Below are 54,393 nucleotides of genomic sequence, written 5' to 3'. Positions count from 1 at the left end.
CGTATCCGCATGTTGTCATTGACAGCATTGTTGGCGGTGTCTACTTTGGGGACATGGCTACTACGACCAAGCCGGCCCGGCCGGCCAAGTGGAACGCGAGCCGACTGCCCGACCTCGCCGGGCGGACGGCCGTCGTCACCGGCGCGAACAGCGGCATCGGGCGGGTCGCGGCGCGGGAGCTGGCGCGGGCGGGGGCGCATGTCGTCTACGCCGTGCGAGACGAGGAGCGCGGGCGGGCCGCGGCGGCGGAGGCGCGCGGCAGTACGGAGGTGCGGCGGCTGGACCTCGCCGATCTGGCCTCGGTGCGGGAGTTCGCGAAGCGGTGGGAGGGGCGCCCGCTGGACCTGCTGATCAACAACGCGGGCGTGATGATGCTGCCCCCGCGGCGGACGCGGGACGGCTTCGAGATGCAGTTCGGCACCAACCATCTGGGCCACTTCGCGCTGACCAACCTGCTGCTGCCGTATGTCACCGACCGGGTGGTGACGGTCTCCTCCGGGATGCATCGCGGGGGCTACGGCGTGATCCGCTTCGACGACCTCAACCTGACGTCGGACTACACGCCGGTGCGGGCGTATGCCCAGTCGAAGCTGGCCAACCTGCTCTTCACCCTGGAACTCCAGCGCCGCCTGGCCGCCGCCGGCTCCCCCGTCCGGGCGCTCGCGGCGCACCCCGGCTACGCGGCGACGAACCTCCAGAGCCATGCCGCCAGCCGGGTGAGCCGGGTGGCCATGGCGCTCGGCAACCGCTTCTTCGCACAGGACGACACGGCGGGCGCGCTGCCGACGCTGTACGCCGCGGTGGAGGACCTGCCCGGCGGGAGCTACGCCGGCCCCGACGGGTTCGCGGAGCTGCGGGGCGCGCCGACGCTGGTGGGGCGGTCGGCGGCGGCGAGCGATCCGGTGGCGGCACGGCGGCTGTGGGAGGCGTCGGAGGAGATGACGGGGGTGGGGTTTCCGGGGGCGCGGGTGGCGGTGAACCCGGGTTCGGGCGAGTGACCGCCCACCCGGCCCCGTTGCCTCTCAGACCCTGGTCCGGTACTCGCAGTCCAGGGCGATCTGGTCGCCGAAGTTGGCGATGACGCTGTCGGCGCCTCCGTCGCAGGCCGCCGCGTCGTTGCCCGCCACGCCGTCCCGCAGGTCGATCCGGTCGTTGCCGCCGTTGGTCCACACGGTGTCGCCGCCCGTTCCGGCGTGGACGAACGTTTCGATGCGGACGTTGAGGAAGGCCGTGTCCTCCCCGTCGCCCAGCGACACCCTGAGCTCGGTGACCGTGGCGGCAGGCCCGCAGTCGACGCGGGTGCGGTCGGTGAAGGGCACGTACCTGCATTCCGCGGTTGCCGTGATGCGGCGAGCGTCCTCGAGGATCAGTCGGCCGCTCCCGTTCACGCTGGCCCTGACGCGGTTCGCGAACCCGGCGCGGGCGGTGAGCGAGACGACGCTGCCCTCGCGGACCGCGATGGAGCCCTCCGTCTGGGCGCTGGCGGGCGTGGCGAACACGGGCACGGCGAGAGCCGCGGCCAGAGCCGGAGCGGCTATGCGGGCGAGAGGGCCGGTCACGTTCTTCATGCTGTTTTCTCTCCTGGCGTGAGAGCGAGAAGAGGACACCGGGGTGGCGGCCTCGGCGCAAGTCAACAGTGGGTGACGGGATATGCGCATTCTGTTGCGATCGTTCGGGTGTCGCGCAAGTGTGCGAATGTGGTGTCACTCTTTCCGCGTGCTCTCCGCGAAGTGGTCGAACTCGCCTGCCTGTACGCCGCGTACGAAGGCGTTCCACTCGTGGCGGGTGGTGGTCACCACGGTGTCCGGTGCGCTGGTCTCGCGGATGTACACCGGGGTGTCGGGGTCGGCCCCCCTCGTTGAAGGTGATCTCGATGCCGGGGCCCGGGCGCCGGGGGTTTCCTGCTTCATCGAGGTCTCCACCGGCGGCTTCCCTCTGTACGGCACCGCCCCGCGCACGTGAGGGCGCCGGACGGATCGTCATACCCCCGTGGAGCTGCCTCCGCCTCTACACTGACGTCGGCGTACTCCCTGGCGGTGAGGGGCGGTTGACGGTGCGTAAGGCGTGGATCGTTGGGACTGCTGTCGTCGGTGGTTCGCTCGCCTTCGTGATGCTGCTCGTCGTCGGCGTGTACGTCGTCGCCGGGAACCTCGTCAACGGAGTGCGCGGGGGCAGCAAGACGCTCGCCAAGGGGTCGGTGCCTGCCGCGTATCAGCCGCTGGTGCAGGAGTGGGGGAATCTGTGCCCCGCCATCAATCCGGCGCTGCTCGCCGCCCAGTTGTACCAGGAGAGCGGCTTCAACCCGAACGCCAAGAGCCCGGCCGCCGCGCAGGGGATAGCGCAGTTCATCCCGGGGACGTGGGCGACCCACGGGATCGACGGCGACGGGGACGGTGACCGGGACGTCTGGGACCCGAAGGACGCGATTCCGTCGGCCGCGTCGTATGACTGCACCCTCGCCAAGTACGTCAAGGACGTGCCCGGGGACCCCACGAAGAACATGCTCGCCGCCTACAACGCGGGGGCGTACGCGGTGATCAAGTACAAGGGTGTGCCGCCGTACAAGGAGACCCAGAACTACGTCAGGACGATCACGACGCTGGAGGAGAGCTTCGCCGCTCCGCAGACCCGGCTCGATCCGTCCAAGCAGGCCGCCGGCGCGATCCACTACGCACAGAAGAAGCTCGGCACCCCCTATTTGTGGGGTGGGAACGGTACGCCGGAGCAGGGTGGGCGGTTCGACTGTTCGGGGTTGACCAAGGCCGCGTACGCGAGTGTGGGGATCGAGTTGCCGCGGGTGGCGAACGATCAGTACAACGCGGGGCCGCATCCCTCCAGGGAGGAGTTGCTGCCCGGTGATCTGGTGTTCTTCTCGCCCGATCCCAACAACTCGCGGGCCATCGACCACGTGGGGATCTATGTGGGCGGTGGGTACATGATCGACGCTCCGTACACGGGTGCCGTCATCCGGTTCGATCCGATCGACACCCGCAAGTACTTCGGGGCCACCCGCGTCACCGAGGATGGCGCGAAAGCGCTGCCCTCGGCCGTCCCCGGTGGCGCGAACGCAGTGTGAAGTGCACCCCTGAGCTGCGACGACGTATCTCTCTTCGATAACGTCTGCGTGATCATTCAGTGGAATGTGGAACGTAGAGACCGGGACCGTGCGTTCCTGTTGACGTAGCCGATTGACCTGGCCCATCGACCTAGCCGATCGATCTACGGACCACGGGGGTGGCAGACGGCGCATGACAAGGGTGCGCCGGTGAGATGACGACGAAGGGGCCGCTGCACCATGGCTGGACTCGCGCAATCCGGGTCGAACCCCGACGTCGAGCTGCTCTACGACATCAATGGCCTGGCCAAGGACGCACCGCACTGGTTCGACCGGGTCATGGAGTACGTCGGTGAGTACGGACTGCTGCTCGCCATGGTGCTGCTCATCCTGTGGTGCTGGTGGTCCGGGCGGCGGCGGGCCGGTTCCGCGGAGGAGGCCGCCTCCTCCGTCGCCGCGCTCGTGTGGGCACCGCTCGCGGCCGGCGTCGCCGTGCTCGTGAACGTGCCGATACGCGGGTTCGTGGAACGGCCCCGGCCCTTCCTGGAGCACGAGGGGCTGGACGTGCTCGTCACCGGGAAGACCGACTTCTCGTTCGTCAGCGACCACGCCACCATCACCATGGCCATGGCCGTCGGGCTCTTCGTCGCCAACCGGAAGTTCGGTCTCGTCGGGCTCGGGCTCGCGCTGCTCGAAGGGTTCTGCCGGGTCTACATGGGCGTGCACTACCCGACGGACGTCGTGGGCGGCTTCGCGCTCGGTACGGCGGTCGCGCTGCTGCTCTCGCCCGTCGCCATGGCGCTGCTCACGCCGGTGGCCAAGGCGATGGAGCGGTCGCCGCGGGTGGGCTGGCTCATCCGGAAGCGGTCATCGGTGGAGAGCCGGGACGCCGTGATCCCGGGGGCCCGTCAGGAGGCCGCCGGGCAGAAGAGCGAGGAGCGGGATCTCGCCGCCTGAGCCGGCCTCCCCGAAGGACAGTGCTCACAGCGCCTGCGGGTACGTGAACACCCTCCCCGGGTCGTACGCCCGCTTCAGCTTCGTCAGGCGCGGCGCCGCGTCGCCGTAGTACGCCGTGCGCCAGTCCTTCAGAGTCGGGTCCGTGTAGTTCTGGTACGCCGCGCCCGAGGCATACGGGCGCATCGCCCGATGGGCGGAATCCAGCCAGGCCTGGGCGCCGCTGCCGGGCGTGCCCGCGCGCCAGGAGGCGATGTACTGGGCCAGCATCCGCGAGCGGCGGTGCACGAAGGCCGTCGCCGTGGGGGAGACGCTGTTGATCGCGCCGCCCAGCGCGGTGAGCGCGATGCTGCCCGCGCCGCCACGGACGCCCTTGATCTGCGTGAGCAGGGTCTGGATGCCCGCCGCGGTCAGCGAGCGGTCGAAGAAGTCGGAGCGGGCGGTGTAGGTCTCGCGGCCCAGGGCGCCCTGCGGGGAGCGGCCGGGCGTGGTGCCGGGCAGGTGGCACTGGGCGTCCGTGGTGAAGGAGGCGCAGCCGGCGTAGATCTCCATCGCCTCCTCGTAGGAGCGGCGGCGGAGGGAGACGGAGGAGGCCGGGGCGCCGACCCGGTCGGCCAGGCGGTCCACCGCGTTCTGGAGTTCGCCGTACGTGCCGAGGGAGAAGGCCGCGACCGAGATGGTGGGGGTGCCTCCCGCCGCGTTGGCCAGGTGGAGGGACGACCAGATCTCGTCCGGCTGCGCCGGTCCCCACTCCTGCCAGGCCTTCACCACCGCGGCGGCCTTCGACCAGGGCCAGGACAGGTACGCCGTCACCGCTTGCGGGGCCGGGTGGGTGCGGAAGCGCAGCTCGGTGACGACGCCGAAGTTTCCGTTGCCCGCGCCGCGCAGCGCCCAGAAGAGGTCCTTGTGCTCGCGGGCGTTCGCGGTGATCTGCTTGCCGTCGGCCGTGACCAGGGTGGCCTGGGTGAGGCTGTCGCAGGTCAGGCCGTACGCCCGGGAGACCACGCCGTGCCCGCCGCCGAGTACGAGACCGGAGACGCCGACCGTCGGGCAGGAGCCGGCCGGGATCGTCGCGCCCTTCGCGGCCAGCGCCCGGTACACGTCGATGAGCTTGGCGCCGGCGCCGACCACCGCGGAGCCGCCGCTCGCCCGCACCCGGTTCAGCTTGGACACGTCGATGATCAGGCGGCCGTTGCCGGAGGACCAGCCCGCGTAGGAGTGGCCGCCGTTGCGTATGGCGACGCGCAGGGCGTGGGCGCGGGCGTAGGCGAGGGTGGTGGCGATGTCGTCGGCGTGGGCGACGTAGGCGACGGCGGCGGGCTTCAGGGAGTCGAAACGGGTGTTGTAGAGCTGGCGGGCGGTGGACCAGGCGGCGTCGCCGGGGCGGACCAGGGTGCCGTCGAGGTCGCGGGCGAGGGCTCCCCAGGCGGCGGACGCCCTGGTGGCGCCGGAGGTCGTGGCCGTCCGGGTCGCGGTCGTGGTGCCCGTCGCCTCCGCGCGCCCCGTGCCGCCGCTGCACGCCGCCGCCGACACCGCCGCCGCGAGCGCGGCCGTACCGCCGCCGATGAACGTACGCCGTTCCATGTGCTGCCTGCCTCCGCCCGACCGGTGCTGTCGTGGAACGAGACGGGGGCTGTGGGCTGCGGGTTCCACTACCCGAACGGGTACTCCCGCTGTTCACCACCTGTGGTGTACCTTCCACGCAAATACCCCATTTGTTCGTTCCGGGGGTCTGTGGTGGCGATGCCTGTGCCGTAACGGGGCCGAGGCCGGGACCTCCGTGTGTTCTCCCTGTAAGCATTCCGTGACCTAACCGCACCGTCCGCAGGGGTTCACCCCCCGTTCACTTACGGCCATAGGCGGCTTCACCTGTTCTGCCTAATTTCGGCCTTGCTGACGACGAGCGCGCCGCTTGACGCGTGTCCGTCTCGCTCAGACTTCGCACGCCGCCGATCAGGACGGCGGCTCCTGGAAGGAACTCCCGAAAGTGAAGCTTCAGCGCATGAACCGGCGGGCCCTCACCCTCGGTGCTCTCGCCGTCTCCGGCGCCCTGGCCCTCACGGCGTGCGGCTCCGACGACACCGGCGGGAACGGTGGCGACCCGACGGGCGGCACCCAGGCGGCCGGGTCGATCAAGTGTGACGACGCCCAGGGTCAGCTGCTCGCGGACGGCTCTTCGGCGCAGAAGAACGCGATCGACGCCTGGGTGAAGCAGTTCACCTCGCAGTGCAACGGCGTGCAGATCAACTACAAGGGCGGCGGCTCCGGCGCCGGTGTCACCGCGTTCACGCAGGGCACGGTCGCCTTCGCCGGTTCCGACTCCGCGCTGGACTCCGAGGAGATCGAGGCCTCCAAGAAGGTCTGCTCCGGCGGCCAGGGCATCGACCTGCCGATGGTCGGCGGCCCGATCGCCGTCGGTTACAACGTCCCGGGTGTCGACAACCTGGTCCTCGACGCGCCGACCATCGCCAAGATCTTCGACAGCAAGATCACCAACTGGAACGACGCGGCGATCAAGAAGCTGAACCCCGACGCGAAGCTTCCCGACCTGAAGATCCAGGCGTTCCACCGCTCGGACGAGTCCGGCACCACGGACAACTTCACCAAGTACCTGATCGCCGCCACCCCGGAGAACTGGAAGTACGAGGGCGGCAAGGCCTGGCAGGCCAAGGGCGGCCAGTCCGCCTCGGGCTCCTCCGGTGTCGCCCAGCAGGTCAAGCAGACCGCCGGCGCCATCAGCTACATGGAGCTGTCGTACGCCAAGGACGGCATCCAGGCCGCCGCCATCGACACGGGCGCCGGCGAGCCGGTCGCGGCCACCGTCGAGAACGCCACCAAGGCCATCGCCGACGCCAAGGTCGTGGGCACCGGCAAGGACCTCGCCCTGGAGCTGAACTACGCCACCAAGGCCGAGGGCGCCTACCCGATCACCCTCGTCACGTACGAGATCGTCTGCGACAAGGGCAACAAGCAGGACACCCTGCCCGCCACCAAGGCGTTCCTGCGCTACATCGCCAGCGAGGACGGCCAGAACGTCCTCGCCGAGAACGACTACGCGCCGATGCCCGCGGACATCATCGCCAAGGTCCGCACGACCATCGAAGAGCTGAGCTGACCCAAGTGCGGCCTGGTCCCGCCCGGGACCGGGCCGCACCGTCCGGTGCACCGCCGCCCGGAGCCGCGCCCCGCGCACGGCTCCATGGAGCCGCCCACAACCGCGGCTCCGCAGACCGGAGACCCCGATGGACATAACGACGACACCCACCGACGCACCTCCCCCCACCCCACAGCCGACCCTCCCCGAGCAGAAGCGTGCGACCCGGGGCGCCACCCGGCCCGGAGACCGCATCTTCCTCGGCCTGTCCCGCGGCTCGGGCATCCTGCTGCTGGTGATCATGGCCGCCATCGCGGTCTTCCTCACCTGGCGGGCCGCCCTCGCCATCAGCGAGGACGAGGGCAACTTCCTCACCACCTTCGAGTGGAACACCAGCGCCCAGCCGCCGGTCTTCGGTATCGCGGTCCTGGCCTACGGCACGATCGTCTCTTCGATCATCGCCATGGTCATCGCGGTCCCGATCGCCGTCGCCATCGCGCTGTTCCTCACCCATTACGCCCCGCGCCGGCTGAGCGGTCCGATCGCCTATGTGATCGACCTGCTCGCCGCCGTCCCGTCCATCGTGTACGGCCTCTGGGGGGCCCTGATCCTCGTGCCGCACATGGACGGCCTGTTCGGCTGGCTGAACGACTACTTCGGCTGGACCGGCGTCTTCGACTGGGAGGGCGGCGCCCCCCGCTCGATGCTCACCGTCGGCATCCTGCTCGCGATCATGATCCTGCCGATCATCACCAACGTGAGCCGCGAGGTCTTCAAGCAGGTCCCGCAGATGCACGAGGAGGCGGCCCTGGCCCTCGGCGCCACGCGCTGGGAGGTCATCCGCATGGCGGTGCTGCCGTTCGGCCGCTCCGGCGTGATCTCCGCCTCGATGCTCGGCCTCGGCCGCGCGCTCGGCGAGACCATGGCCGTCGCCACCGTCCTGTCGCCGGACTTCCTGATCCACGCCAGCCTGCTCAACCCGGGTGGCGGAACCTTCGCCCAGAACATCGCCAGCAAGTTCGGCGAGGCGACCGAGTTCGGCCGTGACGCGCTCATCGCCTCCGGTCTGGTCCTGTTCGTCATCACGCTGCTGGTCAACGGCGCGGCCCGCGCGATCATCGCCCGCCGCAAGGAGTACTCGGGGGCCAACGCATGAGCACCACGACCGCCGTCCAGCGCCCGAGCTCGCTTCAGGGCGCCCGTCTGCCGAAGTGGTCCCCCTGGGTGATCGCCGTGGGCTCCCTCGCGGTGTCCATCGGAGGCAGCGTCGCCGTCGGGATCGAGAGCCGCATCCAGTGGGGCCTGATCGCCGCGATCCTCTTCGTCCTCGGTACGTACGTCATCGCCGCGCGCGTCGAGGGCAGCCGCCAGGCCAAGGACCGGGTCGCGACCTCGCTCGTCTGGGTCGCCTTCCTGCTCGCCGTGGTGCCGCTGGTCTCCCTGGTGTGGACGACCCTCTCGCGCGGCGTGAAGGTCCTCGACGGGTACTTCCTGTCCCACTCCATGGGTCTCGTCGCCGACTCCGAGCCGGGCGGCGGCATCTACCACGCCATCATCGGCACCCTGGAGCAGGTCGGCCTCGCCACCCTGATCGCCGCGCCGATCGGCGTGCTGACCGCGATCTACCTGGTGGAGTACGGGCGCGGTCACCTCGCCCGCGCCGTCACCTTCTTCGTCGACGTGATGACCGGTATCCCGTCGATCGTCGCCGGTCTGTTCATCCTCAGCCTGCTGCTGATCTTCGACATGGGCTTCTCCGGCTTCGCCGGCGCGCTCGCCCTGGCGATCCTGATGATGCCGGTGGTCGTCCGCTCCACCGAGGAGATGCTGAAGCTCGTCCCGAACGAGCTGCGGGAAGCCTCCCTGGCGCTCGGTGTCCCGAAGTGGCGCACCATTCTGAAGGTGGTCCTGCCGACCGCGATCGGCGGCATCACCACGGGTGTCATGCTGGCGGTCGCCCGTATCGCCGGTGAGACGGCGCCCGTGCTGCTGCTGGTGTTCGGTAACCCGTTCATCAACAACAACCCCTTCGACGGCCCGCAGGCGTCGCTGCCGCTGTACATCTACCAGCAGTACTCGCAGAGCGCGGGCTCGCCCGCGGCCTACGACCGTGCCTGGGCGGCATCGCTGACGCTGATCGCCTTCGTGATGATCCTGAACCTGGTGGCCCGCGGCATCGCCCGCTGGAAGGCCCCGAAGACCGGTCGCTAAGGCGACAATTTCCGGCTCCGCCGGGCGGGGCCCAACGGCGACCGATCGAAAATCTGGAAGTGAAGTAATCATGGCCAAGCGAATCGACGTAAGCGGACTGACCGCCTACTACGGCTCCCACAAGGCGATCGAGGACATCTCGATGACCGTCGAGCCCCGCTCGGTGACGGCCTTCATCGGCCCCTCCGGCTGCGGCAAGTCGACGTTCCTGCGCACGCTGAACCGTATGCACGAGGTCACGCCCGGCGGGCGGGTCGAGGGCAAGGTGCTGCTCGACGACGAGGACCTGTACGGCACCGGGGTCGACCCCGTGTCCGTGCGCCGCGAGGTCGGCATGGTGTTCCAGCGGCCGAACCCCTTCCCGACGATGTCGATCTACGACAACGTCGCGGCCGGCCTGCGCCTCAACGGCAACTACAAGAAGAGCGAGCTGAACGACATCGTCGAGAAGTCGCTGCGCGGGGCGAACCTCTGGAACGAGGTGAAGGACCGCCTGAACAAGCCGGGCTCCGGCCTCTCCGGTGGTCAGCAGCAGCGGCTGTGCATCGCGCGGGCGATCGCCGTGGAGCCGAACGTCCTCCTCATGGACGAGCCCTGCTCCGCCCTGGACCCGATCTCCACGCTGGCGATCGAGGACCTGATCGGTGAGCTGAAGGAGCAGTTCACGATCGTCATCGTGACGCACAACATGCAGCAGGCGGCGCGTGTGTCCGACCGTACGGCGTTCTTCAACCTCGCCGCCGTCGGGCAGCCCGGTCGGCTGATCGAGATCGACGACACGGAGCGGATCTTCTCCAACCCGTCGGTCCAGGCGACGGAGGACTACATCTCCGGCCGCTTCGGCTGATCCATCGACTCCTCGCGGTGCTGCATGGCGGTGCCACCGCGAGGTCGCAAAAGGGCCCGCCCCTGGCTCCCGGGGGCGGGCCCATTGCGTTTGCTCTTGTACGGCGCTGAGGTACGGCTTCTGGCGCGCCGCGCCCGCTACAGGAACGCCAGGTGGATGATGCCGAACACCGTTGCCGCCACCGCCGCCGCGGCCGGCATCGTGATGAACCAGCCCAGGACGATGTTCTTCGCCACGCCCCAGCGGACGGCGTTCACGCGCTTCGTCGCGCCGACGCCCATGATGGCGGAGGTGATGACGTGGGTGGTCGAGATGGGGGCCTTGAAGAGGAAGGCCGTGGTGAACATGATCGACGCGCCGGTGGTCTCCGCGGCGAAGCCCTGGGGCGGGTCGAGTTCGATGATCTTGCGGCCCAGCGTGCGCATGATGCGCCAGCCGCCGGCGTAGGTGCCGAGGGAGAGCATGACCGCGCAGGCGATCTTGACCCAGATCGGGATCGGGTCGCCGTAGTCCTCGACGTCGGCGATGACCAGGGCCATCACCACGATGCCCATGGTCTTCTGGGCGTCCTGGAGGCCGTGGCCGAGGGCCATGCCGGCCGCGGAGACGGTCTGGGCGATGCGGAAGCCGCGCTTGGCCTTGTGCGGGTTGGCGCGGCGGAAGATCCACATGATCGCCGTCATGACCAGGTAGCCGGCGAGCAGGCCGACGATCGGGGAGACGAACATGGGGATGACGATCTTCTCGAGGACGCCGTGCCAGTAGACCTGGGTGCCGCCGGCCAGCGCCGCGCCGACCATGCCGCCGAACAGCGCGTGCGAGGAGGAGGACGGCAGACCGAAGTACCAGGTGATGAGGTTCCAGGTGATCGCGCCGGTGAGCGCGGCGAAGAGGATGCCCATCCCCGTCGAGCCCTCTGGTGTCTCGATCAGGCCCTCGCTGACCGTCTTCGCGACGCCGCTGCCGAGGAAGGCACCGGCGAGGTTCATGACCGCGGCCATGGCCAGGGCGGCGCGCGGGGTGAGCGCGCGGGTCGACACGGAGGTGGCGATCGCGTTCGCCGAGTCGTGGAAGCCGTTGGTGTAGGTGAAGAAGAGTGCGACCAGGATGGTCACGACCAGGGCGAAGGTGTCCATGGACGCGTCAGGACTCCTTGACGGCGATGGTCTCCACCGTGTTCGCCACGTGCTCGAATGCGTCGGCGGCCTCTTCGAGGACGTCGACGATCTGCTTGAGCTTCAGTACCTCGATGGCGTCGTACTTGCCGTTGAAGAGGTGGGCGAGCAGCTTGCGGTGGATCTGGTCGGCCTGGTTCTCGAGCCGGTTGACCTCGATCCAGTACTCGGTGAGGTTCTCCATCGTGCGCAGGTGGGGCATGGCCTCGGCGGTCAGCTCCGCCGCCCGCGCCAGCACCTCGATCTGCTGCTCCACGCCCTTGGGCAGCTCGTCGATGTTGTAGAGGACGACCAGGTCGACGGCCTCCTCCATGAAGTCCATGATGTCGTCGAGGGACGAGGCGAGGGAGTAGATGTCCTCGCGGTCGAAGGGCGTGATGAAGGAGGAGTTCAGCTGGTGGAAGATCGCGTGCGTGGCGTCGTCACCCGCGTGTTCCGCTGCCCGCATACGCTCCGCGATCTCGGCCCGGGCGGAAGCGTCCGCCCCGAGCAGTTCCATCAGGAGTTTCGAGCCCGTGACGATGTTGTCCGCGGATGCGGCGAACATGTCGTAGAAGCTCGTCTCCCTGGGGGTCAGACGAAAGCGCACGTGGGGTCCTCGGGATGCATCGGTTTCGGTCAGGCTGATGCTAGGCGCATCATCCGGCCACGGCTAATGGGCCGTCCCCCAGTGTCGCCCATCAGGCACAGTTATCGGCACGGGGGCGGCACACGGGGTTGGTCCGGCCTGCCGGCAAGGGGCCCATACCCGGTGAAGTCCGGTACGATATACCCAGTAGGGGTATGTGGATGGAGGACGCTATGACGACCACCGAGGCCGGCGCCGGTCTGCCCGCCGAGGCCCTCGCGGAGACTCCGGCGGAGGCTCCCGCGGAGGCCGTGGTGACCGATCATGATCGGGGGATCCACGGGTACCACCACCAGAAGGACGAGCACCTGAAGCGGCTGCGCCGCATCGAGGGCCAGATCCGCGGCCTGCAGCGGATGGTCGACGAGGACGTCTACTGCATCGACATACTCACGCAGGTCTCGGCCTCCACCAAGGCCCTGCAGTCCTTCGCCCTCCAGCTCCTGGAGGAGCACCTGCGGCACTGCGTCGCCGACGCGGCGCTCAAGGGCGGGGACGAGATCAACGCCAAGGTGGAAGAGGCCACCAAGGCGATCGGGCGGATGCTGCGCACCTGAGGGGACTACTCCTCGGAGGTGGGGGCGCGTTCCTCGGCCACTCGCAGGACCTGGTCGATGCTCTCCAGGCTGAGCCGGTCCTCGGCGGCCGAGGCCGCGATGATCAGCTCTCCGCACAGCTCGATCTCGGCGAGGGCCACGTGGTCCTGAACCGCCGTACCGCCGACCGGAGCCACGCGCATCACCTCTTCTCTGCCGTCACCGCTTCCTAGAGTAGGGAGCGGTCCGCGCACCGCGCATGGCACGGACGGGCTAGTTCCAGCCGGTCACTTCCGCCGGGTGCGGGCCCCTCACTCCTCCGCGATCCGGCCCGCGTAGATGTCCTCCGCGGGCGGCAGACGTACGTCGGCCCGGGTGCCGAAGGCGTACAGCAACGTCGTGGAGGCCACCGCCACGGGGGCCTTCCGGCTGCCGTTGACGAAGCTGAAGCGGTGCCGGACCTTGCGGATGCGGCCCTCGTCGTCCAGGAAGACGTCGAACGGAACCTCGGCCGTGGCGAACCCTTTCGCCGCCGCCGCGAGCGACGCTTTTCCGCCGGGGGAGGCCTTCTTCGCGGCCTCGGCGAGGTTCGCCGTGCCGCGGTAGTGGCTGACCGGCGTCCCCGCGATCTCCGTACGGCCGACATACGTCGCCGTCCGCGCCCCGCGCAGCACCTCCGCCGCGGCGAACGGGTCGGTGGCGCCGCCCGTGACCAGATTCCCGTCGGAGAGCGTGGCGGTGTCCACCCGGACCCATTTGTCGGCCGGGACGCCCGCGCCGCGGTTCTTCATGAAGAGGGCGCCCGGCGCGAGGAGTTCGGTGATCGGGCGCCGCCGGGCCTCGCCCGCCGGGTCCTGCGGCAGCATCACCTTCAGCCGGCCGAGGCCGCGCGTGTAGTCGTAGACCCCCTCGCCGCGGATGGTGACGCGGGTGCCGCCGGTGGCCATCTCCATCGATGTCAGGGCCTTCGAGGTGCGTGCGGCGACCAGTGCGTCGGCGGCCTTGTGGAGGGTGGGGACCGGGTCGGTGAGGGCGCGGGCGTCGTCGGCGGCCGCACCGCTGCTCCCGCATCCGGTGGTGCCGAGACAGACCCAGGCCATCAGCCCCGCCGCGACGACCGTCCCGCCCGTCCTGCCGTGCTGCCGCTCCGCCATCGCCTGCCTACCCCCAGCCGTCCGTCAGCCGTCACGGGCCCCCTGTCGTCCGGTTAACGACGGGTAGGTTGGGCCGTCACGCCGCCGGGGCGGGCACGGGGGGCGGCGTGGGGTTTCTTACGGAGTGTTCACCTTGCCTGGGTACTGTGGCGGCGTGACCGAGCAGGACCGGTTCGCCCCTGGCCGAAATCATGCGGAACACCGGGTCATCACGGTGGAACAGGGGCCGTTTTGTGTGGCGCGCTGCAGCTGCGGCTGGCGCGGGCCCGCCCGCCGCGCGCGCAGTCAGGCGCGGACGGACGGGGCCGGGCACGCGGCCGAGGCGTGAGCGCGCGAGCGACTTCCCGTGTGTCTATGCGTGGCGCAGGGCGGCCAGCAGTTCGTCGACCAGTTCCCTGTCGCGTGGCTGGGTGAGGTGGTCGCGGGCCGCGGCCGGGGAGAGCCACAGGATCCGGTCGACCTCGGGGGTCGGGGTGAAGGCACCTGCGCCGGCCTCGGCCGCCCAGTAACGGACCTCCTTGGGGCGGCCGTTGGCCAGATAGTGCAGGGTCGGCAGCTCGGCGCCCAGCGTCGCCGTGTGGCCGGTCTCCTCCTCGACCTCGCGCAGGGCGCCGGCCAGGGGGTCCTCGCCGCGCTTGAGCTTGCCCTTGGGGTGCGACCAGTCGTCGTACTTCGGGCGGTGCACGAGGCAGAGTTCCAGCCGCCCGTCGGCCGGCGAGCGGCGCCACAGGACGCAGCCGGCGGCCCGGACGGGGGCGGTGTCCTTCGCCCGGTCGTCGGTCACGGGGTGCCCACCGTCTGCTTCTGCCAGGACTGCTGGAACGCGAACCGGGCCGCCTCCACCTCGTGCCGCTGGTCGGCGTGGAGCACGCCGAGGGCGTAGGCCGTGGCCGGGGCGATCCGCGGGGTGCGGGCCGCCGCTGCCGCCGCTGCCGCCGCCTCCGAGGCGTCGCGGTGCCGGTTGAGGGCCTGACCGGCGGTCAGCAGGCGGACGTCCACCGGAGAGTTCTCGCCGTGCAGGACCTCACAGGCGTAGCGGTGCAGGCGCAGCAGGAGGCGTACCTGGTGCCAGGGGGCGTCCTGCGGGTGCGGGGCCGGGTCCGGGGAGAGGCCGTGGATCAGGGCCTCCGCGTTGTACGGGCTGCCCGCGGTGACCAGGGGGAGGGCGGTGACGGCGTCCGTGAGCCGCTCCTCCGCAGCGGCGGCGAGGGGGCGCAGGTCGGCGGCGGCCGCGGTGGTCGTGAGCGGGACCTCGCTGGCCAGTAAGGCGACCTTGTCCGCCACCGCGTGGAAGCGGGAGGAGCCCAGGGCCTGGAGGGCGGTGGAGTGGGCTCGGGTGCGGGCGAGGGTGAGCTGGCGGTCGAGGAGGGCGCCGGCCTTTGCGGCGCCCACCGTGAGGTTGCCGGCACGACTGCCCGCAGCCACGTCGGTTGCGGCGGCACCGCCCGCACGTACCTCGGACGCCTGGGTCGGGAACGCCGCCGAGCCCGACAACCGGTGCAGGGCGTTGAGCAGGCGTTCCAAGCGGGACGCGTACGCGTGTTCCAGGGCCAGCGTGCCGGAGAGCCAGGCCAGTTCGGGACGCATGCCCTCGGACCAGTCGGTGTCCAGCAGCGGGCGGAAGGTGTGCAGGCTGCCGCTGATGCGGCGGGCCGAGCGGCGCAGGGCCCGGGCCGCGTCGAGGGAGTCCCCGGTGCCGGTCTCCCGGTGCTGGCGCAGGGCCCGGAGGAACTCCGTGGCCTGGGCGCGGAGGTAGCCGGCGAGGGCGTCCCCCGTCAGTGGCCCGGCGGCCACGGGGTTCGTCGGTTCAAGGTGTTGCTGTGCCACGCCGGCGCCTCCGGGCGTCTATGAGCATCTCCTGGACGTTCCGCAGGGGTCCGCCGTCCCCGTCCGTCGCGTGCCGGGTCCATTCGCCGTCCGGGCCCAGGTGCCACGAGGCGGTGGAGTCGGACATGCCGGTCTCCAGCAGCCGGTTGAGCGCGGCGCGGTGGGCGGGGTCGACGACCCGGACGAGGGCTTCTATCCGGCGGTCGAGGTTGCGGTGCATCATGTCCGCGCTGCCGATCCACACCTCGGGCTCGCCGCCGTTGCCGAAGGCGAAGATCCGGGAGTGTTCGAGGAACCGGCCGAGGACCGAGCGGACCCGGATGTTCTCCGACAGGCCCGTGACACCCGGCCGCACCGCGCAGATGCCGCGCACCCAGATGTCGATGGGCACGCCCGCCTGGGACGCCCGGTACAGGGCGTCGATGACGGCCTCGTCGACCATCGAGTTGACCTTGACGCGGACATAGGCGGGACGTCCGGCGCGGTGGTGCTGGATCTCCTTGTTGATCCGCGAGACCAGGCCGTCGCGCAGGGACTTGGGGGCCACGAGGAGACGGCGGTAGGTCTCCCGGCGGGAGTACCCCGACAGGCGGTTGAACAGGTCCGAGAGGTCCGCGCCGACCTGCGGGTCGGCGGTCAGCAGGCCGAGGTCCTCGTACAGCCGCGCCGTCTTCGGGTGGTAGTTGCCCGTCCCGACGTGGCTGTAGCGCCGGAGCGTGTCGCCTTCCTGACGGACCACCAGGGACAGCTTGCAGTGGGTCTTCAGGCCGACCAGGCCGTACACGACATGGCAGCCGGCCTCCTCCAGCTTCTTCGCCCACTTGATGTTGGCGTGCTCGTCGAAGCGGGCCTTGATCTCGACCAGGACGAGGACCTGCTTGCCGGCCTCGGCGGCGTCTATGAGCGCGTTGACGATCGGGGAGTCGCCGGAGGTCCGGTACAGGGTCTGCTTGATCGCGAGGACGTCCGGGTCCTCGGCCGCCTGCTCGATGAAGGCCTGCACGGACGTGGAGAACGAGTCGTACGGGTGGTGCAGCAGCACGTCTCGCTGGCGCAGGGCGGCGAAGATGTCGGGCGGCGAGGCCGACTCGACCTCCGCCAGGTCGCGGTGGGTGCCGGCGACGAACTTCGGGTACTTCAGCTCGGGCCGGTCGAGGCCGTGGATGCGGAAGAGGCCGGTGAGGTCCAGGGGGCCGGGCAGCGGGTAGACCTCGGCCTCGCTGATCTTCAGCTCGCGGACGAGGAGGTCCAGCACCTCGCGGTCGATGGACTCCTCGACCTCCAGGCGCACCGGAGGCCCGAAGCGGCGCCGCATGAGTTCCTTCTCCAGGGCCTGGAGCAGGTTCTCGGCGTCGTCCTCCTCGACCTCGAGGTCCTCGTTGCGGGTGAGCCGGAAGGCGTGGTGCTCCAGCACCTCCATGCCCGGGAACAGCTCCTCCAGGTGGGCGGCGATGACGTCCTCGATGGGGACGTACCGGCCCGGGGAGGCCTCCAGGAAGCGGGACAGCAGCGGCGGCACCTTCACGCGGGCGAAGTGCTTGTGGCCGCTGACCGGGTTGCGTACGACGACGGCCAGGTTCAGGGACAGGCCGGAGATGTACGGGAAGGGGTGCGCGGGGTCCACGGCGAGCGGGGTGAGCACCGGGAAGATCTGGTGCCGGAAGAGGGTGAACAGGCGGGCCTGTTCCTTCTCGGTCAGCTCGCTCCAGCGGACCAGATGGATGCCCTCCTCCGCGAGGGCGGGGGCGACGTCCTCGTGGTAGCAGGCGGCGTGCCGGGCCATGAGCTCGCGGGAGCGGGCCCAGATCATCTCCAGCACCTCGCGGGGCTGGAGCCCGGAGGCGGAGCGGGTGGCCACGCCGGTGGCGATACGGCGCTTCAGACCGGCGACCCGGACCATGAAGAACTCGTCCAGGTTGCTGGCGAAGATCGCCAGGAAGTTCGCTCGTTCGAGCAGGGGGGTGTTCGGGTCCTCGGCGAGTTCCAGGACGCGCTCGTTGAACGCGAGCCAGCTGCGCTCCCGGTCGAGGAAACGGCCCTGGGGCAGCTGGGCACCGTCCGCGGCGTGCGCTTCCTCGTACGCGTCGAGGTCGGCGTCGATGTCGGGTTCCAGGTCGGAGACCGCGGCCGCCACGGTGTGCGGGCGGTGCGCGGCGATGGAGCCCACGGAGGGCTGGGGGTGCTGGACCTGCGGGGCGGCCGGTGCCTGGGCGTTCTGCTGGCTCATGACCCCATTGTTCCGCGCCACGAGAGAGAGGGGCGCGTCGGAGCGCGCGGGCGGGAGCACGGCGCTGACGCCGGCGGTCCCGTTCCCGGAGCTTCCCTCGGGCGGGGGCGAAGGCTCTGGCACGGCGGGCTTCATTCGGCGAGCGTCGCAAGGTCGTCTGAATCGATGGTTACGGCGACATGACGTGTGGGATAGCGGGCGGCGGCTCGCGGGGGTGCCGGTCGGGGCGTGCGGACGTCGCGAGCGTCCCGGGGCGGAGTGGGCGCACCGTCCCTCCCCCCGTGGAGGGACGGTACGCGGCTCAGCGGGCGCGGCGGCGCAGCAGCAGGAAGCAGGCGGCGGTCACGGCGGCGGTGAGGGCGAGCAGGATGCCGGTCTCCACCAGCTGGAGGGGCCGGAAGTGGGACTGGGGGTGGTAGGTGGCCGAGACCACGCGGTCGCCGTGGATGACGAAGTCCACGCCGAAGGAGGAGCGGGGCAGCTCGAAGGTGTCGCCGTCCGCATGGCGGGTCACCGTCGGCCACAGGTGCGCGCGGTAGTGCTCCAGGACGTTGTAGAGGACCAGCCAGGCCCCGAAGGACAGGCCGGCGGCGGGCAGCGCCCGGCCGGTGAGCAGCCCGGCGAGGGCGCCGAGGGCGAGGCCGGCCAGCGGGTAGGCGACGGCGGTGGGGCCGGTGGTGACGAACACGTCCGGCAGGTACCAGTCGCCGACCAGGTTGGGGTTGCCGTCGCCGCGCGCCCACAGCAGCAGCGCAACGACCGCGGCCGTACCGGCGGTCAGCAGGACGGCGGGCACGGCCAGCTTGGCGGTCAGCCAGCGCACCGGCGTCACGGACTGGGTCCAGGCCAGCCGGGCGGTGCCGTTCTCCAGCTCGCGCCCGATCAGCGCGCCGGCCGCCCAGGCGGTCACCGGGAAGACCAGCCAGGCGAGACTGCCGGTGACCAGGCTGATGCCGTCCATGTACCGGTCGTCGGCGGTCATCGCGTGGACCTCGTCGCAGTGCGGCAGCCGGTCGGTCGCCGGTATCGCACACGGGCTGATGGCGCGGCGGGCCTCGTCCCCCATGACGTACATCGCGACCAGCGCCGCCGCGGCGGCGGCGAGCGCGGCCAGCGACAGCAGCAGCGCGGTGCGGTGCAGCCGCAGCACGGCCCAGGTCAGGCCGCGCGGACGCCGGGGTCCACGGGGGGCGGGGACGGCGGTGGCGGTGAGGGTGGTCATACGGCGGCTCCCGTACGGCGGCGCAGCAGCCGGAACGCGGCGAGGACCGCGAGGGCGGCGAGGGCGAGGACGATGCCGGTCTCCACGAGCTGGAGCGGCCAGAAGTGGCTTGCGGGGTGGTAGTCCTCGTAGTGGGCGACGACCTTGTGGCGGGCGCCGCAGAGGCTGTCCTCCAGGCAGGCGGGGTTGGGGATGCGGGCGCCGGTCGAGGTGATGACGCCCTGCTCGACGGGCATGCCGATCGCCCCGGGGTAGCCCTCGCTGTTGGTCACGGTCTCCGCGGGCCACAGGCGCGGCCGTAGCGAGGAGAACGCCACCAGCAGGGTGATCTCGGCCGCCGCGGCGACGGCGAGCGCGGGCAGCGCGCGCCGCACCAGCAGGCCGGCGAGAGCGCCGACGGCGAGGCCCAGCAGGGCGTGCACGGTGACCAGGGGGCCGTTGGCGAGGTACACGGTGGTCTCGTGCCACTCGTGCCAGCCCGCCCGCAGCTCCCCGTCCGACGCCCACACCAGCCGGTGCAGCGCGGTCAGGGCGAGGGTGCCCGAGGCGATCAGGACGGCCGGCACGGCGAGCTTGGCGGCCAGCCAGCGGGCCGGGGAGACGGACTGCGTCCAGGCCAGCTGGGCGGTGCCGTTCTCCAGTTCGCGGCCGATCAGCGCGCCGCCCGCCCAGGCGGCGATGAGCAGCGAGGCAAGGCTGAGCAGTCCGGCACCGGCGGAGAGGCCGAGGTCGTAGCTCTGGTAGGCGGGGCCCGCGTAGTCGCAGGACAGGCTGGGGGTGCCGGTCTCGCCGCAGTCCATCCGGTGGTACTCGGCCCAGGCGGCGTCCGCCCCCGGCCCGTACGCCCACAGCAGCGCGCCGGCGGCGACGGCGAGCAGCAGCAGCCAGCCCCACAGCGCCGAGCGGTGCAGTCGCAGCACCAGCCAGGTCAGGCCGCGCGGGCCCCGGGACACCGGTGTGCTCGGCGTGGCGGTGGCCGTCGCGGTGGTCATACGGCGGCCTCCGCGGCGGTGGCCAGGTGCAGCACCGGGGCCTCGGGGGCGCGCAGGTGGGCCAGGACCAGCTCCTCCAGGGAGGGCTCGGCGCTCTGCCAGGCGTCGGAGACCGGGCCCTCGGGGCGGATCAGCGCGGTGAGCTGGCGTCCGGTCGTACGGGACTCGACGACGGTGTGCGGGGTGAGGTCGCCGCCCGTCGGTCCGGTGACCAGGGTGTGCGCGGCGAGCAGGTCGTCGAGCGGGCCGGAGAGCCGGATCCGGCCGCCGCCGACGAGCAGCAGGAAGTCGCAGGAGCCCTCCAGCTCGGCGACGACGTGCGAGGACATGACAACCGTGGTGCCGTGCTCGGCGGCGTCCGCCATCAGCGTGCCCATCAGCTGGTGCCGGGCCAGCGGGTCCAGGTCGGCCATTGGCTCGTCGAGCAGCAGGACCTCGGGGCGCTTACCGAGGGCGAGGGCGAGCGCGACACGGGTGCGCTGGCCGCCGGAGAGCGAGCGGATGCGGGCGCCGGGGTCCAGCTCGCCCTCGGCGACGATCCGGGCGGCGACGGCCGGGTCGAAGCGGCCGGGGTTCAGCTCCGCGCCGAGGCGCAGGGTGTCGGCGACGGTGAGCTGGGGGTGCAGGGGCTTGTCCTGGGCGACGTAGGCGATCCGCTCGCGGACCTCGGCCGGGCGGGCGCCCAGCACCCGGATGGTTCCCTCGGTGGGGGCCAGCAGTCCGGCGGCCAGGGCCAGCAGGGTCGACTTGCCGGCGCCGTTCGGGCCGACGACGGCGCACACGCGCCCGGCGGGCAGCCGGAAGGAGCAGGCGTCCAGCGCCCGCCGCCGTCCGCGCCGGCCGAAGCTCCTGGCCAGCGCGGCCGCCTCGATGGCGGTGTCGGTCATTCCTGGTCCCCCTTGAAGTGCTTGTCCAGTACGGAAGTGAAGAGCGCGGCCACGTCGTCCCGTTCGAGCCCGGCGGCGCGGGCTCGCCCGGCCCACTGCTCCAGCTCGGTGCGCAGGGGCGAGTCGGCGGGTGCGGCGCCCAGGGAGCGCCGGACGAAGGTGCCGAGGCCGCGGCGGGCCTCGACCAGGCCTTCGCGTTCCAGCTCGCGGTAGGCCTTGAGGACGGTGTTGGGGTTGATGGCGGTGGCCTCGACGACCTCACGCGCCGTGGGCAGCTTGTCGCCCGGCTCCAGCAGACCCAGGCGCAGGGCCTGTTTGGTCTGCTGGACGATCTGGAGATAGGTGGCGACTCCGCTGCGCCGGTCGATGCGGTACTCGACCATCCCGTTTCACCACCCTTTCACTAATTGAGTGGTGAAAGGTTGGTGGAAGGTGATCGGGAAGTCAAGCGGGGAGGAGCGCCGTTGCCCCATGCATGAGAGACGCGCGCGTGGTCGCCGTAGACGTGGGTTCCGTGCGGACCGGGGCCTTCGCCTGGGCCGCGGTCGATGTGCCGGGTGAGGCACTCGCCGGGCACGGGGCCGATCCGGTGACGGCGGTCGAGTCGGTCGTGGAGGCGCTGTCGGCCGGTCGGCCTGCGGTGCTCGCGTGGGAGGCGCCGATGTCGGTGCCCGTGCCGGCGAGCGACGGGTGGGAGCACCTGGGCCGGGGCCGTACCGGGGAGGGGAACCGCGCTTGGTCGGCGCGGGCGGGGGGCGCGGCGATGGGGACGGGTCTCGTGCAGGCCGGGTGGATGCTCGCCGAGGTGGGCCGCGGGGTGCCCGGGGCGGCCGTCACGACGCAGGTGCGGCGCTGGGCCGAGCGGTCGGACGGGCCCCGTCTGCTGCTCGTGGAGGCGTTCGTGTCCGGCGCCGGAAAGCCCGTGGCCACGGTCCTGGGCCAGCACGCCGCCGACGCCGAGGCCGCCGCCCGCGCCGTGGCGGACCGGGTGGCAGGCGGGGGCGGGACCGATGTGGTGTGCGCGCCGCACCGGGCGTTCAACCTGCTGGCGGCCGCCGCCCTGTGGGCGGGGCTGGAGATCGCCGGTGACGAGCTGGGGATGGACGTTCTGGTGGTGCGGGCTCGGCCGGTGAGCGGAACGTAGCCCTGCGCCCGTCGGGACGCGCTCAGGTTTCGGTGCGGTACATGAGATCCGCCTCGTAGGTGGTGAATCCCAGCGCCTCGTACACCGACACCGCCGCCTTGTTGTCCGCGTCCACGTACAGCATCGCCGTCGGCAGCCCCTGCGCCGCCAGATGGCGCAGGCCGATCAGGGTGAGCGCCTTGCCGAGGCCGCCGCCCTGCGCGCCGGGCGCGACGCCGAGCACATACACCTCGCCGAGCTGCTCCTCCGCGTGCACCTTCGTCCAGTGGAAGCCGACCAGCTCGCCCTCGCGCTCGGCCAGGAAGAAGCCCGCCGGGTCGAACCACGACTCGGCCTTGCGGTCGTCCAGGTCGCGCTGGGTGAGGGAGCCCTGCTCGGGATGGTGGGCGAACGCCGCGGCGTTGACGGCGAGCCAGGCCGCGTCGTCCTGCCCCGGCACGAAGGTGCGCACGCTCACCCCGGCGGGCAGCACCGGCTCGGGCAGCTCCGGGCCGCCCAAGGGGCGCCGCATCTGCCGCAGTTCGCGGAACAGGGTCAGACCCAGCACCTGTGCCAGATGCCGGGCGGCCGAGTGCCCGCCGTGCGCCCACACCCGCAGCCGCTTGCCGGAGGCGGCGAGCAGCGCCGAGCCGAGGGCGCGGCCGTGGCCGTGGCCGCGGTGCGAGGGGTGGACGACCATCTCGGCGGCCGGGGCCTCCACCGGGTCGGTGTCCTCCAGCTGGGCATAGCCGACAAGTTCACCGCCGCTGGTGAGCAGCAGATGGGAGACGCCCTCGCGCTCCCCGCCGCGCAGCTGGAGCCGGCCCTGTTCGGACACCGCCTGCTGGCCGTCGACGCGGGCGGCCTCCGCGAGCAGTCCGAGGACGGCCTCGATCTGTTCCGGGGAGAGCGCCGCGTGGGTCTCGATGGCGCGTGAGGAGCCGGGCCGGGCGAAGTCGTCGCTGGTCATGCCTACGAGGGTAAAGGGCGGCGGCCCGAAAACGGCGGCAAAGGGAAATCAGGATGTAACCATGAAACGGCTGTTGCGCTACGCGCGTTGACTCTAGGCTGCGCCAGGACCATCACAGCCGGAAGAGAACAACGCCGGAAGAGAACGACAGGGGGGCGCATGCCAGCCACCACTTCGCACGACCGCCGCAGACGCCGCACGACCCGGCTGCTCGCGACCGCCGCAGGCCTCGCCACCATCGGCGCACTGGCCGCCGCGCTGCCGTCGGCCGCCAGCGCCGACGAGACGACGACGAGCCACAAGCCGGGCCGCTACCAGGACGTGCAGCTGCTGTCCTTCAACGACTTCCACGGCAACCTCGAGCCCCCCACGAGCTCCTCGGGGCGGCTCACGGAGATTCAGCCGGACGGCAGCGTCAAGACCATCGAGGGCGTCGGCGGCGTCGAGTACCTGGCCGGCTCGCTGCGCACGGCCCGTGAGGGCCACCCGTACTCGATCACGGCCGCCGCGGGCGACCTGATAGGCGCCAGCCCTCTCATCTCCGCGCTGTTCCACGACGAGCCCACGATCGAGGCGATGAACGGCCTCGGCCTGGACGTCGCGGGCGTCGGCAACCACGAGTTCGACGAGGGCGCCGCCGAGCTCAAGCGGATGCAGAACGGCGGCTGCCACCCGAAGGACGGCTGCTACGAGGAAGGGCGGACCTTCGAGGGCGCGCAGTTCCCGTACCTGGCCGCGAACGTCGTCGACGAGAAGACCGGAAAGCCGATGCTCGACCCCACCTACGTGTGGGAGAAGAACGGCGTGAAGATCGGCTTCATCGGCGTGACCCTGGAGGGCACCCCGGGCATCGTCACCGCCGATGGTGTCAAGGGCCTGAAGTTCCTCGACGAGACCGCGACGATCAACAAGTACGCGCGCGAACTGCAGAAGCGGGGCGTCAAGTCGATCGTCGCGCTGATCCACGAAGGCGGCGCCCCGGCGTCCGACGCGTACAACTACGACTGCGACTCGAACGGCCCCGGCTCCGGCATCTCCGGCCCGATCGCGGACATCGCCACGGGCGTGACCGCCAAGGTCGACGCGCTGGTCACCGGCCACACCCACGCCGCGTACGCGTGCACCATCCCGGACCCGGAGGGCAACCCGCGCACGGTGACCTCCGCCGCGTCCTTCGGCCGTCTCTACACGGACACCACGCTGACCTACGACCGGCGCAGCGGCGACATCGTCCGCACGTCGGTGAAGTCCGCGAACCACGTCGTCGTCCGGGAGAACCCGGCCCCCGACATGACCGACCTGATCGCCCACTACAAGGCGATGTCCGCACCGGTCGAGAACCGGCCCATCGGCTGGATCGCCTCCGAGCTCGCCCAGCCCAAGGCGCCGGACGACTCCACGCTCGGCAACGTGATCGCGGACGCGCAGCTCGCCTACGCCAAGTCCGTGGACCCGAGCGCGGACCTGGCGCTGATGAACCCGGGCGGGGTGCGGGCCAGCCTGACATACGCGTCCTCCGCGGCCGGTGAGGGCGACGGAGTGGTGACGTACGGCGAGGCCTTCCGGGTGCAGCCGTTCGCCAACACGGTGAACCTGGTCGACCTCACCGGCGCCCAGCTGCTCACCGTGCTCCAGCAGCAGGTCTCCGGCGCCAACGCGGCCGCCCCGAAGATCCTTCAGCCGTCGGGGCTGACGTACACGCTGGACCTGACGAAGACCGGCGCGGACCGGATCGTCACCGACTCCATCCGCGTAGCGGGAGCCCCGCTGGACCCGGCCGCGGTCTACCGGGTCGCCGCCAACTCCTTCCTCGCCGGCGGCGGTGACGGCTTCACGGAGCTGGCCAAGGGCATGAACCCGCTGGTCGGCCAGGACGACCTGAAGGCCTTCGAGACCTACCTGGCCGCCAACTCCTCCGCGACCAGCCCGCTGCCGACGCCCGCGACGGACCGGGTGAACGTCATCAAGTAACCGACCGCGCGAAGGGGCCCGGTGGACGCTGTCCCCGGGCCCCTTCGCCGTGTCCGGACACTCCCGCTATGTCCGGTCGCTTTCCCCGCGTACACGTTCCCGCGCAGCGTGCTCCCGGACCGGTGGCGCGGGCGGACGCTGCTCCTGTGCCGCGCGCGACCTGTCCGCACGATCAACTTCCTTGATCTCTGGAGGGGCAAGACTGTGAAAGATCCTGTCAGACGCTCCATCACCGTCGTCCTGGCGCTGCTTCTGGCGTGCGTGGGCATATCGGCGCCCGCACACGCCAGTTCGACCGTAGGCGACCGAGTCCTCTACTGGAACCAGGCGCTGCTCGACGCCTACGTCACCACGGGCGGCGCTCCGGGGCCGCTGTCACGGTACGGGGCCATGATGCATCTGGCCATGTACGACGCCGCGAACGCCAGCCGCTGCCACAGCAGCGGCGGCTTCAAGCCGGAGAACTGCCTGGGGGCGCTCTACACCCCCGGCATCAGCGTGAAGGCCGGTGTCGCTCCCAACGTCGAGGCGGCCCTGGACCACGCCGCCTACAACGTCCTCGAATCCGTCTTCCCCGCACTCGACTTCACCCCCTACCTCACGGCGGCCCGTACGGGCGAGCCGGTCGACGCCACCACCACGGAGGGCAAGAGCGTCGGCGAGAAGGCCGCCGCGGCGATGATCACCCGTCGTACCAACGACGGCTCCCAGGACACCACGCCGTACACCCCGAGCACCGAACCCGGTCAGTGGCGGCCGACGGGCTCCGGTCCGGCGGCGACTCCGAACTGGGGCAAGGTCAAGAAGTTCGTCGACTACGGCGACTACCCGTGGACGCACTTCAAGACCACGGCGGCCGACCTGCGTCCCCAGCAGCCCGGCGGGTTCGCGACGATGCCCGAGCTGCTGAAGAGCTCCGCCTACACGGCCCAGTTCAAGGAGGTCGCGGAGCTGGGCGCGGCCAACAGCAAGACACGGACCGCCGAGCAGACCCAGATCGCCTGGTTCTGGGCCAACGACCTGAACGGCACCTACAAGCCGCCGGGCCAGCTCTTCGAGCACACCCGGATCGTCTCCGCACAGCGCGGACTCGACCAGCTCGCCAACGTCCAGCTGTTCGCACTGGTCGCCGGCTCGATGGCGGACGCGGGGATCTCCGCCTGGGACGCGAAGTACCAGACCTCCATCGACCTGTGGCGGCCCGAGACGGCCATCCGGCTGGCCGACTCCGACGGCAACCCGGACACCGCACAGGACAGTTCATGGCAGCCGCTCTCGGCTGACGAAGCCGGGAACCACTTCAGCCCGAACTTCCCCGCGTACGTCTCCGGGCATGCGACCTTCGGCGGCGCGTGGGCCGAGTCGATGAAGCAGTTCTTCGGCACCGACAACATCTCCTTCACCGGCACCACCGACGATCCCCACGCGGTCGGGGTCACCCGCACCTTCCCCACCTTCAGCGCGGCGGCCGCCGAGAACGCCCGGAGCCGGGTCTACCTCGGTGTGCACTTCCAGTGGGACGGCGACCTCGGCGTCGAGACCGGTCGCAAGGCCGCCGGCCAGATCATCAACAACTCGTACGGCTGGACGAGTTACAACGACCGGACACCTGCGTACAGCAGCCCCCGTCTCACCACCGTGGGCAAGCAATGGCTGATCAAGCCCATGGGTGCCACGAGCGTCGGCAACATGTACGACGGCCCCCACGAGTCCTGGTACTGGTGCGACGACTACGGGGCGGACAACGTCTACAACCAGTTCATCTGGAACTCCTACGGCTGTGTGAACGGCTACGACGGCTCCGCGCACGCCTACTACACACCGCGCTAGTACCGGAAAGGACGGACTTCCCATGATCAGGAAGCATCTCCGACGCATCGGCGTGACCGCCGGTGTGATCGCCGCGCTCGTCTCCGTCGCGGTCGCCGGCGCGAACGCGGCGGGATCGCAGGCCGACCCCAGCGTGCCGGGCACGCTCCGGGTCTTCGCCGGACCGTACGAGCAGGCGCAGTTCTGCGAGGGCGGCCCGACCCCGGTGATCTCCGGCGCGAGCGGCGGCGCGCTCGCCGCCTCGCCCACCGAGTTCGGCAAGGACGCGGGCAAGAACAGGAGTTACTCCTCCCTGCGGGCCACCTTCGAGGTCGCCGAGCCGGGCGAGGCCCCGCTCATCACCAAGACCAAGCGGATCTGGCCGAACGGCAGGGTCTTCAACCTCGCTCTCGCCGCGGGCGAACTCAAGCCGGGCGACTACCAGTTCCGCCTGCGGGCGGTCGGCGGCAACGAGGTCTCGGACTGGACACCCTGGTGTGCGTTCACCGTCACTCAGTGACCTGAAGGGGCAAGAAGGCCGGTTCCTCGTCGGGAACCGGCCTTCGGTGGCCGGGCGTCAGGAGGCTGACGGAGTCCACCCCGCCAGCCAGTCCGCGACCTCCTGGCCGGCCGCCTGGGTGTCCGTCAGGTGGGGACGGTCGGGGGATGCGGTGCCCGCGCCGGGGCCGGTGTTCTTGTACTCGGCGAAGCGGTCGTCCTTCCAGGAGAAGCCGCTCATGTCGGTCCAGGGGGTGGTCTTGATCGCGGCGCTGAGGGTGGTGTTGCGGACCGTCGTCTGCGGGTCGAGGGTCGCGTCACCGCCCGCGTGCCAGGGGCGGCCGAGGTAGAAGGTCCGGTCCGAGACGGCGCCGTTCACCGTGGAGTTGGCGATCAGGATGCCCTTGCGGCCGGCGGCCGTGCTCGGGGCCGTGACGTAGCCGGCGGAGGTGCCGTTCCAGCGCTTCTTCAGGGTGATGACCGAGCGGTCGATGACCGCCGTGGCGCGGCCGAAGATGAAGTCGACGTTGCCGACGACATAGGAGTTGGTCATGTAGACGCGGCCCAGTCTGTCCTTCGCCGCCGTGTCGAGGAGGAGGGTGTCCTGGTCGCCCTCCACGATGACCGAGTCCAGGAACACCTTGTCCGACGCCGTGCGCAGGGCGACCGCCTGCTGGGCGATGTCCTGGTGGGCGGCCTCGTCGAAGTCGTTGGCGATGGTCAGGTTGCGGGCCTGGAAGTCGTCCGCCTCGACGGCGACGGTGGCGCTGCCGCCGGTGCCATAGGTGCCACCGCCCGGCTTGGGGGTGCCGGAGGCGTTGTTGTAGACGATCACCGTGTCCTTGCGGCCGGCGCCCGTGCCCTGGATGGTGACGTGCGGCTTGTTGGAGGGGACCTTCACCGTCTCGCGGTACGTGCCCGGCTTGACCGCGATGACGACCCGGCTCGGGTTGTTCGCGGGTACGGCGTTCACGGCGGCCTGGACGGTGGAGTACTGGCCGGAGCCGTCCTTGGCGACGGTGAGGGTGGTCGCGGCGGCGGTCGTCGTAGCCGTCGTACCAAGGGAACCGCGCGGACCGGCGCCGGACTTGAGCAGCGCCGGCACGTCCGCCGCCTTGTCGAGCGTGTAGCCGTAGTACGCCTTCGGGTCGAAGGCCGTGCCGCCGCTCTCGTTGCGTCCGCTGGTGCCGGAGAAGAGGTTGCCGCGCTGGACGAGGGTGGCGGTGCCGTCCTTGATGACGGGGTTGCGCACGCCCTGGAAGTAGGAGTTCTCCAGGACCATGCTCGTCTTGCCGCGGGAGTAGTTGCCGTAGGACGACGTGATGTCGGTGCCGGGGGCGTCCTCCAGGAAGTTGTTGTAGAGGTGCGCGTGGGCGGCGTTGTCCGTGGACGGGTTGCGCTGCTCGGTCTCGCGGAACCAGTTGTGGTGGACCGTGATGTCCGTCTTGACGTTCTCGGTCCAGCCGATCCCGAAGGTCTTGTTGTTGTTGCTCAGCTTGTTCCACGACACGGTGATGTTCGTGCTGTCCTTGCGGACGTCGATGAGGCCGTCCGCCATGTGCCGCAGGTCGTTGTGGTCGATCCAGACATGGTGGGCACCGTCCATCTGGATCGCGTCGTAGTCGTGGTCCTTGTCGTTCCAGATGCCCTGGTACGAGTCTCGGATCGTCAGGTTCCGGATGATCACGTTGTGCACGCCGGAGCCGAGGAAGAAGCCGCCGCCGACGATGTGCCCGGAGGTGCCGGAGCCGACGATGGTCTTGTCGGACCGGACCTTGATCTCCTTGCCCACCGGCGACATGTTGATCGTCCCGGCGACGACGATGACGTACGGCTCGGCGGCGGTCGCGTACTTCTCCAGCTCCGCGAGCGTCCGGACGGTGACGATCTGCCCGCCCCGGCCGCCGTATGTCCCGTTCTGGCCCAGGGAGTCGACGGACGCGAAACCGTCGGCGGTCGCCGTCGCCCACGCGGGCACATCGGCCGCCGCCGCCTTCGGCTGCGCGTCCTCACCGAAGACGAGCACACCTGCGGCCATCAGGGCGACGGGGACACCGGCCGCGAGCGCGGTCGTCCTGCGCTTGCGGTGACGGGGCTTGCCACGGGTCGTCTCACTCATGCGCGGGTTCCGTTCGTACGAGGGGGATGGTCGCGGAGTAGTCGCCACGGGCGGCGGAAGGGTTGCCGCGGATGAACGAACGGGGTGCGAGCGGCGTCGGAGTCACGAGGAGAGGGGGCCTGGATGAGGGCTGCACGAGGGCTGCCGGCGCTGCTGGTGCCGGTCGCGGGGTGCGCGGTCGCGGATGGTGGAGGCGAAGGGGCGGCGTCCTGCGCGTTCGTGGTGGAGTACGAGGGCCGGACGTACTCGGACCAGGGCAACGCCGACTTCCAGGTGGCGGAACGCGTCGGCACGGCGACCCACCCGCCCTGCGACGACACCCCGAACGACGGCGACGCGGGCATGCCGGCCACCCCCGTGAACGCCTACCGGGTCGTCGGCTGGGACACCGGGACGGCGATCGCGGTGGGTACGTCGCCGGAGGACACGGTGTTCACCCGGGTGGAGTGAACTCCTACGGCCCCTCAGGCGGCGGAGTAGCCGCCCCCGGCAGCCGAACCGTCGCCACCGTCCCCCCGCCCTCCGCGCGGGCCAGCGTGACCTGGCCACCCGCCTGCTCCACCGTCCGCGCCACGATCGACAGACCGAGCCCCGAACCGGGCAGGGCACGGGCGCTGGGCGAGCGCCAGAAGCGGTCGAAGACGTAGGGGAGCTCTTCGGCCGGGATGCCGGGGCCGTGGTCGCGGACGGTCAGGACGCCGCCGTTCAGTGCGACCTCGATGGTGCCGCCCTCCGGACTGAACTTCACCGCGTTGTCGAGGATGTTGACCACCGCGCGCTCCAGGGCCGCCGGTTCCGCGCGGACGTACCAGGGCTGGAGGTCGGCGGTGATCATCAGCTCGGGTCCGCGGAGCCGTGCCCGGCGGAGAGCCGCCTCGACCGTGTCCTCCAGCGAGATCACCTGGACGCGTTCACCCTGCTGCTCCTCCGGGCGGGACAGCTCCTGGAGGTCGCCGATCAGCGCGGCCAGCTCCGTCATCTGCGCCTTCACCGAGGCGAGCAGCGCCTTGCGGTCCGCCTCCGGGAGGGGGCGGCCGGTCTCCTCGCTGCGGGAGAGCAGCTCTATGTTCGTGCGCAACGACGTCAACGGCGTACGCAGCTCGTGGCCCGCGTCCGCGATCAGTTGCTGCTGGAGGTCGCGGGAGCTGGCGAGGGCCGACGTCATCGAGTTGAAGGAGCGGGAGAGGCGGGCGACCTCGTCGTCGCTGTCGTCCTCCACCGGGATGCGGATGGTGAGGTCCTCGGTGCGGGCCACGTGCTCGACGGCCTCCGTCAGCTTGTCGACGGGGCGCAGCCCCGCACGGGCCACGGCGAGACCCGCGGCGCCGGCGCCGACGACTCCGATGCCGGAGACGAGAAGGAGCAGCAGGGCCAGTTCGTTGAGGGTGTCCTCGGTGTCCTCCAGGGGGAGGGCGACCAGCAGGGCGAGGCCGCTGCCCAGCGGAACCGTCATCGTGCGGACGGCGTTGCCGTCGGAGTCCTTGCCGGTGTGGAAGTGGGGCTCATCGCCGGGGCTCTGGCCGGCGACCCGGACATCGGCGGCGGTCACCCGTACCGAGCCCGCGGAGCTGCTGAAGACGCAGTAGGTCCCGTCGGACCTGACCAGCTCCGCGTACGCCTGGTTGCGTGGACCGGGAGGCCGGGTGTCGTCGGGGGACTGGGCGCAGTTGGCCAGGGTGTCCCGGATCGCGTCGAAGGAGACCTGGACGTTGCCGTACCGCAGTTTGTCGTCGATCTCCGCGTACAGCTTCCCCTGCACGACGAACCAGCAGCTCACCGAAACCGCCGCCACCGCGAACGCCACCGCCGCCGCCACCAGCAGCGCCAGCCGGGAGCGGATGGGAAGCGCGCGCAGCCGCCGTACCGCCTTGCTCACTCGGTGCCGCCCTGTCGGAGGACGTATCCGACGCCCCGGACGGTGTGCACCAGGCGCGGCTCGCCGCCCGCCTCGGTCTTGCGCCGCAGGTACATGACGTACACGTCCAGCGAGTTCGACGACGGCTCGAAGTCGAAGCCCCAGACGGCCTTGAGGATCTGCTCACGGGTGAGGACCTGGCGCGGGTGCGCCATGAACATCTCCAGCAGGGTGAACTCGGTGCGGGTCAGCCCCACCAGCCGCCCGCCCCGCGTCACCTCACGCGTCGCGAGATCCATCCGCAGGTCGGCGAAGGTCAGCACCTCGCTGTCCTCGGCGGTCGCGCCCGAGACCGCCGCCGCGTAGGAGCTGCGCCGCAGCAGCGCGCGGATACGGGCGAAGAGTTCGTCCAGTTCGAAGGGTTTGACCAGGTAGTCGTCGGCCCCGGCGTCGAGGCCGGTCACACGGTCGCCGACCGTGTCCCGGGCCGTCAGCATCAGGATCGGGGTCGTGTCGCCGGCACCGCGGATCCGCCGGGCGGCGGTCAGGCCGTCCATGCGCGGCATCTGGATGTCGAGGACGACGAGGTCGGGCCGGTACGCGGTCGCCTTCTCCAGGGCGTCCGCGCCGTCGACCGCGACCTCCGTGTCGTATCCCTCGAAGGCCAGGCTGCGCTGGAGCGCTTCGCGCACCGCGGGCTCGTCGTCGACGATGAGGATGCGCTGGGGGTCACGGTCGCCTTCGGCGGGGCTCATGGCGTGGGTTCCTCGGGTGCGGTGGGAGGCGGGCTCGCTGACGCTCTCAGCGTCGCATGTCCGCGGGCGGCGCCGGAACGATCAGGCGCGAGCCGTACGGCGACGGCGTGTGCGTGACCTGCTTGATCATCGTCCTGCTCCTCAGTCGGTCGCGCCGGCCCGCAGCTTCGCCAGGTCGGCCTTGACGGTGTTGATCGGGATGGCGAAGCCCAGGCCGACGCTGCCCGCGTCGGACGAGGAGGAACCGCTCGCCGAGTACATCGCGGAGTTGATGCCGATGATGTTGCCGTTCATGTCGATCAGCGCGCCGCCGGAGTTGCCGGGGTTGAGGGACGCGTCGGTCTGGATGGCCTTGTACGTCGTGGTGGACGAGCCGGTGTCGCCGTTGAACTCCTGACCGCCGAACTCGAACGGCCAGCCGCCGCCGGGCTGCTGCTGTTGCTGCTCCTCGTCGGTGGAGACGGTGACGTCACGGTCGAGGGCGGAGACGATGCCGCTGGTCACCGTGCCGGTCAGCCCCTCGGGGGAGCCGATCGCCACGACCTCGTCGCCGACCTGCACACCGTCGGAGTCGCCGAGGGTCGCGGCCTTCAGCCCGGAGGCGTCCTCCAGCTTGATCAGGGCGAGGTCCTTGCTGCTGTCGGTGCCGACGACCTCGGCGGTGTACTCCTTGCCGTCGCTGGTCGTCACCTTGACCTGCGAGGCGCCCGAGACGACGTGGTTGTTGGTGATGATCTCGCCGTCACCGGTGATGATCACACCGGAGCCGGTGGAGGACCCGGCGTTGGAGGTCGCGTTGATCTCGACGGTGCTCGGGCTGACCGCCTTGGCGACGCCGGCGACCGTGCCCTTCTGGCTGGTGGGGACCACGTCGGTGCTGGTGGAGCTGGACGCCACGGTGTCGGCGCCGGTCAGCTCCTGGATGCCGTACGCCGTTCCGCCGCCGATGGCCGCGGCGACGATCGCCACGGCGGTGAGCAGGGCCACGGGCCCGCGCTTCTTGCTGCGCCGCCGGGACACGGGCTCCGTCAGAAGCACGGTGGGCTGGTAGGCCGGCGGGGGCGGCGGCCACTCCGGGTTCACGTTGCTCTCGGTCATGTCCATGAGCTTGTCGCCCGACCATGAGAGCTTCCTGAGCGCTGCCTGAGAAGCCCGGCAGAACCTCGTATGCCCGATATAAAGGCCGCCCGAGACGCTACGAAGCGCTACGACTCACAGCCGCACGACCGCCGCACCACCAGCCGCGACGGGAACACCTTCAGCCGCTCCCGCCGGGAGCCCGCCACCCGCACCCCGTCGTCGAGGACGAGGTCCACCGCCGCCCGCGCCATCGCCGAGCGGTCGGAGGCGACCGTGGTCAGCGGCGGGTCGGCGAGTGCCGCCTCCTTGATGTCGTCGAAGCCGGCCACCGCCAGCTCGCCGGGCACGTCGATGCGCAGCTCGCGGGCCGCACGGAGCAGGCCGATGGCCTGGTCGTCGGTGGAGCAGAAGATCGCCGGGGGGCGGTCGGGGCCGGAGAGGATGTCCAGGGCCACCCGGTAGGCGTCGTAGCGGTTGTACGGAGCCTCGAACAGCCGCCCCTCCGTCGGGACGCCCGCCTCCTCCATCGCGCGCCGCCAGCCCTCGACGTGGTCGGAGACCGGGTCGCCGACCGCGGGGGTCTCGGCGGTGCCGCCCATACAGGCGACGTACTCGTAGCCGTGCTCCAGCAGGTGGCGTACGGCGAGCTGGGCGCCGCCCAGGTCGTCGGTGACGACGGCGACGTCGTCGATGGACTCGGGGCGCTCGTGCAGCAGGACGACCCGGGCGTCCCACGCCTCGATCTCGGCTGCGGCCAGGTCGTTCAGCGCGTGCGAGACGAGGATCAGGCCGGAGACCCGCATGCCGAGGAAGGCGCGCAGATAGTGGACCTCGCGCTCGCCGACGTAGTCGGTGTTGCCGACGAGCACCATCTTCCCGCGCTCGGACGCGGCCTGTTCGACGGCGTGCGCCATCTCCCCGAAGAAGGGCTGGCGGGCGTCCGGGATGATCAGGCCTATGAGATCGGTGCGACGGGAGGCCATCGCCTGGGCGACCCGGTCGGGCCGGTACCCCAGTTCCTTGATCGCGGCGAGGACACGCTCGCGCGTGGCCGGGGCGACCGGCCGGGGTCCGTTGTTGATGACATAGCTGACGACGGCGGTCGAAGTTCCCGCCAGCCGCGCCACATCATCCCGAGTCACCTTGGCCACGCGCGGAGTCTACGCGGAGAGACCGGCTCTGGGCAGGGCGTCTTGCACCTTGGCCACACGCGCCCGGAGTACCGGCCGTCCGCGTCCGATATGCCCGGTTACGTCTCGGCCGGGACCTCGGTCGGCCGGGACCCGGCGACCGGAGCGGTCGCGCTGTCCGTCTCGCCCGCCTTTGCCCGGTCCGCCTTCGCCTTGGCCTCCTCCGCGGCGCGCTCCACCTTCTCGGGTGTCACGAACCGGTAGCCGACGTTGCGCACCGTGCCGATCAGCGACTCGTGCTCGGGGCCGAGCTTGGCGCGCAGCCGTCGTACGTGGACGTCGACGGTCCGCGTGCCACCGAAGTAGTCGTAGCCCCAGACCTCCTGGAGCAGCTGGGCGCGGGTGAAGACGCGGCCCGGGTGCTGGGCGAGGTACTTCAGGAGCTCGAACTCCTTGAAGGTGAGGTCGAGGACCCGGCCCTTCAGCTTGGCGCTGTACGTCGCCTCGTCCACCGACAGGTCGCCGTTGCGGATCTCCATGGGGGAGTCGTCGTTGACGATCTGCTGGCGGCCCATGGCGAGCCGCAGCCGCGCCTCGACCTCCGCCGGTCCGGCGGTGTCGAGGAGGACGTCGTCGATGCCCCAGTCGGCGGTGACGGCGGCGAGGCCGCCCTCGGTGACGACGAGGACCAGCGGACAGCCGGGGCCGGTCGAGCGCAGCAACTGGCAGAGGCTGCGGACCTGCGGGAGGTCACGGCGGCCGTCGATCAGGATGACGTCGGCACCCGGCGTGTCGACGAGGGCCGGCCCTTCCGCCGGCGCCACCCGCACGTTGTGCAGAAGCAGGCCGAGGGCGGGAAGCACCTCCGTCGACGGCTGAAGGGCATTGGTGAGGAGCAGCAGAGAACTCATCGCGTCCCACCTGCCTGGGTCGTCATACGCTCGTGCACGGTTCGCTCGCCCATAACGTCTGGTTCCTCCTCGGTCCCTGCGAGGACGTTTGCGGCACTGCTTCGTACGGTGCGGCTCCCGCGCCCCTGGGATCCGCGGTGGCCCCTGAGGACCACTATGCGATCGACGGCCCGTACACCCGCGGTTTCCCGCGTCGTATACAACGCTTCCGAAAGCACAAAAGGACCCGGGGGCTACGCTGCCCGAGTCCTCTGCCCAGCAGAATAGCCCACATGAGCTCAGGTCCGGCAGGTCATGTGGCCCGATCCACCCCGCGATCCACCGTTCGTCCACACTCCGAGACGAACGGGAGGACCGGAGCCGCGCGAAAGCGGACGTTTCTGCACACGGCCGACGGGGTGACGATCGAAGCCGTATACGAACCGGCGGCGGTCGTATACGACGCCTCCGGGCCATCCACCGGCCACCTCGTGTTCGTGATCGCCCACGGCTTCACCGGCGATGTGAACCGTCCGCATGTGCGCCGGGTGGCGCGCGCCCTCGCGCGGTACGGCGCCGTCGTCACCTTCTCCTTCCGCGGCCACGGGGCCTCCGGCGGCCGGTCGACCGTCGGCGACCGGGAGGTGCTGGACCTGGCCGCAGCGGTCGACTGGGCCCGCGGCTTCGGGCACGCGCGCGTGGTGACCGTCGGCTTCTCCATGGGCGGCTCGGTGGTGCTGCGGCACGCGGCGCTGCACCGGGACCAGGAGATCGACGCGGCGGTCTCCGTGAGCGCGCCGGCCCGCTGGTACTACCGGGGCACGGCCCCCATGCGCCGGCTGCACTGGCTGGTGACCCGCCCGGCGGGCCGCCTGGTCGGCCGCTACGGCTTCCGCACCCGCATCCACCACCGCGACTGGGACCCGGTGCCGCTCTCCCCGGTGGAGGCGGTCCCGCGGATCGCCCCGACCCCGCTGCTCATCGTGCACGGCGACCGGGACGGCTACTTCCCGGTGGACCACCCCCTGATGCTGGCCGCGGCGGCCGGCGACCACGGCGAACTGTGGCTCGAACCCGGCATGGGCCACGCCGAACACGCGACCGACGACACCCTCCTCGCCCGCATCGGCGACTGGGCTGTCGCCACGGCGGGCTAGGCCCTGTCGCCAAATTCCCGTCTGCCCGGCGACGCCAGGTGCGTGCTCTCGCCGCACCGGGCCCCGACCCAAGTACATCCAGTACGAGGGTCGGGGCCCGGCACGCCGAGAGCACGCATCTGACGCCGCCGGGCCCGCCCTCCGGGCGGACGACGGTAATTTGACGACAGGGCCTAGCCTGGCCGTGTCACGAGTCGACTGACGTGAGGGACGAGATGGCAAAGGTCACGGTGCGCTACTGGGCGGCCGCGAAGGCCGCGGCGGGCGTCGCCGAGGAGGCGTACGACGCGGCCACGCTCGCCGACGCGCTCGCCGCGGTGCGGGAGCGGCACCCCGGCGAACTCGCGCGCGTGCTGCTGCGGTGCTCGTTCCTCGTCGACGGCGACCCCGTCGGGACCCGCGGACATGAGACGGTACGGCTGGCCGACGGCGGCACGGTCGAGGTGCTCCCGCCGTTCGCAGGAGGGTGACCAGACCGATGAGCGACCAGCAGCCGTACGAGGGGTACGCGGGGCAGCAGTACCAGGGGCAGTACCCGGGCTACGACCCGTATCAGCAGCCTCAGTACCAGCAGCCCCAGTACCAGGAGCCGTACGCCGCCGACCCGTACACCCAGCAGTGGCAGGGGCAGACCTGGGACACCCAGGTCCAGCAGACGACGGCGCAGTATCCGCCGCAGCAGAGTCACGTGCCGCCGCAGACGTACGAGCCCCAGGCGCCCGTGCCGGCACCGGCACCCGAGCCCGCCCCGGAGCCGCAGCCGGTGCTCACCGCCGCGCAGCGTGCCCGCCTGGAGGGCCGGTCCCCGATCATCGACCCCGGACTTCAGCCCGCCGCGCTCACCGCGCTGCTCGGACTGCTGCTGTCCGGCGCGGCCGCGATCGGCTCGTACGCCCTGCTCGTGCCGCTCGTCGTCCTGCAGGCGGTGACCGCGGCCGGCTGGTTCCGGCTGAACGGCATGTGGCCCGCCCGGCAGGGCATCGCGCTGGCGTTCGCGGGCGCGCTGACGGCGGACGTGGCGCTGCTGGCGGCGGGCCGGGACAACGGCCCGGCGGCGATCCTCGGCACGCTCGCCGTCTGGGTGCTGCTGTCGCTCGTCCTCCAGCTGCGCTCGCACGCCGACCCGGACGAGCGGCTGTACGGCCTGATGGCGACGGTCGTCTCGGCGGCGCTGGCGGTCGTGGCGGCGGGCTATCTCGCGGCCGAGCCCGACGCGGTGACGGTTGCCGCGGCGGCGGTCGCGGTGGCGGTCCTGGCCCGCGCGCTGCCGCTGCCGACCCCGGTGTCCGTCGTCGTCTCGCTGCTCGCCGCGGCGGGCGCGGGGATCGCGGTGGGCAACATGACCGGCGTCGGGGCGCAGGGTGCGTTCCTCGGTGCGGCGGCCGGTGCCTGCGCCCTCATCGGCCACCGGGTGGCCGGCTACGACTATCCGTCCCGCTTCGTCCACTTCACGGCGGGCGTCGCGCTGCCGCTGAGCGCGGCGGCGCCGGTGGTGTGGGTGCTGGGGCGTGCCCTGGGCTGACGTCCCGGGCGGCACGCGTGCCCGCGGCTTTCCGCTGTCACAGTTGATCCACAAATCCGGGGGCCACCCGCCCCGCAGGGTTACCTTGGCCGTCGTTGCCGAAGGCCAAAGTGGGGAAACATGCGTGCGCTGCGAGTACTTCTGATCGTCGTCGTGATCCTCGGCGGACTCTTCGTCGCCGCGGACCGCCTCGCCGTGCACTTCGCCGAGGGCGAGGCCGCGGACCGGCTGAAGGCCACCGAGAACCTGTCGGCGACGCCAGACGTGTCGATCAACGGCTTCCCCTTCCTCACCCAGGTGGCGGGCGGCGAGCTGGACGACGTCGAGGTGGGCATCCAGGACTACGAGGCCGCCGCGGGCGAGGGCGAGACGATCCGCATCGACGACCTCAAGGCGCACATGAAGGGCGTGCGGTTCTCCGGCGACTACAGCTCCGCCACGGCCGCCTCCGCCACCGGCACGGCGACCATCGCCTACGACGAGCTGCTCAAGGCCGCCAAGTCCGAGCCCACGGAGGTGGCCCCCGGCATCACCGCCCGCGTGGTGAGCCTCGCCGACGGCGGCAACGGCAAGATCAAGGTCGGCCTGGAGGTCGACGTCCCGGTCCTCGGCACCCGGGAGCTCTCCGTGCTCAGCACGGTCAGCGTCAAGGGCGACAACGTCGAGGTGCGCACCGACTCCCTGCCGGACCTGACGGGCCTGGACCTGGCGGAGGACTCGGTCCGCGAGATCACCGACTTCCAGCAGGTCATAGACGACCTGCCCGGCGGCATCCGGCTGGACAAGGTCGAGGCGGCGCCGGACGGTGTGGAGATCTCGGTGAAGGGTTCCGACGTCCGGCTGGCAGGGTAAGGACGCGGGGACGACCGGTCCTGGACGCGGGGGACGACCAGGCCCTGGAGGCGGAGACGACGGCCTCTGTCCGATAGGCGAGACGGCCACGTCCGATCCGCAGATCAGACCCTCGACACAGGCGCCCGGGAGCCGCACGGCAGCGGCCCGGGCGCCGTTTCATTCCCACATCGCGGACGATCGCGTCTCACCATACGACACACCGGTGACATGCCCGCCCGTCCGTCCCTACGATCGACCGCATGAAGCGACAGGCGGATCTCACGAAGCGGCGGGCAGTGGACCTGTGCCGCGTTGCCGCCATGCTCTGTCGCACCGTCTGAGCGGCAGCACCGCCTACCGCATTCACCCACCCGCCCTGCCCAGGGCATCCGTGCGCCGTGCCGCGCCGCTCCGCGGCGGCCGTCCGCGCACGCCTCTCAACTCGCACGCCCCGCCGCAACTGCCCCGGAGGAGAAAGAGCATGAGCCGCAGCGACGTCCTGGTCGACGCCGACTGGCTCCAGGACAACCTGGACAACCCCGAGATCGCGATCGTCGAGGTGGACGAGGACACGTCCGCCTACGAGAAGAACCACATCCGCAACGCGATCAGGATCGACTGGACGAAGGACCTGCAGGACCCGGTCCGCCGTGACTTCATCGACCAGGAGGGCTTCGAGAAGCTCCTGTCGGCGAAGGGCATCGCCAACGACACGCTGGTGATCCTCTACGGCGGCAACAACAACTGGTTCGCGTCCTACGCCTACTGGTACTTCAAGCTCTACGGCCACGAGAACGTCAAGCTCCTCGACGGCGGCCGCAAGAAGTGGGAGCTGGACGCCCGTGAGCTGGTCGAGGAGGTGCCCGAGCGCCCGGCGACCGAGTACAAGGCCAAGCCGCAGAACACCGCCATCCGCGCCTTCCGCGACGACGTGGTGGCGGCCATCGGCAGCCACAACCTGGTCGACGTCCGCTCCCCCGACGAGTTCTCCGGCAAGCTGCTCGCCCCGGCCCACCTGCCGCAGGAGCAGTCGCAGCGCCCGGGTCACGTCCCGACCGCCCGCAACATCCCGTGGTCGAAGAACGCCAACGACGACGGCACGTTCAAGTCGGACGACGAGCTGAAGAAGCTCTACGAAGAGGAGAGCGTCGACCTCTCCAAGGACACCATCGCCTACTGCCGCATCGGCGAGCGCTCGGCCCTGACCTGGTTCGTGCTGCACGAGCTGCTGGGCGTGGAGAACGTCAAGAACTACGACGGCTCCTGGACCGAGTACGGCTCCCTCGTCGGCGTGCCGATCGAGCTCGGCGCCAACAAGTAATCCTCGGCAAGCAACCGACCCGACCGGCCTTCCGGTCAGACCCCTCTTGGAGAAAGACATGTGTGGAGCGAAGGCCGGCGGCCCCGACGCCTCGACGATCAAGCCCGGTGAGACCACCATCCAGGGCCAGGTGACCCGCGACGGCGAGCCGGTGACCGGCTACGTCCGGCTCCTGGACTCGACCGGCGAGTTCACCGCGGAGGTCCCCACCTCCGCCACGGGCCAGTTCCGCTTCTACGCGGCCGAGGGCACCTGGACCGTGCGCGCGCTCGTGCCCGGCGGCACCGCCGACCGCACGGTCGTCGTCGCCGAGAAGGGCGCCCTGGCCGAGGTCGCGATCGCGGTCTGACGAGGCCCCTCGTACGGCGGAAGGGCCGCACCCCCGGGTTGGACGCCTGGGTGCGGCCCTTCGGCCTACCCTGGACGTATGTACGCACGGCGACGTCATACGTACTTCGCCATGATGGGCACCTGCCTGGTGCTCTTCGTGCTGGCGTGGGGAGTCGTCCGCCTCTGGTCGACCGAGGCGGCCGTCGCCATGTGCCTGGTCGCCATGGTGATCCCGCCGGTCGCCGCCATGATCGCCAACCGCCGCGGCCCCGAGGACCGCTGGTGGGACGACCCCTCCGGCGATCCCCAGTCGGACGAGTGGTGGGACGAGCTCGACGGGAAGAAGCGGCCCGGTCCCCGCTGACGCACGCCGGCGAAGGCCGTTGACGTACGTCAGTAGACGAGCGCCTGCGTGTCCTCCGCCAGTGCCTCCTGGACGAAGACCTGCGCGCCCGCGATCCGCACGCCCTCGATGACGTCCTTCTCCGTGATGTCCCGGCGGGCCGCGCACTGGCTGCACAGGGTGAGCCGGCCGGTGGCCAGCACGGAGTCGATCAGGTCGGGGAGCGGGGCCGCGTGCGGCAGCTCGAACTCGGCGGCCCGGCCGGGCAGCGCGAACCAGGCGGATTCGCCGGTCAGCCAGACGGACACGTCCACCCCGCTGGCCACGGCCACCGCCGCCACCGTGAACGCCTGCGAGCAGCGTTCGGGAGCGTCGGCCCCCGCCGTCACCTTGATCACGAGCTTCTTCGCCATATCCGGAATCGTAGTGCGCGAGGCACCCGCGTAAGCTGGGCTCCGGCCTTGTGTACCGCTCACCCTCGCTCAACAAGGAGCACCAGTGATCCTCTTCTTCGAAATCCTGCTGGTCCTGGTCGCCGTCGGCGTGCTCGCCTTCGCCGGTCTGACCGTGAAGAAGCTGTACCAGGGCCAGCGCTGACCCACTCGCCAGGAATAGCCAGGAAACGCCTCTCATGATCGAGATCCCGTCCGACCTCCACAAGGACCTCGTCCCCCTCGCCTTCCTGCTCGGCAACTGGGCGGGCGCGGGCGTGCACGACTTCCCCGGCTCGGAGAAGTGCAACTTCGGGCAGGAGGTCACCTTCACCCACGACGGCCGGGACTTCCTGGAGTACCACTCCCACACCTGGGTGCTCGACAAGGACGGCAACAAGGTCCGCCCGCTGGAGTCGGAGCACGGCTTCTGGCGGATCGACGCCGACCGCAAGGTCGAGGTCACGATGACCCGCGACGACGGTGTCATCGAGATCTGGTACGGCGAGATGGCCCACCAGAAGCCGCAGATCGACCTGGTCACGGACGCCGTCGCGCGCACCGCCGTCTCCCAGCCGTACAGCGGCGGCAAGCGGCTCTACGGCTACGTGAAGAGCGACCTGATGTGGGTCGGCGAGAAGCAGACCCCCGAGGTCGAGCTGCGCCCCTACATGTCGGCCCACCTGAAGAAGGTCGTCACCCCGGAGGACGTCGAGCGCTGGGCGAAGGCCCTGCCCGACGACATGCCGGACGACGGGATCGCCTTCTTCAAGTAGTCCTAGACTGGCCGGTGTGGTGAGCACCGACTGGAAGAGCGATCTGCGGCAGCGCGGCTACCGGCTGACCCCGCAGCGGCAACTCGTGCTCGAAGCCGTGGACACCCTGGAGCACGCGACCCCCGACGACATCCTCAGCGAGGTGAGGAAGACGGCGTCGGGGGTCAACATTTCCACCGTGTACCGGACGCTGGAGCTCCTGGAGGAGCTGGGCCTGGTCAGCCACGCCCATCTCGGGCACGGGGCGCCGACGTACCACCTGGCCGACCGGCACCACCACATCCACCTGGTGTGCCGCGACTGCACGAACGTCATCGAGGCGGATCTGAGCGTGGCCGCCGACTTCACGGCCAAGCTGCGCGAACAGTTCGGCTTCGACACGGACATGAAGCATTTCGCGATCTTCGGCCGGTGTGAGGACTGTTCCCTGAAGAGTTCAAGTACCGAGTCGTAGGCTTGGAGCCATGAAGAGCCCCCTGCTGTCCCTGCCCGGCGCCGTCCCCGCCGAGGGCGTGGACGAAGGCGTCGCCGCCCACTACGGCGACCTGTTCCGCGAGCAGCGCGCCCTCGCCGACGGCACCGGTTTCGTCGACCTCTCGCACCGCGGGGTCGTCACGGTCTCCGGCGAGGACCGGCTGAGCTGGCTGCATCTGCTGCTCACCCAGCACGTCAGCGAACTCCCCACGGGCCAGGCCACCGAGGCGCTGATCCTCTCCGCCCACGGCCACATCGAGCACGCGCTCTACCTGGTCGACGACGGCACGACGGTCTGGGCGCACATCGAACCCGGCACCCAGGACGCGCTGCTCCAGTACCTGGAGTCGATGAAGTTCTTCTACCGGGTCGAGGTCGCCGACCGCACCGCCGACTTCGCGGTCGTCCACCTGCCCGCCGGCTCCATCGCCGACGTCCCGGAGGGTGTCGTCGTACGGCAGACCCCGTACGGCCGTGATCTCTTCCTGCCGCGGGAACGGCTGGAGGAGTTCGCCGAGCAGGCCGGCCCGGCGGCCGGAATCCTCGCCTACGAGGCGCTGCGCGTCGAGCACCACCGCCCCCGGCTCGGCTTCGAGACCGACCACCGCACCATCCCGCACGAGCTGGGCTGGATCGGCACCGCCGTGCACCTGCAGAAGGGCTGCTACCGCGGCCAGGAGACGGTCGCCCGGGTGCAGAACCTGGGCAAGCCGCCGCGTCGGCTGGTCTTCCTGCACCTGGACGGCAGCGAGGTCCATCTGCCCGCGCACGGCACCGAGATCCGGCTCGCCGACGACGGCCCCGACGGGCGCAAGATCGGCTTCATCACGACCTCCGTACGCCACCACGAGCTGGGCCCGGTCGCCCTCGCCCTGGTGAAGCGGAACGTGCCGGTGGACGCCCGGCTGGTGGCCGGGGACACGGCGGCCGCCCAGGAAGTCGTCGTCGCGCCGTAGAAGTCCCTCAGATCTCCAGCAGGACGGTGAACGGGCCGTCGTTCGTCAGCGACACCCGCATCTGCGCGCCGAACCGGCCCGTCTCCACCGTCGCGCCCAGCGCCCGCAGCTGGGCGACCACCTCGTCGACCAGCGGCTCGGCGATCTCGCCGGGCGCGGCCGCGTTCCAGGTGGGGCGGCGGCCCTTGCGGGCGTCGCCGTAGAGGGTGAACTGGCTGATCACCAGCAGCGGGGCGTCGATGTCGCTGCACGACTTCTCGTCGTGCAGCATCCGGATGGACCAGAGCTTGCGGGCCAGTTGCGCCGCCTTCTCCTTCGTGTCGTCGTGGGTCACGCCCACCAGCACACACAGGCCCTCGCCGATGATCTCCCCGACGGTCCGGCCGTCCACCACGACGCTTGCGCCGTCCACCCTCTGCACCACAGCTCGCATACGACCATCATGCCGTGGCCGTTTTCGGTTCCCTAACCCGTCCATCTGGGGCCGTTCGGGGGCACTCGGTCACATAGCGGCCACTTGGGGTGGCACGATGCTCCCACACACCGGTCGAGGGGACGGTAGAGGCACATGAGCACACCGAGCACGGGTGAGGAAGTGGGGACCCTGCGGCCGCCCGCCCAGCGCACCGCGAGTCCCGACGGCGCCGAGGGCGGTGGCCGGGCGCCGCTGCTCCCTGAGCCGCCCGAGCACGACCTGGCCGCACTCAGCCTGCCCGAGCTGCGCGCCCTGAGACGGGACGCCCAGCGCGACGAGGCGGACCTCAGCTATGTACGGCGGCTGCTCCAGGGGCGGATCGACATCCTCCGCGCGGAGCTGGCGCGGCGCGGGCCGGCGTCGGTGGTGGCCGTGGGCGAGGCGTCCGTGGTGGAGCGGCTGCCGGAGATTCTGAAGGACGCCCCGGCCCGGCACCGCTCCTCCGCCCGCCATGTGACGCTGGGGACGCCGCAGAGCGAGGAGTACCGGCGGCTGGCGGCCGAGATGCTGGGCGAGGTCGAGCTGTCCGCGCTGGACGCCCGGACGGACGCGGAGCTGACCGACGGGATCGGGCGGCTGGTCCGCTACGAGCAGCAGGTCTCCCGGCGCCGCCAGCAGCTCCAGCGCACAGCCGACGAGTGCAGCGCGGAGATCGCCCGGCGGTACCGGGACGGGGAGGCACAGGTCGACGACCTGCTGCTGTGAGGGGCGGCCGCGCCGGAAATCCGCGCGACCGGTTGCCCTCCGGGCGCCTACCGTGACGCCATGAGCGACCGCGACGACCTCGACATACGTCGGATCACCGAAGACGAGACACCCCAGTGGCTGCGGGCCATGGCCACCGGGTTCCTGCACAGCGACCCCCTCCCGGAGGAGGTGCTCGCCGCCCGTGCCGCCGCGATCGTCCCGGAGCGCTCCTTCGGGGCCTTCGACGACGGCCGGTGTGTGGCGACGCTGCGGTCGTTCCCGCAGGAGCTGACGGCGGTCGGCGGCGCCCCGGTCGCCGCGAACGCCGTCACCAACGTGACCGTGTCCCCGACGCACCGCCGGCGCGGGCTGCTCACCCGGATGATGGGCCGGGACCTGGCGGCGGCGAAGGAGCGCGGGGACGTGGTGGCGACGCTGATCGCCGCCGAGTACCCGATCTACGGCCGGTACGGCTTCGGGCCCGCGACCACGGTCGCCGAGTGGACCGTCGACGTGCCGCGTACCGGGCTCGACCCGCGCTGGGCCGGGCCCGAGGACGGCGGGCGGATCGACCTCGTCGAGGGCGCCGAGGTGCGCGAGCTGGGCCCCGGGCTGTACGAGCGGGTGCGGCGCGCGACGCCCGGCGCGGTGGACCGCAGTGAGCGGTGGTGGCGGGTCGGCACCGGCGAACTGCGCGTCTGGCCGGAGTGGAAGGAGCCGTTCTACGCGGTGTACCGCTCGGCGGCCGGCGAGGTCGAGGGTCTGGTGGCGTACACCGCCGACGACAAGTGGGGCGACGCCAAGCAGCCGCTGAACACCGCCACCGTGAAGTGGCTGGACGCGGCGAGCCCGGCGGCCGAGCGGGCGCTGTGGCGGTTCCTGTGCTCGATCGACTGGATCACCACGGTGAAGTCGGGCTGCCGGGCCCCGGACGATCTGCTGCCGCTGTTCCTGCCGGACGCGCGCGCCGCGCGGATCACCACCCAGGCGGACTGGCTGTGGGTGCGGATCCTGGACGTCGTCCGGGCGCTGGAGGCGCGGACGTACACCGGGGCCGGGCGGCTGGTGCTGGAGGTCGCCGACGCGGGCGGGTTCGCGGGCGGGCGGTATCTGCTGGAGGTCGCGGAGGACGGGCGCGGGGTCTGTACGGCGACCTCCGAGGACGCCGATCTGACGCTCGACGTGTCCGACCTCGGGGCGCTGTGGCTGGGCGACGACTCGGCGGTGCGGCTGGCGGCCGCGGGGCGGGTGCGGGAGACACGAGCGGGCGCCGCCCGGGTGGCCGACGCCCTGCTGCGCACGTCCAGGCGTCCCTGGTGCCCGGACTCGTTCTGAGCCTCCCTTCCTCGCCGACCGACGGGTTCACGCATCCGTAGCGTGCTCTTCAGTTGTGGTTGTCGTGCGGTGGTGCCGACCGGCCGGGCTCCCGGCTCCCCTCCGGAGGGGAGTCCGGCCAACCTCTTGCAAGTTTGACCATGTTCCTGAAGTTGGTGGCCAACTTGACTGTTCTTATCTCCACTTGGGAGCGGCTCATAACCACCTGTGCGGGAACTGCCGCAAGATGGCGGGAAGTTGTACTGTTTGGCCGTGGAGCCGGAACACGCCTCCGCCAATGGGCGGAAGAGGCCACAGCCGCCACACCGGTCACACCGTGAGGTGGCCGACGAGCTGCGCGCCCGGATCGTGTCGGGGGCGCTGCGGCCCGGCCAGCGCATGCCCACCCAGGCCCAGCTGGCGGACGAGTTCGGCGTCGAGCGCGCGGCGGTCCGGCAGGCGCTGCGCATCCTGCACTCCGAGCGGCTGCTGACCAATGTGTCCAAAGGCAGCCCGGCGACCGTCGCGGCCTCCGTCCCGGCCGCCCCGCTCGCCGGTCCCGGCGCCGCGCCGCAGCCCACCACGGTCGCCCTCGCCCCGCGCATCGCCGCCGCCTTCGCGGCTCCGCACGTGCAGGTCGACGCGCTGTGCCTCACCTCGGTCTCGCTGACCCTCGCCATCGGGGAGCCGCTGCGCCGCATCCACGCGGGGGAGCTGAAACCGGCCAAGGTCGACGTCCGGGTGCTGCTGCCGTCCCGGACCATAGACCTCGCCTTCCCGGCGCCGGTGGGCCCCGCGGACCCGGCCGACGCCGACCGGCTGCACGAGCGCTGGCTGGCGATGCGCAACGCGCAGGGCCAGGTGCTCCGGCACAATCTGCGCGCCCTGCGCGCCTCGCACGGCATCGACGTACGGGTGTCGTTCCGTGCCCTGCCGTTCACCCCTCCGGTGAAGCTGTACCTGCTCAACGGCGCCGAGGCGCTGTTCGCGTACTACACGCTGCGGCGCCGCGAGGAGGAGATCGACCACGAGCAGCTCCAGCTGTACGACGCGGAGGGCACCCGCTCGATGCTGTTCTCCTTCGAGCGGGGCGCCGGGCCGCGGGACGCGGCCTTCGTGGAGCAGTCGCGGCTGTGGTTCGACGCGCTGTGGGAGACGATCAGTTCGGAACTCCGGCTGACCGGCTGAGGTCACAGGGCCGGGCGGGTGACCAGCAGGGCGAGCAGGACCGCGCCGACCGAGCTGACGGCCGGGCTCTTGGCCTTGAGTCCGATGGTGAGCAGCAGCAGGCCGGCGACGCCGGTGGCGCCGTACCGCGACTGGACGAGCTGTTCCATGCCGACGACGAAGACCGCGGCGAGAAGGGCGAGGACAGGCATGTTTCCCCCTGGCGGACGCTGGCGACGAGCGACAACGGGCGAAAGTTGGCGACCAACTCTGGCTGAGTTGTCCCCACTTGGCGGTCATCGATAAACAACTGACAAACAACTCCCGCCAGATGGCATTGAGTTGTAGCGTTTGGCTGTGACCCAGGAGAACGTGGCAGTGCGCGGCGGCATCCGGCTCTCGGCCCAGGAGATCGCCGCCCGCCTGCGCGAACGCATCCGCGACGGCCGGCTCCGGCCGGGCGACCGGCTGCCCACCCAGACCGCGCTGGCCGAGGAGTTCGGCGTGGAGCGCGGCACCGTACGCCAGGCCCTGCGCGCCCTGCACGAGGACGGGCTGCTCAGCCATGTCACCAAGGGCAGCCCCCCGCGGGTCGCCGGCCCCGCCGCGTCCGCCGCCGACGTGCCGCAGCCGGTGATGGTGGGCCTCGCCCCCCGCCTGACCCACGCCTTCACCGCCCCGCACGTCCGCGTCGACGCCGCCTGTCTGACCGCCGAGACCCTGATGCTGGCGCTGGGCGAACCGCTCCGCATGATCCACGAGGGCCGGATCCGCCCCGAGTCGATCGACGTCCGCATCCTGCTGCCGTCCCGGGACATCAACCTGGCCTTCCCCGTCCCGGTCGACCAGCAGCCCGGCGACGGCGACCCGGACCCCGTCCACCAGCGCTGGCTCGCCATGCGCAACGCCCAGGGGCACGTCCTGCGGCACAACCTCCAGTCGCTGCGCGCCTCGCACGGCATCGACGTACGGGTGTCGTTCCGCGCCCTGCCGTTCACCCCGCCGGTGAAGCTCTACCTGCTCAACGGCTCGGAGGCGCTGATCGCGTACTACATGCTGGCCCGCCGCGAGGAGCCCACCGACGCCGGGCCGCTGCCCACCTACGACGTGCTCAGCACCGAGTCGCTGCTCTTCTCCTTCGACCGGGGCGCCAGACAACGGGACGCCTCCTTCGTGGACGAATCCCAGAAGTGGTTCGACGCCCTCTGGGAAACCATCACCAGGGACCTGACACTCTCCTAGTGACTTCTGATACGACGCGGACCGGACCGGCGGCGAACCCCACCGACCGGCTGCGGGAACTGGTCACCCGCGCCGATGTCGTGCTCTGGGACTTCGACGGACCCATCTGCCGGCTCTTCGCCGGGCACCCGGCGCCCGGGGTGGCCGGCGAACTCGTGGACTGGCTCGACGTACGCGGGCTGCGCGGACTGCTGACCGAGGCGGAACGGCACACCCCCGACCCACAGGTCGTGCTGCGGGCCGTGGACCGCGCACGGCTCGGCCGGGGCGTGGTGGCGGAGCTGGAGGAACGTCTCACCCAGGAGGAGCTGCGGGCCACGGCCACCGCGATGCCCACCGCCTGGGCCGACCCGCTGATCCGCACCTGGACCGCCGTCGGCGCCCGGCTGGCCGTCGCGTCCAACAACTCCCCGCGGGTGGTCGGCGCCTACCTCGCGGGCCGGGGCCTGGCCGGGTGCTTCGGACCGCACATATACGGCCGCGACACCGACCTGCACCGCCTGAAACCGGACCCCTACCACCTCAACCGCGCCCTGAACGCGCTGGCCGCAGCCCCGGCGAGCGCCTTGTTCATCGGCGACACCCCCACGGATCACGAGGCAGCCCGGCGCGCGGGTGTCCCCTTCCTGGGATACGCGAGAAACGACCGCAAGGCCCGGCTGCTGAGGGACGCAGGGGCGAGCGACGTGGTTGGCTCACTGGAGCCGGTCCTGCGTGTATTGAGAGGGCAACGCCAACTTACTTAGGGGCGCGGGGCAGTATCGATATGCGACTCCGTCGCGTGCGCGCGACCAGCCACGTACGGCCCGCAGCCGAAAGAAGACAGCAGTGAACGCCAGCAAAAGGCCCTCAGCCGATGAGATCGCCGACACGCTCCGGAGCCGCATCCGCGAGGGCAGGCTGGAAGTAGGCACCAAGCTGCCTACCCAGGCCGACCTGGCGGAGGAGTTCGGCGTGGAGCGTGCCACCGTACGCCAGGCACTCCGCGGACTACACGAAGAGGGCTGGCTGACCAACGTCACCAAGGGCAGCCCCCCCACGGTGGCGGAGCCGCCCGCCACGCTGGAGGAGCCACAGCCCACCCTCGTCGCCCTCGCCCCCCGCCTGGAAGCGGCCTTCGCCGAACCCCGGGTGCGGATCGACGCGGCCTGCCTGACGGCCGAGACGCTGCTGCTCGCCATGCACGCCCCGATGGCCCTGGTCGAGTCGGGCACGGTCCGGCCCGAGTCCGTGGAGGCCCGCATCCTGCTGCCGCACCAGGACGTCCGGCTGCTCTACCCCTCGCCCGCCGACGGCTGGGGCGCGGACGAGGCCGTCGACGAGGCCGTGCACCGGCGGTCCGTGGCGCAGTACGTCGCCCAGCTCACCGTGCTCCGCCAGTACTTCCGCACCCTGCGCGTGGACCACGGCATCCCCGCGGTCGTCCGTTTCCGGACCGTCCGGAACACCCCGCCGCAGAAGGTGTATCTCCTCAACGGCACCGAGGCGCTGCTCGCGTTCTACATCCCCGCCCGCCGGACCGTGGACGTGGAGTCGGTGCCGCGCGAGCTGTGGGACGCGTGGGGCACCCAGTCGCTGCTGTTCCGGCACCACGCGGCGCACGGGGAGCGGGACGCGCTGTTCGTCGCGGAGGCGCAGAAGTGGTTCGACGCGCTGTGGGAGATGCAGGGCCCGGACCTGCGGGAGCACTAGCCTCCCGCCATGCCCCCTGTGCCACCTGCGTCACCTGTGTCTCTCCGTGTGCGGGAGGCGCTCGTACGGCGCCTTCTGGAGCGCAGGCTCCGCGGCCGGGGCAGGGCGCTGAGGGTCCTCCGGGGCCACCACAACACCAACTACGTGCTGCGCGCGGGCCTGTTGCTCGCCCCGCTGCTGGGCGTCGCGCCATACGCCCGGGTGAAGTACCGGGTGCCGCTGGCGACCGTGGAGGTCGTGCCGCGGATCTGGCCGCGGGAGGCGGAGGTGCTGGCGGCGGTCTGCCGGTATCTGCGCGAGGTGCCGCGCTGTCTGGCCGTCCTCGGCGACCGCTCCGTCCACCGGTACCGGAGGGGGCGGGCGCTCAGCGAGCGGAATCCCGACGGGCCCGTCGACGAGCGGCTGATGCGGGAGTTCGCGGCGTTCTTCGTGCGGACCGCGCGGGTGCCGGCGGCGGAGCTGCCGCCGCCGCCCTCGGGCTGGCCGGCGGACGGCGACAGCGAGGGTTTCCTGCACTGGCTGGCCGGCTTCACCGAGCGGCGGGTGCACCGGCCCAACCGGGGCCGGTTCGGCGCGCTGTTCGACGCGGTGGGCATCCCGGAGGACGCGATGGCGGTGTTCCCGTCCCGCCACCGGGGCCTCGCCTCCCGCCCCTTCACGCTGCTGCACACCGACGTCCACCGCGCCAACGTGGTGGCCCGCCGCGGCCGTGTCACCGTGATCGACTGGGAGCTGGCGATGTACGGCGACCCGCTGCACGACCTGGCCACCCACGTCGTCCGCATGGGATACGGCAAGGAGCAGCAGGAGCGCATGACCCGGCTGTGGGCGCGGGCCATGGCGGAGGCCGGACTGCACGCCTTCACCACGGGCCTGGAGGACGACCTCGGCACCTACATCGCCTTCGAGTACGCCCAGTCCGTCTTCCCCGACACCATGCGCGCGGCCCTCGCCCTCCCGGACCGCCCGGGGGATCACGACTTCCTCGTGGCGGCGGACCGGGTGAGCCGGGCGCTGGGCCGGGCGCGGGAGCCGTTGCGGCTGGTGGACGTGCCGGACGGCGAGCGGATCGCCGAGGCGCTGCGGGCGTGGCATCGCGGCGAGCGGTGACGGGGGCTCAGCCCCGCATGCCGAGGATCACCTTGCCCGCCACCCCGCGCCCCTCGATCAGGGCGTGCGCCCGGGCCGCCTCCGCCAGCGGGACCACCTCGCCGACCACCGGTGTGATGCCGCGCCGGGCCGCCTCCGCGAAGGCGAGGGCGCGCAGCCGCCGCACCTCCTCCGGCGGGTACTGGGCGTCGGCGATGCCGTACAGCGTGATGCCGCGTTCGGCCACCTCCTCCGGGTCGAGTTCGGCGAAGGCACCGGTCGGGGCGCCGTGGGCGGAGAAGCGGCCGCCGGGCGCGGTGAGCGGGAGGGCGGCGGTGCCGAGCGTGCCGCCCACGCCGTCCAGGACGACGTCGGCGGCGCCGCCCAGGGCCTCGCGGGCCCGCTCCGCCCAGTCGGGCGTGTCGACGTCCACGGCCTCGTGCGCGCCCAGCCGCCGGACCAGCGCCAGCTTGCGCGCGCCCCGGGCCGCGGCGACCACCCGGGCGCCGCGGGCGCGGGCCAGCTGGACGAGGAGGGTGCCCATGCCGCCGGAGGCGCCGAGGATCAGGACCCGGTCGCCGGGCGCGAGGGCGGTCCGCTCCAGCAGCCCCATCGCCGTCACCCCGTCGTGGACCAGGGCCGCCGCGACCGGCAGGCCGAGCCCGTCCGGTACGGCGGTCAGGGCGTCGGCGGGGGCGAGCGCGCGCTCGGCGTAGCTGCCGTCGACGAAGGCGGCGACCCGGCGCCCCAGCCACTCCGCGCCGACGCCGGGCCCCAGCGCCCGTACCGTCCCCGCGACCCCGCCGCCGGGCACGTACGGCGGCTCGACCTGGAAGTACTCGCCGCCCCAGCCCGCCCGGATCTGGGTCTCCACGAAGATCGTGTCGGCGTGGACGACGTCGATCACCACCTCTCCGGGCCCGGGGACGGGATCGGGCACCTCCACCGGCACCAGTACCTCCGGACCGCCGAACTCCTTCACCTGAGCCGTGAGCACCGCTTCCACCTCCGCCTGTCGGATCACCGTTTCCCGTGCAGTCTTCGACCTCAAGCGGAGTTGAGGTCAAGGAGCGGCCACGGGACGACCGTAGGCTCGTGCCATGGCTGAGATCGGGCTGCGGGAGCGCAAGCGGCAGCGGATGTTCCAGGTGGTGTCGGACCTCGCGATCGGACTGTTCCTGGAGAAGGGGTTCGACGCGGTGTCGGTGGCCGAGGTGGCGGCCGCGGCGGAGATCTCCAAGCCGACGCTGTTCCGGTACTTCCCGGCCAAGGAGGACCTGGTCCTGCACCGGATCGCCGATCACGAGGGCGAGGCGGCGCGTGTGGTCGCCGCGTCGGACCTCGCCCCGCTGGCCGCGCTGCGCCGGCACTTCCTCGCCGGACTCGACCGATGCGATCCGGTCACCGGGCTCAACGACGATCCCGAGGTGCTGGCCTTCCACACCCTGCTCTACGGCACCCCGGCCCTGGCCGCCCGGCTGCACACCCTCCTGGAGCGCTCGGAGGCGGCGCTCGCCGATGTCCTGGGCGGCGATCTGGACGCCCGGCTGGCCGCCGGGCAGATCGTCGCCGTCCAGCGCATCCTCGCGCAGGAGAACTGGCGGCGGATGGCGGCGGGGGAGCGCGCGGCGGACGTACGGGGGGAGGCGGTGGCGGCGGCGGAGCGGGCGTTCGACGTGCTCGCGGCCGGGCTACCTCGATTGACTGAGTAAAAAATGTAACTCAGTCACGTTATCCAGTACGCTCAATGGAATGACGTCACCCGACCCTGCCCTCCAGCACGCCCTCCGACTCGAACGCGCCCATCACGACCGCTGCCGGGCCGCCCTCGCCGACATGGTCGAGGGCGCGCAGGAGCAGGTCGTCACCGGTGAGGACGTCTCCGCCTCCGGCGCCGACGCCGAAGTCCTCGGTCACCGGCTGCGCAGCCAGGCCAAGGAGCTGCGCGAACTCCCCGAGGGGCCGCTGTTCTTCGGCCGCCTCGACTTCGCTCCCGAGGCGGCGCACGGGACGCTCCACATCGGCCGGCTGCGGATCACCGAGCCCCCGACCGCCCCGCCCCTCGTCGTCGACTGGCGTGCCCCCGTCTCCCGCGCCTTCTACCAGGCGAGCGCCCGCGACCCCCAGGGCGTCGCGGTCCGCCGCCGCTTCGGCTGGGCGCCCGGCAGCCGCGGCGACTCCGCCGATCTGACCGGCCTGGAGGACGAACACCTGGAGGGGGGCGCCCGCGGCGAGAGCCGGGTCGGCGAGATCGTCGCCCGGGAGATCGAACGCCCCCGGGTCGGGCCGATGCGGGACATCGCGGCGACCATCCAGCCCGAGCAGGACGACCTCGTCCGCGCCGACCTCGCCGCCTCGGTCTGCGTCCAGGGCGCCCCCGGCACCGGCAAGACCGCCGTCGGCCTGCACCGCGCCGCCTATCTGCTCTACACCCACCCGCAGCGCATCCGGCGCGGCGGACTGCTGATCCTCGGCCCCAACCGCACCTTCCTCACCTACATCGCCGAGGTGCTGCCCGCCCTCGGCGAGACCGGTGTCCGGCAGTCCACCGTCCAGGACGAGATCGCCCGGCACCCGGTCACCGGGACGGACGACGAGCGGGCCGACGCCGTGAAACACGACGCCCGGATGGCCGAGGTGCTGCGCCGGGCGCTGTACGCGCGCGCGTGCCCCGACGCGTTCGCCGGCTCCCTCGCCGTGCCGGACGGCTCCTACCGCTGGCGGGTGTCCGCCGGCGACCTGCGGGCGATCGTGGCGGACGTACGGGCCGAGCAGCCGCCGTACGCCGTCGGACGGGAGCGGGTACGCGCGCGCGTGGTGGCCGTGCTGCGCGCGCAGGCCGAACGGCGCGGCGGGCCGCGCACCACCGCCTGGACGCGCCGGATCGAGCGGGCCCGGGCGCTCGGGGCGTGGCTGGACGCCGTATGGCCGAAGACGCGGCCCGAGGAGGTCGTCGCCGGACTGCTCGCCGACCCCGACGCCCTCGCGCGGGCCGCCGACGGGCTGCTGGACGCCGAGGAGCAGAAGGCGCTGCTGTGGCCGCGCCCGCCGCGCTCCTGGAAGTCGGCGCGCTGGTCGGCCGCCGACCTGGTGCTGCTCGACGAGGTCGCCGGGCTGATCGAACACCCCGAGGGCTACGGCCATGTCGTGGTCGACGAGGCACAGGACCTCTCCCCGATGGAGTGCCGGGCCATCGCCCGCCGCTCGGTCTACGGCTCCCTGACCGTCCTCGGCGACCTGGCCCAGGGCACCACCCCGTGGGCGGCCCGCGACTGGGCCGTCCTGCTGCGCCACCTGGGCAAGCCGGACGCCGCCGTCGTCCCGCTGACCACCGGTTTCCGCGTCCCGGCGGCGGTGCTCGGCCTCGCCAACCGGGTGCTGCGGCGGCTCGACGTCGCCGTCCCGGAGCCGCGCTCCCTGCGCCGGGGCGGCGAGCTGACCGTCCGCGAGACCGACGACGTGCCCGGCGCCGTCGTCGCGGCCGTACGGGACGCGCTCGACGGCGAGGGATCCGTCGGGGTCGTCGCGGCCGACGCGGACGTGGCCCGCGTGCGCGAGGCGCTGGCGGCGGCCG

The 54,393-nt window shown here is 71.5% G+C and carries 58 protein-coding genes (1 of these 58 cut by a window edge); 33 read left to right on the top strand and 25 right to left on the bottom strand.

The genetic code is table 11. From position 1 onward, the window contains the following. Window positions 1-53: 53 nt before the first annotated feature. Complete coding sequence (locus ACZ42A_RS13120) at window positions 54-998, top strand: oxidoreductase (RefSeq protein ID WP_468527263.1); 945 nt, start codon at window positions 54-56, stop codon at window positions 996-998. Window positions 999-1,022: 24 nt separating this feature from the next. Here ACZ42A_RS13120 and ACZ42A_RS13115 read toward each other — a convergent pair whose 3' ends face one another. Next, entirely contained in the window at window positions 1,023-1,568 is a 546-nt protein-coding gene (locus tag ACZ42A_RS13115) for a hypothetical protein (protein WP_468527262.1), read from the bottom strand. Window positions 1,569-1,703: 135 nt separating this feature from the next. After that, the gene (locus ACZ42A_RS13110; protein WP_468527261.1) at window positions 1,704-1,910 is read right to left on the bottom strand and encodes a DUF397 domain-containing protein; all 207 of its coding nucleotides are present in this window, start codon (window positions 1,908-1,910) and stop codon (window positions 1,704-1,706) included. Window positions 1,911-2,047: 137 nt separating this feature from the next. Here ACZ42A_RS13110 and ACZ42A_RS13105 point away from each other — a divergent pair, with 137 nt between their 5' ends. Together ACZ42A_RS13105 and ACZ42A_RS13100 are read left to right on the top strand one after the other, a co-directional pair. Continuing rightward, window positions 2,048-3,076, top strand: coding sequence for a C40 family peptidase (locus tag ACZ42A_RS13105; protein WP_468527260.1), 1,029 nt, complete (start codon window positions 2,048-2,050; stop codon window positions 3,074-3,076). Between the two features lie 219 nt (window positions 3,077-3,295). Further along, a complete protein-coding gene (locus tag ACZ42A_RS13100) occupies window positions 3,296-4,012 on the top strand; it encodes a phosphatase PAP2 family protein (protein ID WP_468527259.1) in 717 nt (238 codons plus the stop codon). 24 nt (window positions 4,013-4,036) lie between these two features. Here the strand turns inward: ACZ42A_RS13100 and ACZ42A_RS13095 are convergent, their stop codons facing one another. Continuing rightward, window positions 4,037-5,593: an FAD-binding oxidoreductase gene (locus ACZ42A_RS13095; protein WP_468527258.1), complete on the bottom strand. Its 1,557-nt coding sequence runs from the start codon at window positions 5,591-5,593 to the stop codon at window positions 4,037-4,039. 403 nt (window positions 5,594-5,996) lie between these two features. Here ACZ42A_RS13095 and pstS point away from each other — a divergent pair, with 403 nt between their 5' ends. The 4 genes from pstS (at window position 5,997) to pstB (ending at window position 10,161) form a co-directional block, all read left to right on the top strand. Then, window positions 5,997-7,124, top strand: coding sequence for a phosphate ABC transporter substrate-binding protein PstS (gene pstS, locus ACZ42A_RS13090; protein WP_468527257.1), 1,128 nt, complete (start codon window positions 5,997-5,999; stop codon window positions 7,122-7,124). A gap of 127 nt (window positions 7,125-7,251) precedes the next feature. Further along, complete coding sequence (gene pstC, locus ACZ42A_RS13085; RefSeq protein ID WP_468527256.1) at window positions 7,252-8,259, top strand: phosphate ABC transporter permease subunit PstC; 1,008 nt, start codon at window positions 7,252-7,254, stop codon at window positions 8,257-8,259. Then, window positions 8,256-9,314, top strand: a complete 1,059-nt coding sequence (gene pstA / locus ACZ42A_RS13080; protein WP_468527255.1) for a phosphate ABC transporter permease PstA — start codon at window positions 8,256-8,258, stop codon at window positions 9,312-9,314. The genes pstC and pstA overlap by 4 nt, the downstream gene beginning before the upstream one ends. 70 nt (window positions 9,315-9,384) lie before the next feature. Next, window positions 9,385-10,161 carry a phosphate ABC transporter ATP-binding protein PstB gene (pstB, locus tag ACZ42A_RS13075; protein ID WP_468527254.1) on the top strand — a complete coding sequence of 259 codons (777 nt, stop codon included), beginning with the start codon at window positions 9,385-9,387 and terminating at the stop codon, window positions 10,159-10,161. 137 nt (window positions 10,162-10,298) lie between these two features. Here pstB and ACZ42A_RS13070 read toward each other — a convergent pair whose 3' ends face one another. Together ACZ42A_RS13070 and ACZ42A_RS13065 are read right to left on the bottom strand one after the other, a co-directional pair. Further along, a complete protein-coding gene (locus ACZ42A_RS13070) occupies window positions 10,299-11,297 on the bottom strand; it encodes an inorganic phosphate transporter (protein WP_468527253.1) in 999 nt (332 codons plus the stop codon). A 7-nt stretch (window positions 11,298-11,304) separates the two neighbouring features. Continuing rightward, window positions 11,305-11,925, bottom strand: coding sequence for a DUF47 domain-containing protein (locus ACZ42A_RS13065; RefSeq protein ID WP_468527252.1), 621 nt, complete (start codon window positions 11,923-11,925; stop codon window positions 11,305-11,307). 212 nt (window positions 11,926-12,137) lie between these two features. Between ACZ42A_RS13065 and ACZ42A_RS13060 the strand changes: the two genes are divergently transcribed. After that, on the top strand, window positions 12,138-12,521 hold the full coding sequence (locus tag ACZ42A_RS13060; protein ID WP_468527251.1) for a metal-sensitive transcriptional regulator: 384 nt from the start codon (window positions 12,138-12,140) through the stop codon (window positions 12,519-12,521). 5 nt (window positions 12,522-12,526) lie between these two features. On the opposite strand, the gene ACZ42A_RS13055 is transcribed toward ACZ42A_RS13060, so the two are convergent. From ACZ42A_RS13055 to ACZ42A_RS13015, 9 genes are all read right to left on the bottom strand, one after another. Next, window positions 12,527-12,703 carry a hypothetical protein gene (locus ACZ42A_RS13055; protein WP_468527250.1) on the bottom strand — a complete coding sequence of 59 codons (177 nt, stop codon included), beginning with the start codon at window positions 12,701-12,703 and terminating at the stop codon, window positions 12,527-12,529. Between the two features lie 108 nt (window positions 12,704-12,811). After that, window positions 12,812-13,654: an SCO4651 family lipoprotein gene (locus ACZ42A_RS13050; RefSeq protein WP_468527249.1), complete on the bottom strand. Its 843-nt coding sequence runs from the start codon at window positions 13,652-13,654 to the stop codon at window positions 12,812-12,814. Window positions 13,655-14,006: 352 nt separating this feature from the next. Next, a complete protein-coding gene (locus ACZ42A_RS13045) occupies window positions 14,007-14,438 on the bottom strand; it encodes an NUDIX hydrolase (protein ID WP_468527248.1) in 432 nt (143 codons plus the stop codon). Next, the gene (locus ACZ42A_RS13040; RefSeq protein ID WP_468527247.1) at window positions 14,435-15,481 is read right to left on the bottom strand and encodes a CHAD domain-containing protein; all 1,047 of its coding nucleotides are present in this window, start codon (window positions 15,479-15,481) and stop codon (window positions 14,435-14,437) included. Before ACZ42A_RS13040 ends, ACZ42A_RS13045 begins: the two co-directional genes overlap by 4 nt. Next, window positions 15,462-17,843: an RNA degradosome polyphosphate kinase gene (locus tag ACZ42A_RS13035; RefSeq protein ID WP_468527246.1), complete on the bottom strand. Its 2,382-nt coding sequence runs from the start codon at window positions 17,841-17,843 to the stop codon at window positions 15,462-15,464. The genes ACZ42A_RS13040 and ACZ42A_RS13035 overlap by 20 nt, the downstream gene beginning before the upstream one ends. A gap of 166 nt (window positions 17,844-18,009) precedes the next feature. Then, window positions 18,010-18,930 carry a hypothetical protein gene (locus tag ACZ42A_RS13030; RefSeq protein ID WP_468527245.1) on the bottom strand — a complete coding sequence of 307 codons (921 nt, stop codon included), beginning with the start codon at window positions 18,928-18,930 and terminating at the stop codon, window positions 18,010-18,012. Continuing rightward, window positions 18,927-19,922, bottom strand: coding sequence for an ABC transporter permease (locus tag ACZ42A_RS13025; protein WP_468527244.1), 996 nt, complete (start codon window positions 19,920-19,922; stop codon window positions 18,927-18,929). Before ACZ42A_RS13025 ends, ACZ42A_RS13030 begins: the two co-directional genes overlap by 4 nt. Then, complete coding sequence (locus ACZ42A_RS13020) at window positions 19,919-20,809, bottom strand: ABC transporter ATP-binding protein (protein ID WP_468527243.1); 891 nt, start codon at window positions 20,807-20,809, stop codon at window positions 19,919-19,921. Before ACZ42A_RS13020 ends, ACZ42A_RS13025 begins: the two co-directional genes overlap by 4 nt. After that, the gene (locus ACZ42A_RS13015) at window positions 20,806-21,192 is read right to left on the bottom strand and encodes a GntR family transcriptional regulator (protein ID WP_468527242.1); all 387 of its coding nucleotides are present in this window, start codon (window positions 21,190-21,192) and stop codon (window positions 20,806-20,808) included. The genes ACZ42A_RS13020 and ACZ42A_RS13015 overlap by 4 nt, the downstream gene beginning before the upstream one ends. A gap of 92 nt (window positions 21,193-21,284) precedes the next feature. On the opposite strand from ACZ42A_RS13015, the gene ACZ42A_RS13010 reads away from it, so the two are divergent. Next, the gene (locus tag ACZ42A_RS13010) at window positions 21,285-21,953 is read left to right on the top strand and encodes a hypothetical protein (RefSeq protein ID WP_468527241.1); all 669 of its coding nucleotides are present in this window, start codon (window positions 21,285-21,287) and stop codon (window positions 21,951-21,953) included. Window positions 21,954-21,975: 22 nt separating this feature from the next. Here the strand turns inward: ACZ42A_RS13010 and mshD are convergent, their stop codons facing one another. After that, window positions 21,976-22,902: a mycothiol synthase gene (mshD, locus tag ACZ42A_RS13005; protein ID WP_468527240.1), complete on the bottom strand. Its 927-nt coding sequence runs from the start codon at window positions 22,900-22,902 to the stop codon at window positions 21,976-21,978. Between the two features lie 159 nt (window positions 22,903-23,061). On the opposite strand from mshD, the gene ACZ42A_RS13000 reads away from it, so the two are divergent. The 3 genes from ACZ42A_RS13000 (at window position 23,062) to ACZ42A_RS12990 (ending at window position 27,202) form a co-directional block, all read left to right on the top strand. Next, the gene (locus ACZ42A_RS13000; protein ID WP_468527239.1) at window positions 23,062-24,873 is read left to right on the top strand and encodes a bifunctional metallophosphatase/5'-nucleotidase; all 1,812 of its coding nucleotides are present in this window, start codon (window positions 23,062-23,064) and stop codon (window positions 24,871-24,873) included. A 204-nt stretch (window positions 24,874-25,077) separates the two neighbouring features. Beyond that, window positions 25,078-26,703 (top strand): vanadium-dependent haloperoxidase, encoded by a 1,626-nt coding sequence (locus ACZ42A_RS12995; protein WP_468527238.1) that lies wholly within the window; start codon window positions 25,078-25,080, stop codon window positions 26,701-26,703. 22 nt (window positions 26,704-26,725) lie between these two features. After that, window positions 26,726-27,202: a hypothetical protein gene (locus ACZ42A_RS12990; protein ID WP_468527237.1), complete on the top strand. Its 477-nt coding sequence runs from the start codon at window positions 26,726-26,728 to the stop codon at window positions 27,200-27,202. Window positions 27,203-27,259: 57 nt separating this feature from the next. Here ACZ42A_RS12990 and ACZ42A_RS12985 read toward each other — a convergent pair whose 3' ends face one another. Beyond that, window positions 27,260-29,299 (bottom strand): pectinesterase family protein, encoded by a 2,040-nt coding sequence (locus ACZ42A_RS12985; RefSeq protein WP_468527236.1) that lies wholly within the window; start codon window positions 29,297-29,299, stop codon window positions 27,260-27,262. A gap of 123 nt (window positions 29,300-29,422) precedes the next feature. Here ACZ42A_RS12985 and ACZ42A_RS12980 point away from each other — a divergent pair, with 123 nt between their 5' ends. Continuing rightward, entirely contained in the window at window positions 29,423-29,749 is a 327-nt protein-coding gene (locus tag ACZ42A_RS12980) for a DUF6281 family protein (protein WP_468527235.1), read from the top strand. Between the two features lie 4 nt (window positions 29,750-29,753). Here ACZ42A_RS12980 and ACZ42A_RS12975 read toward each other — a convergent pair whose 3' ends face one another. From ACZ42A_RS12975 to ACZ42A_RS12955, 5 genes are all read right to left on the bottom strand, one after another. Then, window positions 29,754-31,175 (bottom strand): HAMP domain-containing sensor histidine kinase, encoded by a 1,422-nt coding sequence (locus tag ACZ42A_RS12975; RefSeq protein WP_468527234.1) that lies wholly within the window; start codon window positions 31,173-31,175, stop codon window positions 29,754-29,756. Continuing rightward, a complete protein-coding gene (locus ACZ42A_RS12970) occupies window positions 31,172-31,909 on the bottom strand; it encodes a response regulator transcription factor (RefSeq protein ID WP_468527233.1) in 738 nt (245 codons plus the stop codon). The genes ACZ42A_RS12975 and ACZ42A_RS12970 overlap by 4 nt, the downstream gene beginning before the upstream one ends. A 141-nt stretch (window positions 31,910-32,050) precedes the next feature. Beyond that, the gene (locus ACZ42A_RS12965; protein ID WP_468527232.1) at window positions 32,051-33,013 is read right to left on the bottom strand and encodes a S1C family serine protease; all 963 of its coding nucleotides are present in this window, start codon (window positions 33,011-33,013) and stop codon (window positions 32,051-32,053) included. Between the two features lie 101 nt (window positions 33,014-33,114). Beyond that, window positions 33,115-34,140 (bottom strand): LacI family DNA-binding transcriptional regulator, encoded by a 1,026-nt coding sequence (locus tag ACZ42A_RS12960; RefSeq protein WP_468527231.1) that lies wholly within the window; start codon window positions 34,138-34,140, stop codon window positions 33,115-33,117. Window positions 34,141-34,238: 98 nt separating this feature from the next. Further along, window positions 34,239-35,030 (bottom strand): response regulator transcription factor, encoded by a 792-nt coding sequence (locus ACZ42A_RS12955; protein WP_468527230.1) that lies wholly within the window; start codon window positions 35,028-35,030, stop codon window positions 34,239-34,241. Window positions 35,031-35,302: 272 nt separating this feature from the next. Here ACZ42A_RS12955 and ACZ42A_RS12950 point away from each other — a divergent pair, with 272 nt between their 5' ends. The 8 genes from ACZ42A_RS12950 to ACZ42A_RS12915 all read left to right on the top strand — a co-directional run bounded on the left by ACZ42A_RS12950 (window position 35,303) and on the right by ACZ42A_RS12915 (window position 40,537). After that, window positions 35,303-36,166, top strand: a complete 864-nt coding sequence (locus ACZ42A_RS12950; RefSeq protein ID WP_468527229.1) for an alpha/beta hydrolase — start codon at window positions 35,303-35,305, stop codon at window positions 36,164-36,166. Window positions 36,167-36,381: 215 nt separating this feature from the next. After that, window positions 36,382-36,636 carry a MoaD/ThiS family protein gene (locus tag ACZ42A_RS12945; RefSeq protein ID WP_468527228.1) on the top strand — a complete coding sequence of 85 codons (255 nt, stop codon included), beginning with the start codon at window positions 36,382-36,384 and terminating at the stop codon, window positions 36,634-36,636. An 8-nt stretch (window positions 36,637-36,644) separates the two neighbouring features. Continuing rightward, window positions 36,645-37,688, top strand: coding sequence for a hypothetical protein (locus ACZ42A_RS12940; protein WP_468527227.1), 1,044 nt, complete (start codon window positions 36,645-36,647; stop codon window positions 37,686-37,688). 120 nt (window positions 37,689-37,808) lie between these two features. Beyond that, window positions 37,809-38,540 carry an LmeA family phospholipid-binding protein gene (locus ACZ42A_RS12935; protein WP_468527226.1) on the top strand — a complete coding sequence of 244 codons (732 nt, stop codon included), beginning with the start codon at window positions 37,809-37,811 and terminating at the stop codon, window positions 38,538-38,540. Window positions 38,541-38,782: 242 nt separating this feature from the next. Then, window positions 38,783-38,863 carry a putative leader peptide gene (locus tag ACZ42A_RS12930; RefSeq protein ID WP_350203226.1) on the top strand — a complete coding sequence of 27 codons (81 nt, stop codon included), beginning with the start codon at window positions 38,783-38,785 and terminating at the stop codon, window positions 38,861-38,863. A 140-nt stretch (window positions 38,864-39,003) separates the two neighbouring features. After that, window positions 39,004-39,843, top strand: coding sequence for a sulfurtransferase (locus ACZ42A_RS12925; protein ID WP_468527225.1), 840 nt, complete (start codon window positions 39,004-39,006; stop codon window positions 39,841-39,843). Window positions 39,844-39,901: 58 nt separating this feature from the next. After that, window positions 39,902-40,192, top strand: coding sequence for a DUF1416 domain-containing protein (locus tag ACZ42A_RS12920; RefSeq protein WP_043502058.1), 291 nt, complete (start codon window positions 39,902-39,904; stop codon window positions 40,190-40,192). 78 nt (window positions 40,193-40,270) lie between these two features. After that, window positions 40,271-40,537 carry a DUF3099 domain-containing protein gene (locus ACZ42A_RS12915; RefSeq protein WP_468527224.1) on the top strand — a complete coding sequence of 89 codons (267 nt, stop codon included), beginning with the start codon at window positions 40,271-40,273 and terminating at the stop codon, window positions 40,535-40,537. A gap of 29 nt (window positions 40,538-40,566) precedes the next feature. On the opposite strand, the gene ACZ42A_RS12910 is transcribed toward ACZ42A_RS12915, so the two are convergent. Continuing rightward, window positions 40,567-40,929, bottom strand: a complete 363-nt coding sequence (locus tag ACZ42A_RS12910; RefSeq protein WP_468527223.1) for a DsrE family protein — start codon at window positions 40,927-40,929, stop codon at window positions 40,567-40,569. Between the two features lie 218 nt (window positions 40,930-41,147). Here ACZ42A_RS12910 and ACZ42A_RS12905 point away from each other — a divergent pair, with 218 nt between their 5' ends. From ACZ42A_RS12905 to ygfZ, 3 genes are read left to right on the top strand one after another with little or no spacing between them, the layout of a single operon-like run. Next, window positions 41,148-41,723: a heme-binding beta-barrel domain-containing protein gene (locus ACZ42A_RS12905; RefSeq protein ID WP_468527222.1), complete on the top strand. Its 576-nt coding sequence runs from the start codon at window positions 41,148-41,150 to the stop codon at window positions 41,721-41,723. A gap of 16 nt (window positions 41,724-41,739) precedes the next feature. Then, complete coding sequence (locus ACZ42A_RS12900; protein ID WP_468527221.1) at window positions 41,740-42,177, top strand: Fur family transcriptional regulator; 438 nt, start codon at window positions 41,740-41,742, stop codon at window positions 42,175-42,177. Between the two features lie 10 nt (window positions 42,178-42,187). Next, window positions 42,188-43,153: a CAF17-like 4Fe-4S cluster assembly/insertion protein YgfZ gene (gene ygfZ, locus ACZ42A_RS12895; RefSeq protein ID WP_468527220.1), complete on the top strand. Its 966-nt coding sequence runs from the start codon at window positions 42,188-42,190 to the stop codon at window positions 43,151-43,153. 7 nt (window positions 43,154-43,160) lie between these two features. On the opposite strand, the gene dtd is transcribed toward ygfZ, so the two are convergent. Next, window positions 43,161-43,586 (bottom strand): D-aminoacyl-tRNA deacylase, encoded by a 426-nt coding sequence (gene dtd / locus ACZ42A_RS12890; protein WP_468527219.1) that lies wholly within the window; start codon window positions 43,584-43,586, stop codon window positions 43,161-43,163. A 135-nt stretch (window positions 43,587-43,721) separates the two neighbouring features. On the opposite strand from dtd, the gene ACZ42A_RS12885 reads away from it, so the two are divergent. The 3 genes from ACZ42A_RS12885 (at window position 43,722) to ACZ42A_RS12875 (ending at window position 46,817) form a co-directional block, all read left to right on the top strand. Beyond that, the gene (locus tag ACZ42A_RS12885; RefSeq protein WP_468527218.1) at window positions 43,722-44,333 is read left to right on the top strand and encodes an RsiG family protein; all 612 of its coding nucleotides are present in this window, start codon (window positions 43,722-43,724) and stop codon (window positions 44,331-44,333) included. Between the two features lie 60 nt (window positions 44,334-44,393). Next, a complete protein-coding gene (locus tag ACZ42A_RS12880; RefSeq protein ID WP_468527217.1) occupies window positions 44,394-45,650 on the top strand; it encodes a GNAT family N-acetyltransferase in 1,257 nt (418 codons plus the stop codon). Window positions 45,651-45,896: 246 nt separating this feature from the next. Next, window positions 45,897-46,817, top strand: coding sequence for a winged helix-turn-helix domain-containing protein (locus ACZ42A_RS12875; protein ID WP_468527216.1), 921 nt, complete (start codon window positions 45,897-45,899; stop codon window positions 46,815-46,817). Window positions 46,818-46,819: 2 nt separating this feature from the next. On the opposite strand, the gene ACZ42A_RS12870 is transcribed toward ACZ42A_RS12875, so the two are convergent. Next, window positions 46,820-47,008, bottom strand: a complete 189-nt coding sequence (locus ACZ42A_RS12870; RefSeq protein ID WP_468527215.1) for a hypothetical protein — start codon at window positions 47,006-47,008, stop codon at window positions 46,820-46,822. Between the two features lie 139 nt (window positions 47,009-47,147). Between ACZ42A_RS12870 and ACZ42A_RS12865 the strand changes: the two genes are divergently transcribed. The 4 genes from ACZ42A_RS12865 (at window position 47,148) to ACZ42A_RS12850 (ending at window position 50,840) form a co-directional block, all read left to right on the top strand. Then, window positions 47,148-48,038, top strand: coding sequence for a winged helix-turn-helix domain-containing protein (locus tag ACZ42A_RS12865; protein ID WP_468527214.1), 891 nt, complete (start codon window positions 47,148-47,150; stop codon window positions 48,036-48,038). Continuing rightward, entirely contained in the window at window positions 48,038-48,784 is a 747-nt protein-coding gene (locus tag ACZ42A_RS12860) for an HAD family hydrolase (protein ID WP_468527213.1), read from the top strand. Before ACZ42A_RS12865 ends, ACZ42A_RS12860 begins: the two co-directional genes overlap by 1 nt. 82 nt (window positions 48,785-48,866) lie before the next feature. Further along, entirely contained in the window at window positions 48,867-49,730 is an 864-nt protein-coding gene (locus ACZ42A_RS12855; RefSeq protein WP_468527212.1) for a GntR family transcriptional regulator, read from the top strand. Window positions 49,731-49,766: 36 nt separating this feature from the next. Beyond that, window positions 49,767-50,840 carry a phosphotransferase family protein gene (locus tag ACZ42A_RS12850; RefSeq protein ID WP_468527211.1) on the top strand — a complete coding sequence of 358 codons (1,074 nt, stop codon included), beginning with the start codon at window positions 49,767-49,769 and terminating at the stop codon, window positions 50,838-50,840. A 7-nt stretch (window positions 50,841-50,847) separates the two neighbouring features. Here ACZ42A_RS12850 and ACZ42A_RS12845 read toward each other — a convergent pair whose 3' ends face one another. After that, window positions 50,848-51,816 (bottom strand): zinc-binding dehydrogenase, encoded by a 969-nt coding sequence (locus ACZ42A_RS12845; RefSeq protein WP_468527210.1) that lies wholly within the window; start codon window positions 51,814-51,816, stop codon window positions 50,848-50,850. Window positions 51,817-51,919: 103 nt separating this feature from the next. On the opposite strand from ACZ42A_RS12845, the gene ACZ42A_RS12840 reads away from it, so the two are divergent. Continuing rightward, window positions 51,920-52,531 carry a TetR family transcriptional regulator gene (locus tag ACZ42A_RS12840; protein WP_468527209.1) on the top strand — a complete coding sequence of 204 codons (612 nt, stop codon included), beginning with the start codon at window positions 51,920-51,922 and terminating at the stop codon, window positions 52,529-52,531. 40 nt (window positions 52,532-52,571) lie between these two features. Further along, a protein-coding gene (locus ACZ42A_RS12835) for a HelD family protein (protein WP_468527208.1) crosses the window boundary here: on the top strand, window positions 52,572-54,393 show its 5' portion. The gene runs 206 nt beyond the window's last position; the window shows 1,822 of its 2,028 coding nt (coding positions 1-1,822); the start codon lies at window positions 52,572-52,574; the stop codon falls past the right edge of the window.

This window comes from Streptomyces sp. NPDC030838 (assembly GCF_055572035.1).
The sequence above is the reverse complement of the archived record's forward strand: the minus strand, read 5'-3'. Positions and strand labels throughout refer to the sequence as shown.

Coding starts and splice junctions, on each gene's coding strand:
- ygfZ (WP_468527220.1), top strand. CDS start 42,188: ATGAAGAGCCCCCTGCTGTCCCTGCCCGGCGCCGTCCCCGCCGAGGGC.
- ACZ42A_RS12990 (WP_468527237.1), top strand. CDS start 26,726: ATGATCAGGAAGCATCTCCGACGCATCGGCGTGACCGCCGGTGTGATC.
- ACZ42A_RS12930 (WP_350203226.1), top strand. CDS start 38,783: ATGAAGCGACAGGCGGATCTCACGAAGCGGCGGGCAGTGGACCTGTGC.
- ACZ42A_RS12925 (WP_468527225.1), top strand. CDS start 39,004: ATGAGCCGCAGCGACGTCCTGGTCGACGCCGACTGGCTCCAGGACAAC.
- ACZ42A_RS12970 (WP_468527233.1), bottom strand. CDS start 31,909: ATGAGCCCCGCCGAAGGCGACCGTGACCCCCAGCGCATCCTCATCGTC.
- ACZ42A_RS13025 (WP_468527244.1), bottom strand. CDS start 19,922: ATGACCACCGCGACGGCCACCGCCACGCCGAGCACACCGGTGTCCCGG.
- pstA (WP_468527255.1), top strand. CDS start 8,256: ATGAGCACCACGACCGCCGTCCAGCGCCCGAGCTCGCTTCAGGGCGCC.
- ACZ42A_RS13070 (WP_468527253.1), bottom strand. CDS start 11,297: ATGGACACCTTCGCCCTGGTCGTGACCATCCTGGTCGCACTCTTCTTC.
- ACZ42A_RS13035 (WP_468527246.1), bottom strand. CDS start 17,843: ATGAAGCCCGCCGTGCCAGAGCCTTCGCCCCCGCCCGAGGGAAGCTCC.
- ACZ42A_RS13095 (WP_468527258.1), bottom strand. CDS start 5,593: ATGGAACGGCGTACGTTCATCGGCGGCGGTACGGCCGCGCTCGCGGCG.
- ACZ42A_RS12870 (WP_468527215.1), bottom strand. CDS start 47,008: ATGCCTGTCCTCGCCCTTCTCGCCGCGGTCTTCGTCGTCGGCATGGAA.
- ACZ42A_RS13010 (WP_468527241.1), top strand. CDS start 21,285: ATGAGAGACGCGCGCGTGGTCGCCGTAGACGTGGGTTCCGTGCGGACC.
- ACZ42A_RS13055 (WP_468527250.1), bottom strand. CDS start 12,703: ATGCGCGTGGCTCCGGTCGGCGGTACGGCGGTTCAGGACCACGTGGCC.
- ACZ42A_RS13030 (WP_468527245.1), bottom strand. CDS start 18,930: ATGACCACCCTCACCGCCACCGCCGTCCCCGCCCCCCGTGGACCCCGG.
- ACZ42A_RS13100 (WP_468527259.1), top strand. CDS start 3,296: ATGGCTGGACTCGCGCAATCCGGGTCGAACCCCGACGTCGAGCTGCTC.
- ACZ42A_RS12840 (WP_468527209.1), top strand. CDS start 51,920: ATGGCTGAGATCGGGCTGCGGGAGCGCAAGCGGCAGCGGATGTTCCAG.
- ACZ42A_RS12965 (WP_468527232.1), bottom strand. CDS start 33,013: ATGGACATGACCGAGAGCAACGTGAACCCGGAGTGGCCGCCGCCCCCG.
- ACZ42A_RS13120 (WP_468527263.1), top strand. CDS start 54: ATGGCTACTACGACCAAGCCGGCCCGGCCGGCCAAGTGGAACGCGAGC.
- mshD (WP_468527240.1), bottom strand. CDS start 22,902: ATGACCAGCGACGACTTCGCCCGGCCCGGCTCCTCACGCGCCATCGAG.
- pstB (WP_468527254.1), top strand. CDS start 9,385: ATGGCCAAGCGAATCGACGTAAGCGGACTGACCGCCTACTACGGCTCC.
- ACZ42A_RS13060 (WP_468527251.1), top strand. CDS start 12,138: ATGACGACCACCGAGGCCGGCGCCGGTCTGCCCGCCGAGGCCCTCGCG.
- ACZ42A_RS13000 (WP_468527239.1), top strand. CDS start 23,062: ATGCCAGCCACCACTTCGCACGACCGCCGCAGACGCCGCACGACCCGG.
- ACZ42A_RS12910 (WP_468527223.1), bottom strand. CDS start 40,929: ATGGCGAAGAAGCTCGTGATCAAGGTGACGGCGGGGGCCGACGCTCCC.
- ACZ42A_RS13115 (WP_468527262.1), bottom strand. CDS start 1,568: ATGAAGAACGTGACCGGCCCTCTCGCCCGCATAGCCGCTCCGGCTCTG.
- ACZ42A_RS12935 (WP_468527226.1), top strand. CDS start 37,809: ATGCGTGCGCTGCGAGTACTTCTGATCGTCGTCGTGATCCTCGGCGGA.
- ACZ42A_RS12920 (WP_043502058.1), top strand. CDS start 39,902: ATGTGTGGAGCGAAGGCCGGCGGCCCCGACGCCTCGACGATCAAGCCC.
- ACZ42A_RS12980 (WP_468527235.1), top strand. CDS start 29,423: ATGAGGGCTGCACGAGGGCTGCCGGCGCTGCTGGTGCCGGTCGCGGGG.
- ACZ42A_RS13050 (WP_468527249.1), bottom strand. CDS start 13,654: ATGGCGGAGCGGCAGCACGGCAGGACGGGCGGGACGGTCGTCGCGGCG.
- ACZ42A_RS12945 (WP_468527228.1), top strand. CDS start 36,382: ATGGCAAAGGTCACGGTGCGCTACTGGGCGGCCGCGAAGGCCGCGGCG.
- ACZ42A_RS12880 (WP_468527217.1), top strand. CDS start 44,394: ATGAGCGACCGCGACGACCTCGACATACGTCGGATCACCGAAGACGAG.
- ACZ42A_RS12940 (WP_468527227.1), top strand. CDS start 36,645: ATGAGCGACCAGCAGCCGTACGAGGGGTACGCGGGGCAGCAGTACCAG.
- ACZ42A_RS12915 (WP_468527224.1), top strand. CDS start 40,271: ATGTACGCACGGCGACGTCATACGTACTTCGCCATGATGGGCACCTGC.
- ACZ42A_RS12905 (WP_468527222.1), top strand. CDS start 41,148: ATGATCGAGATCCCGTCCGACCTCCACAAGGACCTCGTCCCCCTCGCC.
- pstC (WP_468527256.1), top strand. CDS start 7,252: ATGGACATAACGACGACACCCACCGACGCACCTCCCCCCACCCCACAG.
- ACZ42A_RS12950 (WP_468527229.1), top strand. CDS start 35,303: ATGAGCTCAGGTCCGGCAGGTCATGTGGCCCGATCCACCCCGCGATCC.
- dtd (WP_468527219.1), bottom strand. CDS start 43,586: ATGCGAGCTGTGGTGCAGAGGGTGGACGGCGCAAGCGTCGTGGTGGAC.
- ACZ42A_RS12985 (WP_468527236.1), bottom strand. CDS start 29,299: ATGAGTGAGACGACCCGTGGCAAGCCCCGTCACCGCAAGCGCAGGACG.
- ACZ42A_RS13020 (WP_468527243.1), bottom strand. CDS start 20,809: ATGACCGACACCGCCATCGAGGCGGCCGCGCTGGCCAGGAGCTTCGGC.
- ACZ42A_RS12955 (WP_468527230.1), bottom strand. CDS start 35,030: ATGAGTTCTCTGCTGCTCCTCACCAATGCCCTTCAGCCGTCGACGGAG.
- ACZ42A_RS12885 (WP_468527218.1), top strand. CDS start 43,722: ATGAGCACACCGAGCACGGGTGAGGAAGTGGGGACCCTGCGGCCGCCC.
- ACZ42A_RS13110 (WP_468527261.1), bottom strand. CDS start 1,910: ATGAAGCAGGAAACCCCCGGCGCCCGGGCCCCGGCATCGAGATCACCT.
- ACZ42A_RS13015 (WP_468527242.1), bottom strand. CDS start 21,192: ATGGTCGAGTACCGCATCGACCGGCGCAGCGGAGTCGCCACCTATCTC.